The sequence below is a fragment of the Mesorhizobium sp. CA10 genome (assembly GCF_020165285.1).
Lineage (GTDB): Bacteria > Pseudomonadota > Alphaproteobacteria > Rhizobiales > Rhizobiaceae > Mesorhizobium.
On record NZ_JAIUHV010000016.1, the window covers coordinates 1 to 55611 of the forward strand.

Here is a 55611-nt window from a genome sequence, read left to right on the forward strand (position 1 = left end):
CGAGGTCCTCACGGGTCGATGCTGCGGAAGCGCGTTCTCGTGTCAGAGCCTGCGCCGTCTCGGCTGCGGTCTGCTCCACCCGTTCTCTCGCTGTGGCTGCACCGGTTCGTTCCCGCTCGGCCTTATCCGCGATCGCGGCCTTGGACAGTTCCATTGCGGCGAGGTCGCCGCGAAGGTCCTTCGACTTCCGGCGCTCGTCGTCAAGCACTGCGTTCACTTGCGCAAGCGAGGCCTTGGCACTGGCGCGGTCCTCGGCGGCCCTGGCCTCAAGCTGCGAAATTTGCGCCCGCGCTTGGGATAGGTCGCGTGCCATCAATTCAGTTCGCTGACGCTCCAGATGAGCAGCCGGCATCTGCGTAACGACATAGTTGATGCTCTCGCCCAGCAGCCTGCGAGCGTCTCCCGCAACGCGCTGCAATGCGTCATACGTGCGAGCTGCCGCGAGTTCGTTGCGCAAACGCTCCCCGTATGCGTCTTCGGCTGCTGCCATGCTTGTCCTCAGCGCATCGACCTGTTTGCGCGATTCCAAGAGCGCACTCTGCAGAGAGGCGCTTCTGGCGCGCTCTTCTTCCACAGTTCGGTGCTCCTGGGCGGCCAGATCCCTCGCAGCGGATGCCTGAGCACGAGCAGCCTCGACTTCAGCCTTGGCAGCCGCGAGATCCGGGCCAGGCGATTCGGCATTCGTACGCCCGTCGCCCTGGGCTGGTCCCTCCATATCCAATGCAGCACTCGCCGGAACCGCGAAGGATCGCGAAAAATTTGGCTGGGAGGGATTCTGGGCCCGCGAAATGGCGGGTGCGCTTTCGACCCAATTTTGTCTCGTCATCGTATAGCCAAGCGGCACGGCCAGGCAGATCGTGGCGATGCCCAGGCCTGATACAAGACCGATAGGCCAGCGAACACGGGGAGGTGAGTCCGTAGCGCTGTTTGTCGGGGAAGCGAAGGGATTGGGCAGGTCGCCTGGCGAACTCTCATAAGCTTCGGAGATCATCTCGAAATGCTCGATTCGCACCCCGAACTGACGGTAGTTTGCATCCTGAGGCCGGGCATCCGCATCCGAGGACACGACAGCCTGAGAAGAACCAGGTCCGGTTGTAAGGTCGACCGGGCGTTCCCAGACCCAAGGAACCTCCTCGAGAGGAACAGGCTTGCATTCTTTCAGGTAGGCATTTGGTTTCGGGCGACTCCGCAGCACTGCGACAAGGGCATGCCGGAGCACAAGAAAGACGCCCGCCAGTACGAGTATCGCAATCCCGGCCAGGATGGCGAGATCTGTGTTATTCGTGTAAATTTCGGCAAGATGATTTGGCATCGTCGTGCCCATGTGGTCTTGGGTGCAATTTAAGTTCGCGAAGCGGTGTTTGGGTCTTCTCCCCGATGCTGGCTAAAGCTGCTGCTGCTCTCGAAGCTGTCACTGCTTCGGGCCTTCCAGTGCGGTGCGAATGTATTTGTTGCGTTGCGGAGCGCGGTCATGCGCCGGCAGAAGATGCCGGCGCAGAAGATGTGCGCTCGAACCGAAGCTCGAAGACACCGTGGCCGCCGGTTGTCGCCCGCCGCAAATGTCCCGAAAAGCCGACTCGCACCTCTCCATCGTCAATATCCCAAAAGTTCTCCCACGATGCTTTCCAATCCGCATTTTTGGGAGTCCGGACAGTCCATTCTGAACTCTAAGCTAGGTCATAGACCCCCAGGGTCAACCACCTCGGCAGCACTTCCGGCCATGCAGAACGGCCATGGTGATGCCCGCTCTTCGCGCGGGTCTGAGTCTCCGCTCAAACTCGGCGCGTCGACAACGCCTCCTATGATCGAATGTCTGCGCAATGGTCGAACAGACGCGTCTCCTGCGTGAAATCGCGGCGGAGAATCGTACATGGGGGACGGCGAAAGAAGCTTGTGGAACCAAGCGTCAACAGGACATCCAGTTTGGCTGGGGAACCTGGATTCGAACCAGGACTAACGGAGTCAGAGTCCGTGGGTCTACCGTTAACCTATTCCCCAGCAGGCGCGTCTGGTATCGCGCGATGCGGGCGGCTCATGTGCCGCGAGCGCTGCCTTGTAGCCGCCATCCGAAAATAGTCAAGCCCGCAGCTGAGATCAACGCAGGCTTTTTGAGCCTTTGTCCGATGCATGCCGTTCTCCCAAAGCCGCTCCGCACTTATGGGCGACATGCATTGGCTCTCCCGCCAGGCGCCGAAGGCTCAGCTCTCGCCTTTGCTGTATTGGGAATGCTCGAAATAGAGCACCACGCCAAGGCCGATCAGCAGCGGAATGATGAGATAGAACAGGCGGAACACCAGAAGCGCGGCGAGCACGCCGACCGGATCCATGTCCGAAAGCCCGGTGAGAAAGACGAATTCGAACACGCCGAGCGCGCCAGGCGCGTGCGACAGGAGCCCGATCGAGAACGACACCATGAACACGCCGAGCACCACGAAATAGCCGGGATTGCCGATCTCGGGCAGGGCAAAATAGATGATCGCGGCGGCCCCGAGCAGTTCGACCGGCCCGATCAGCAATTGCCGCGCCACGATCGGCAGCGCTGGATAGTGCAGCTGGAAGCTGCCTATCTTCAGCGGTCTCAGCCTCAGCCAACTGCCGAAGGCGTAGGCGCCGGCAAGGATGAGCATGGTAAGCCCTGCAGCGAATGCGGCGCCGTGATGCGGCGCGCCCGTGAAACGGTCGATGATCTGCGGTTCCAGCAACAGCACGAGGCCGCCGAGAAAAACGCTGGACAGAATGAAGGTGAACCAGCAGATCGCCACCATCACGCCGACCTCCTGGCCGGTCAGTCCTCGCGTGCCGTAGGCGCGGTAACGGATGACCGCGCCGGAAAACACCGAGCCGCCGATATTGTGCGACACCGCGTAAGTGGTGAAGGAGCACAGCGTGACGAACAGCCACGATACTTTCTTGCCGATATGCAGCAGCGCGATGTGGTCGTAGCCGGCGAGCGAGGCATAGGCGACGACCGCGCTCAGTGCCGCGAGCACCCAGCCGCGCGGCGGGATGGCGGCAATGCCGGCCCAGACGTCGTCGAGCGAAACGCCGCGCAGTTCGTGGATGAGCAGCCAAAGCGAGAACGCCACGGCCGCGATGCCTATGACCGGCCAGAAATAGCGCCTCCAATTCATGGCGTCGTCATCATGCGTTGCAACTCATTGATTTTGATGTTGCCCAACCTTCGAACCTTCATTTCAGACATGCCTGATTGAAGCCGGCTATTCAACCGGCAAGACATTGCCCCAACGTGATCTGGCAAAATGCGACGTTTGCGAAATTCGGCCTCGCGCTCTTGGTGATTGTGAACTGCGCTGCTACTCTGTTGGCAACTTGAACAAATCGAGGTGCCTGCTGCGTCCGCTACCGGTTCGCGCGGCGCCGGAAGGAACTGAAGTGGAAGACCACGATACCGGCGCGGGCGCGTCGGCAGTGGGCATGTCCGGGGCATCGCCGACGCAATCGGCGGGCCCGCACACGGCGCGATTCAGCCGCCACGCGGGTGCGCACCAAAGACATGCCGGCCAGCGACAGATTGGCCTAAGCCAGGCCGACCAGCATGGCGATCAACCGAAAGGCAAGACACGCAAGCGACGCAAGCGCAAGCGCGGCCGCAAGGTGTTCGCGCGTGACGAGAACGTCGCCGTGCCGCATGCCGCGCCTGCCGCCACGGCGACAAAACAGCCTCCGAGCGGGCTTTCGCCGGTTGAGCCAAGGCTGGCGGCCCCGCAGCGTCCGCCGCAACAGGAATTGCCTGTCTTCGCCGCGCTCGACCTCGGCACCAACAATTGCCGGCTGCTGGTCGCGGTGCCTGGCCGTCACGGCCAGTTCCGAGTCATCGACGCTTTCTCGCGCATCGTCAGGCTGGGCGAGGGGCTAACCGCCAGCGGCCGGCTCAGCCAGGCCGCGATGGATCGCGCGGTCGAGGCGCTGAAGGTCTGTGGCGAGAAGCTGCGCAACCGCAAGATCAGGAAAGCCAGGCTGATCGCCACCGAAGCCTGCCGTTCGGCCGCAAACGGTGTCGAGTTCCTGGATCGGGTCGAGCGCGAGGCCGGACTCAAGCTCGAGATCATCGACCGCCAGACCGAGGCCCGCCTTGCCGTTTCCGGTTGCGGCTCGCTGGTCGAGCGCGACACGCAAGGCGTGGTGCTGTTCGACATCGGCGGCGGCTCGTCGGAAATCGCGCTGATCGACCTGACCGGACGGCGCTCTCCGCGGCTCGCCAACCATATTGTCTCCTGGACGTCCCTGCCCGTCGGCGTGGTGTCGCTCGCCGAGCGCTTCGGCGGCCGCACAGTCACGCGCGAGACCTTTGCCGCCATGGTCGACGACGTGGCCGCGCGGTTGAAGGTCTTCGACGGCCGCGACCGGCTGGCACATGTGCTGGCAAGTCCCAACTTCCACCTGCTCGGCACCTCCGGCACGGTGACGACGCTGGCCGGCGTGCATCTCGATCTCGATCGCTACGACCGCCGCCGCGTCGATGGCCTCTGGATGGACCGCGACAGCGTCGATCGCATGATCGAGCGCCTGATCGGCTGGGATTTCCAGCAGCGCTGCGCCAACCCCTGCATCGGCGCCGACCGCGCCGACCTCGTGCTCGCCGGCTGCGCCATCCTGGAAGCGATCCGCGGTGTCTGGCCGTCCGAGCGCTTGCGCGTCGCCGACCGCGGCTTGCGCGAGGGGATCCTGAGCGAATTGATGGCTGATGACGGTGTCTGGCGCGATGGCGGGCGAGGCCGTTGATGGCTAGAAAACCGGATAAGCCGGGTTCCGCCGGCATTCGCGTCCTCAAGACCAGGATCAAGAAGAAGAGCGGCTTGAAGGAATCCTCGCGCCGCTGGCTCGAGCGCCACATGAACGATCCCTATGTGCAGCGCTCCAAGGCCGACGGCTACCGCTCGCGCGCCGCCTACAAGCTGATCGAGATCGACGACAAGCATCATCTGCTGAAGCCCGGCATGAAGGTCATCGACCTCGGCGCTGCGCCCGGCGGCTGGTGCCAGGTAGCGGCCGCGCGGACGAAGTCGACGGCGGAAAACCCACATGTCCTCGGCATCGACTATCTCGAGATGGCCGCGGTTCCGGGCGCCGTCATCCTGCAGATGGATTTCCTCGATCCCGACGCGCCGCAAAAACTTGCCGAGGCGCTCGGCGGCCGGCCGGATGTGGTGCTGTCCGATATGGCGGCACCCACGACCGGGCATCGCCGCACCGACCATCTGCGCACCATGCATCTGTGCGAAGTCGCGGCCGATTTCGCGTTGCACGTCCTGGAGCCCGGCGGACATTTCCTCGCCAAGACTTTTCAGGGCGGCGCCGAGAACGAGCTTTTGTCATTGCTGAAGCAGAATTTCCGATCCGTCCATCATGTGAAACCGCCGGCCTCGCGCGATGAATCGGTGGAGCTGTATTTGCTGGCGAAGGAGTTCAAAGGCTAGCGCCTTCTCCTTCTCCCACAAGGGGAGAAGGAGAAGCGGCGCTCACTTCCCCGCGGTCCCCACCGTTTCCAGCGTCTTCGGCTTGGTCAGCCGGCCGTGGCCCGAGACCGCGTTGCCGGCCTCCGGCGCAAGCCGCATGAAGGAGATCGATGCCGCCGCCGAGACGGCTGCCACGATGAAGAAGGCGATGTGGAAATCCCGTAGGGTTAGCGGCCCGCCATGGATCGAGGTCGACACTTCTAGGATGCCGCCGGCTAGCGCCACGCCGAGCGCGATCGACAACTGCTGGAAAACCGCCGTGATCGGCGTCGCCTTGCTGGTGTCGGCGGGCGTGATCTCGGCATAGGAAAGCGCATTGACGCCGGTGAAGAACATCGAGCGGATGAAGCCGCCGACCAAAAGGATCGCCAGCATCAGAGCGTAAGGCGTCTGCGGCGTGAACAGGCCGTAGATGGCGATCGATGCAGCCGCGACAAGCGAGCCCCAGATCAGCACGCGGCGGAAGCCAGCGAGCCTGAAGATCAGCGCGGTCACGAACTTCATGCCGATGGCGCCGATCGCCGAGACGAAGGTGATCATGCCGGACTGGAAGGGCGTCAGCCCGAAGCCGATCTGGAACATCAGCGGCAAAAGGAACGGCACCGCGCCGATGCCGATGCGAAACAGCGAGCCGCCGAGCACCGAGGACCGGAAAACCTGGTTGCGGAACAGCTCCAGCGCCAGCAGCGGATTCCTGGCGTGCCGCGCATGGAGGAGATAGAGCGCGCCCGAGACCACGCCGACGACAATGGTGATGAAGCCGGCCATCGGCGGCAGCGCCGGCAGGCTGACGACGGAAAGGCCGAAGACGATGCCGGAAGCGGCAAGGCCGGAGAGCACGAAGCCCGGGAAATCGAGCGGCGGCGTCTCGGCGGGCTCCGTCCTGGGCAGATAGCGGGTGGCGAGCCACATGCCGATAAAGCCGATCGGCACGTTGATCAGAAAAATCCAGTGCCAGGTGAAGTACGTGGTGATGAAGCCGCCGATCGGCGGGCCGACGAGCGGGCCGACCAGCGCCGGCACGGTCAGCCAGGACATCGCCGCGACCAGCTCGCTCTTAGGCGTGGTGCGCACCAGCACCAGGCGGCCGACCGGCGTCATCATCGCCCCGCCTACGCCTTGCAGGAAGCGCGACACCACGAAAGCCGGCAGTGAATTGGAAAACGCGCAGGCAACCGAGCCGGCGATGAAGACGCCGATCGCGGCGCGAAAGACGTTCTTGGCGCCGAACCGGTCGGCCATCCAGCCGCTGATCGGAATGAAGATCGCCAACGACACCAGATAAGCCGTCAGCGCCAGCTTCAGCGCGATCGGGCTGGTGTGGATGTCGACAGCGATCGCCGGCAGCGACGTCGCGATCACGGTCGAATCCATGTTCTCCATGAACAATGCGACCGCCAGGATAAGCGGAATGATGCGGTTCAAGGGAAATGCCCTGATCTGTCTTCGCGATTCTAGGCCCGGTTTGGGGGCGAACCGGTGCGACCGGGCGGTTATCACGCCTCGCCCCGGATGTCGCATTAAATTGCTGTCACTTTTGCGGGAGCGCAGTCCTGGTTGGCGTCACGGTACGCGGACTTGTCAAATGCAAGGCCGGCCGCTATGTAGTAATAATAACTACATTATGGATGCAGCCATGGACGAAACTGTTTCTGCAGCCGACGCCAATCGCAGATTCTCTCATATCCTGCGTGAAGTACGCGAGGGGCAGAGCTACGTCGTGACCAGCCATGGGCGGCCAGTGGCGCGGATCGTGCCTGCGGACAAGCACGAGGGCGTGGCCTCCCGGTCGCGCGCAGCTCTGCTGTCGCGACTCGAAAGGCAGCCGATCGTCAATGCAGGACGCTGGACTCGCGAGGATCTTTATGAGGATAACCCGTGAAGATCGCGCTGGATACCAACGTCCTTGCCTACGCGGAGGGCGTCAATGATCCTGAGAAGCGCGACCTCGCCCTCGAATTGCTACGGAACGTTCCGCAAGGCGCTGTGGTTGTTCCGGTCCAGGTGCTGGGTGAACTGTTCAATGTTCTGCTTCGCAAAGCTAGAAGGTCGCCCCAGGAGGCTCGCGATACACTGCTTAGCTGGCGCGACGCCTTCCCGGTTATTGAAACAACGCCGGAAGTGATGATGACGGCTGTCGATCTTGCTGCGGACCATCGTTTCGGCGTCTGGGATGCCGTCATTCTTTCCGCCGCTTCGCAAGCGGGTTGCCGGCTCCTTTTGTCAGAAGATCTTCAAGACGGTTTTACGTGGGGCGGCGTAACTGTCGTCAATCCTTTTGAGTTGCCGCGCCACGCTTTGCTCAATGCTCTTCTGGGCATCGAATAGGTCGTCCCGCAACGATCGGCTTTTCAACCGCCCCAGGACGTGGTACCAGCCAGCGCCAATCCTGAAAGGGAAGAAGAGAGTCGGCGCTGGCCAATCGGCCCGGCGCCTTTTCCGCATTCAAAAGGACTGGCCATGGCAAAAATCATCGAAACGTCCACCGGCGCGCTGGCGCTGACTTTCGACGACGTGCTCTTGCAGCCCGGCCATTCCGAGGTGATGCCTGGCGAGACCGACATCCGCACCCGCATTGCAGGCGACATCGATCTCAACGTGCCGATCCTGTCGGCGGCCATGGACACTGTCACCGAAGCGCGGCTGGCGATCGCCATGGCGCAGGCCGGCGGCATCGGCGTCATCCACCGCAATTTCTCGCCGTCCGAACAGGCCGAGCAGGTCAGGCAGGTGAAGAAATTCGAATCCGGCATGGTGGTGAACCCAGTCACCATCGGCCCCGACGCCACGCTGGCCGATGCGCTGGCGCTGATGCGCACCTATTCGATTTCCGGCATTCCGGTGGTCGAAAATGGCGGCACCGGCGGCCACACGGTCGGCCGCCTCGTCGGCATCCTCACCAACCGCGACGTGCGCTTCGCCTCCGATCCGGCGCAGAAGGTCTACGAGCTGATGACGCGTGAGAACCTGATCACGGTCAAGGAGAATGTCGACCAGGACGAAGCCAAGCGTCTCCTTCACAAGCATCGCATCGAGAAGCTGGTAGTGGTCGACAGGAACGGCAATTGCGTCGGCCTGATCACCGTCAAGGACATCGAGAAGTCGCAGCTCAACCCGCACGCCACCAAGGACGCGCAGGGGCGCCTGCGCGCGGCGGCCGCCACCAGCGTCGGCGATGACGGGTTCGAGCGCGCCGAGCGCCTGATTGATGCCGGCGTCGACTTGCTCGTCATCGACACCGCGCATGGCCACTCGCAGCGCGTGCTGGATGCGGTGACGCGGGCGAAGAAGCTGTCGAACTCCGTGCGCATCCTGGCCGGCAATGTCGCCACGGCCGACGGCACGCAGGCGCTGATCGATGCCGGCGCCGACGCCGTCAAGGTCGGCATCGGTCCGGGCTCGATCTGCACAACCAGAATCGTCGCCGGTGTCGGTGTCCCGCAGCTGTCGGCAATCATGTCGGCGGTCGAGACGGCCAGCAGGGCCGGCGTCAGCGTCATCGCCGATGGCGGCATCAAATATTCGGGCGATCTCGCCAAGGCGCTTGCCGCCGGAGCAAGCGCCGCCATGATCGGTTCGCTGCTTGCCGGCACCGACGAGAGCCCCGGCGAGGTCTATCTGCACCAGGGTCGCTCCTTCAAGGCGTATCGCGGCATGGGTTCGGTCGGCGCCATGGCGCGCGGCTCGGCCGATCGCTACTTCCAGGCCGAGGTCCGCGACACTCTCAAACTGGTTCCGGAGGGCATTGAAGGGCAGGTTCCCTACAAAGGACCTGTGGCTGGCGTGCTGCACCAGCTTGCAGGCGGCCTGAAAGCCGCTATGGGTTATGTGGGTGGACGTGATCTTGCAGATTTCCGCGAGCGCGCCACTTTTGTGCGCATATCCAACGCCGGACTTCGTGAAAGCCATGCCCATGACGTCACGATCACCCGCGAAAGCCCCAATTACCCGGGCGGAATTTGATCGGCAGACCGATCGGCCTGACCGCCAGCGGGGACTGTGGCGTGACTTGAGCGTGGCGGTGCTGCGGCTGTCGCGTCACGCGGCGGCGCTCTCCATTGCCTCGATTGCGCTGTTCCTCGTCATGACGGCGCTGGAGTTTCTCTATTTCCAGCGCTTGAGCGGCGGCTTGGCCTCGCTCGACATGCGCATCGCCGGCTTCACGCCCGACGAAGGCATGGCATGGCTCACCGCGCTCGGCCGGCGCGGCGGCGAGATCATCATCGTCTGGCACTATTTGACCTTCGATCTTTTGTTCCCGGCGCTGCTGTCGCTGACGCTGGTCAGCCTTATCCTCGCCTTCGGGCGCCGGCTCAGCACCTTCCGCGCCTTGCCGACGCAGCTGCAGGCCTTGTTCTCGCTGGTGCTGGTGGCTCCCTATGCGGTCGCCGACTACACCCAGAATTTTGCCGTGGCGCGGCTGCTCTCCGATTTCCAACTGGCCAATCCCGATTCGCTGGCCTTCGCTTCTTTGCTGACCGTCAGCAAATTCGCGCTGCTGGCGATCCCGGTCTTCGTCATCGCGGTCTTCGCGCTGGCCGGGCGGCGACGCTGAGGACAAGCAGATGCGCCAGACAGCCATCTTCTGGCCGATGCTGGCGCATGTTCTTCTGGTCTATGTCGTCTATCTGGTGATGTTCAAGCGGCGCTATTTCGCTGTTAAATCCGGCGAGGCCAGGATCGGCCAGTACAAGGTCCGCTCCACCGAGCCCACCTCGAGCGTCAACGTCGCGAACAACCTGATCAACCAGTTCGAGCTGCCGGTTCTCTTCCATGTGCTGTGCCTGGCGCTGTTTGTCACCAACGGCGTGAACTACCTGACGCTGGCGTTGATGTGGCTGTTCATAGTCACGCGCTATGTCCACGCCTGGGTGCATCTCGACAGAAATTATGTGCTGCACCGCAGCCGCGCCTTCTTCCTCGGCGCCGGCATACTTCTCATCGCCTGGATCTGGTTCGCGCTCCACCTGCTCGAGGTGGTGTGAGGCTCGCCTTTCCCTTCTCCCCTTGTGGACGAAGGTGGCCCGCGCAGCGGCCGGATGAAGGGTGTTCCAATTTGACAGGGACTTAAGCCAGCGTTGGATGCCGCGATAGGAGATCGCCAGCGTTTCACTCCGCCGGAACACCCCTCATCCGTCTCGGCGCTGCGCGCCGATCCACCTTCTCCCACAAGGGGAGAAGGGAAAGCCGCTACAGCTCGAACAACGCGATCCGGCGCTTGTCGAATTTGATGCCGATCTCGCCGCGTACCAGCCTCAGCGCCTGCTCGCCGAAAACGGCGCGCCGCCAGCCCTGCAATGCCGCCACGTCGGCTTCGTCGCCCTCGGCGGCGATGCGGTCGATATCGTCGCTGGAGGCAAGCACCTTGGTGGCCACGCCTTCCTTCTCTGCGACGATCCTGAGCAGCACCTTGAGCAGTTCCGCCGCCGCACTCGACCCCTCCGGCGGCTGCACGCTTTTCGGCAGTTTCGGCATCGCGTCCTTGGGCAGCGCCAGCGCCGCGTTGACCGCGCCGAGCAGCGCGGTTGCCGTGGCGGAGCGTTCCCAGCCTTTCGGCGTGGTGCGCAGCTTGCCGAGCGCGGCCGCATCGCGCGGCGCCTGCTGGGCGATCTCATAGATCGCGTCGTCCTTGAGCACGCGGCCGCGCGGCACGTCGCGCTCGCGCGCCTCGCGCTCGCGCCAGGCCGCCACCGCCTGCACGATCGCCAGCTCCTGCGGTTTGCGCAGCCGCATCTTCAGCCTTTTCCAGGCATCTTCGGGATGCGGATCGTAGGTCTCGCGCGAGGTGAGGACATCCATCTCCTCGTTCAGCCAGTGGCCGCGATTCTCGCGCTTCAGCTCGGCGCTGAGATGCTGGTAGACCTCGATCAGGTGGGTGACGTCGGCAAGCGCGTATTCGAGCTGCTTGTCGGAGAGCGGCCGGTGCCGCCAGTCGGTGAAGCGCGAGGACTTGTCCAGCCGGGCTCCGGTGACCTTCTGCACGAGCTGGTCGTAGGAAACGCTGTCGCCGAAGCCGCAGACCATCGCCGCCACCTGGGTGTCGAACACCGGATGCGGCACCAGATCGCCGAGATGGACGATGATTTCGATGTCCTGGCGCGCCGCGTGAAAAACCTTCAGCACCGCTTCGTTGGCCATGAGCCGGAAAAACGGTTTCAGGTCGATGCCGGGCGATAACGGATCGATAAGCGCCTCAATCCCAGGCGCGGCCATCTGGATCAGGCAAAGGATCGGCCAGAAGGTCGTCTCGCGAATGAATTCGGTATCGACGGTAACGAATTCCGACTTTTCGAACGCCGTGACAACGCTCTCGAGTTCTTCTTGTGTGGTGATGACCTGCATCAAATCGCTTTTGGCACAATATTAGGCCTCTTTCAATTTCAGCCGCGCGGGCATTCGTCAAGCGCCGCGACGTCGTCACGCACCGCTAGTTTCGCGCGATGGCGATATGCGCTGGCCCGGCGGGGCGGTTCAGGCCTCGCCGGCCTGCGCCTCCACGCTTTGCCTTGCGGTATCCGCGGCTTCGGCCGATGGCCGTCGGCCAAGCACGCCGGCTGTGGCCAGGCTGAGCAGGATGAAGGGTATACTGATGCCATAGGCCGAGCGGATGCCCCAGTGGTCCGACACGAAGCCGAGCAGCGGCGGGCCAAGCAGAAAGGCGACGAAGGAGATCTGCGACAGGGCCGCGACATTGATCGCCGCCGGACGGTCGGTACGCTGCGCCGCAGCCGAGATCGCCAGCGGAAAGATGGCGCTGCTGCCGATGCCCAGAAGCGCAAAGCCCAGCATCGAGATGAAGGGCAGGGGCGAGAAGAAGACGATGAACACGCCGACCGCCATTGTCGCCAGCAGCACGCGCGCTACGCCGCTCGGCGAATGGCGGTCGACAAAGCTGTCGGCGAAGAAGCGTGTCGTCGCCTGCGAGAAGGCGAACAGCGCCACGGTGAAGCCGGCAACGAAGGGGCCCGAGTCGAACACTGTGCGCATATAGATGGCGGACCAGTCCATGCTGGCCCCTTCCATCAGCATTGCCGATAGTGTGACCGCGACGAGGATGAGGATCGGCAGCGTCGGACGGGCGAATATCGGCGGCTTGTCGCCGGTCGCGGCGAAACGGGCAGGCGCGGGTTCGAAGCCGCCCAGGAACAGCGCCATCGCAACCGCCACCGTCGGCACCACCAGCGCCAGGTGCAGTTGCGGCGACAGGCCGAGATGCGCCAGCGCGCCGCCGAACAGGCCGGCGCCGAAGAAGCCGATGCTCCAGAACGAATGCGCCCGGTTCATGATCCGGCGCTTGAGCAGGAACTCGGTCCTGTCCGCCTCGACATTCAAAATGATCTCGATGCTGCCGATCATCAATCCGACCGGGAGCAGCATCAGGAACAGGGCCGCGGGGCCCGACGCATGCACTGCGACGGCGTAGGCGAAGCCAAGCAGCGGCACCAGCCACAGCAGCGCGCGGCGGAAGCCGACGCGCTCCAGGATCGGCGTCGCCAGCGTCAGCGCGATCAGAGTGCCGATCGGCGTCCCGATCAGGGCGAGACCGAGCGTACCGTCCTCGATCTGCATGGCCCGCTTGATGTCGGGCAGCCGCGGAAAGATATTGCCCATGGCAAAGGAATAGATCGCGAAGCCGGCATAGACGCGGTGCTGGGGGGCGAGTTTCAGGCCAAGGGTCATCAGGCAATCCGATAAGGAGATTTCGGCGGCGGCTCTCAGGCTGCCGGTGACTCTGTTTCTTGCATGAACAGGCAAAACATGCAATAACGTGCATAAATAAATAGGATCGTGCATGCTTACCGAAGAACGCCACCAACTCATTCGCGACCGGCTTGCGGCGGATGGAAAGGTGCTGGCCGGCGAGCTCGCCAGCCGTTTCGGCGTATCGGAGGACACTGTGCGCCGCGATCTGCGCGAGCTGGCGAAGGCCGGGCAGCTGCGTCGCGTTTATGGCGGCGCTGTCCCATCGGGGCCCTTTGCAGCCGCGCCGCTCAGCCAGCGCAGCCGTCATGCGGTCGAGGAAAAAACCCGGCTCGCCAGGGCGGCGGTTGGACTGCTTAGTTCAGGGCAGTCGCTGTTCATCGACGGCGGCACGACCAACGAGGCGATCGCCCGGGCGATCCCGCGCGATATGGAGCTGACCGTCGCCACCAATTCGCTGGGCGTCGCCTCGGCTCTGACGGACCTTCCCCTGGTCGAGCTGATCGTGCTCGGCGGCCGCTATGTGCCCGATCTCGGAACCTGCGTCGGGACCGATACGCTCGCCGCTGTGGCGCAACTCGGCGCCGATCTGTTCTTTCTGGGCTCCTGCGGCCTGGATGTCGCGCGCGGCGTCACCGCTTTCGATTCGGCCGAAGCCGAGGTGAAACGCGCCATGGCGAAAAACAGCGCCGGCATCGTCATTGCCGTCACCAACGACAAGCTCGCCACCGCCGCGCCCTATCGCGTGGCAGGGGCGGATGCGATCCGCCATCTCGTGGTGGAAAGGACTGCGCCTGCTGCCACGCTCGCCGATTTCCAAAGCCGGGGTGTGCAAGTCCACTTTGCCTGAACGGTCGCGGCGGCGCGTCTGTGTGACCGCTTGCCTTGACAAAGACGGCCTCTCATGCGCTTTTCGCGCCAATTTTCGAGCCGGGCCGACGCCCGCAATTTCCGGACTTTACCCCATGACTATGCATCGTTACCGCAGCCACACCTGTGCCCAGTTGAGAAAGAACGACGTCGGCAATTCCGTCCGCCTGTCGGGCTGGGTGCATCGCGTGCGCGACCATGGCGGACTGCTCTTCATCGATCTTCGCGACCATTACGGCCTGACCCAGATCGTCGCCGATCCGGATTCGCCGGCCTTCAAGGCCGCCGAGACCTTGCGCGGCGAATGGGTGATCCGCGTCGACGGCGAGGTCAAGGCGCGGCTGCCGGAAACCGTCAATCCGAACCTGCCGACCGGCGAGATCGAGATTTTCGCGCGCGAGATCGAAGTGCTGTCGGCCGCCAAGGAGCTGCCGCTGCCGGTGTTCGGCGAGCCGGACTACCCGGAAGACATCCGCCTGAAATACCGCTTCCTCGATCTGCGCCGCGAGACACTGCACAAGAACATCGTCGCGCGGACAAAAATCATCGCCGAGATGCGCAAGCGCATGGGGGAGGTCGGCTTCACCGAGTTTTCGACGCCGATCCTCACCGCGTCGTCGCCTGAAGGGGCGCGCGACTTCCTGGTGCCGTCGCGCATCCATCCCGGCACCTTCTACGCGCTGCCGCAGGCGCCGCAGCAGTATAAGCAGCTGATCATGGTCTCCGGCTTCGACCGCTATTTCCAGATCGCGCCCTGCTTCCGCGACGAGGACCCGCGCGCCGACCGCCTGCCTGGCGAATTCTACCAGCTCGACCTCGAGATGAGCTTCGTCGAGCAGGACGACGTGCTCTCTACCATGGAGCCGGTGCTTCGCGGCGTCTTCGAGACTTTCGCCGCCGGCAAGCCGGTGACCCAGGAATTCCGCCGCATTCCCTATGACGAGGCGATGCGCACCTACGGCACCGACAAGCCGGACCTGCGCAACCCGATCGAGATGCAGGCGGTCTCGGATCATTTCCGCGACTCCGGCTTCAAGGTGTTCGCCAACATCCTCGCCAACGATGCGAAAGCCGAGGTCTGGGCCATTCCGGCCAAGACCGGCGGCAGCCGCGCCTTTTGCGACCGCATGAACTCCTGGGCGCAAGGTGAGGGGCAGCCCGGGCTGGGCTACATCTTCTGGCGCAAGGAAGGTGAAAAACTCGAAGGCGCGGGTCCGATCGCCAAGAACATCGGCGAGGAGCGCACCGAAGCGATCCGCCAGCAGCTCGGCCTTGCCGATGGCGACGCCGCCTTCTTCGTCGCCGGCGACCCGAAGAAGTTCGTCACCTTCGCAGGCGCCGCGCGCACCCGCGCCGGCGAGGAGCTGAACCTCGTCGATCGCGAGCGTTTCGAGCTCTGCTGGATCGTCGATTTCCCGTTCTTCGAATGGAACGAGGACGAGAAGAAGATCGACTTCGCCCACAACCCGTTCTCGATGCCGCAGGGCGGCATCGATGCGCTGAACGGCCAGGAGCCCCTCAGCATCAAGGCGTTCCAGTACGACATGGTCTGCAACGGCTTCGAAATAGCGTCGGGCGGCATCCGCAACCATCTGCCGGAAACCATGGTCAAGGCTTTCGAGATGGTCGGTCTCGACCGCGCAACCGTGGAGGAGCGCTTCGGCGGCCTTTATCGCGCCTTCCAGTATGGCGCGCCGCCGCATGGCGGCATGGCGGCCGGCGTTGACCGCATCGTCATGCTGCTCGTGGGGGCCAAGAACCTGCGCGAGATCACCATGTTCCCGATGAATCAGCAGGCCTACGACCTTTTGATGAACGCGCCGTCGGAAGCGACCCCGCAACAGCTGCGCGAGCTGTCACTGCGCGTCGCGGTTACGAAGAAGGAAGGCTAGGACTCCGAGCCAAGCCTCTCCTTCTTTTCGAGAAATCGGTTCGACAAAAAAAGCCCGGCATCGCTGCCGGGCTTTCGTTTGGAGCTGACGTATTCGATCAGTCCTGGTTCGCCTTGACCTTGACGCCAAGCGTCTTCGGCAGGTCGAGAGGGTTGGACATGGCGCCGGCCGTAATCAGCGCGAACGGCACCGACGACGGCGGCTCGGCCGAGATTTCCAGGCTCTTTGGATTGTCGAGGAACGTATTGACCGCTGCCGAGACTTCCGCCGTCAGCTCGGGATTGTTGAGCTGCGCCATGCCGAACGGCACGATCGCCTTGGCCTGGTTGGCGACGTCCTTGGCCGACATGCCTTGTTGCTTGCCGACATAGTCGAGCACCTTGCCGGTGAGCGAATCGTCCTCGAAGCGCACCGATGCACCGTTGAACGAAAGCTGCTGCATCAGGCCGAGCATGGCCATGCCTTGCGCGGAATTGTCGGCGCCTTCCGGCTGGGCGGCGAGCTTCTTCTGCATTTCCTGCATCGACTTGATGAAGTCGAACGTGTAGCCGCCGAGATTGAAGGTCATGCCGAGCGTGCCGGCATTCTCGACCGAGATGTCATATTTCGACAGCTCCATCTTGCCGTCGCTCGGCTGCCAGGTGCCGGCCATCGCGATGTTGCCCGAGATGTTCTGGTAGCCGAGCGCGTCGATCGCTTCCTTGGACTTCGGATCGTCGACCAGCGACAGGTCGGCGGTGAATTTTTCGGTATTGGCGGTAAAGTCCATCGCCTTGCCGTCGGCCGGCGGGGTGATCTGGACGGCAAGCCCGTCCATCGCGAAAGCCGTCTTGTCGCCGACCTTGACCGTCATGTTGGAGAGTTCCGCCGACTTGTACATCATCAGCGAGCCGAGCGGATCGGTGCCGCCTTCGGCCGGGACCTTCATGTCGTGGACGACCACCGGGCTGAGATTGAGCGTCACGCCGTCCTTGCTGTGCTCGAAAGGCGAGGTCGAGAGGGTTGCGATCTCATAGCTGCCATTGGCCTCGCTGACCCCCTCCAGCTTCACGTCGCCGATCGGCAGCGCTTCCTTCTCGGCCGCCGGCTTGATGGAAACACCTTGCAGGACGGCGTTCGAATCGTCGCCGGAGACACCTGTCCAGGAAATCTCGACGCCCTGGGCGGCAAGGGCCGCCTTGATGCGCTCGGCCACCGCCGGATCGGCGGCGAAGGCCGAATTGAGCGGCAGCGTCAGCAGAAAGGTCGAAAAGGCCAGTTTCTTGAGTGTTGAGCGTTGGATTGTCATGGCGAGTTCCCTGTCCTGATTGGCTATTGTGAAATTATTTTTGACATCTGCTCCATCACCATTCCGTGACGAACGGGACGGGAAAAAGGCATTTCCGGGCCCATTTGTCGAAAACGGCGATGAAAAGCAAACGCCGGTCGGCAGCTATTGCCCGATGCGGTGAATTTGTCATGAAGACCGCGGCTTTCCTCCGCCAGCGCGTTGCATTGCCAGATAGCGGCCGCATGTAACGGATTGATGTTGGTCGGCGTCATGTTGCCGACCAAGCCTGTTGCAGATCGGCGGCAAATTGCAGCTGCCGTGGCGCCGCTTCCGTGAAATCCTTCACACCGCCGGCTGCGTGTCTGTAGCCGCGGCGAATGCGCCGACGTTCACGCGGCGCTTGCCGCGAATCACCCGCTCGGCTAGTCCAAATCCATGGGAAAAAGGCTTTTGCCGCCTGATGACAATGGCGGCGGCGATAAAATCGAACCGGTCGATCTGAAGGAAGCGCTCGAGCGGCGCTATCTCGCTTACGCGCTGTCGACCATCATGCACCGGGCGCTGCCGGATGTGCGCGACGGACTGAAGCCGGTCCATCGCCGCATCATGCATGCCATGCGGCTGCTCAGGCTCAACCCTGATCAGGGCTTCGCCAAATGCGCCCGCATCGTCGGCGATGTGATGGGCAAGTTCCATCCGCATGGCGACCAATCGATCTACGATGCGCTGGTACGGCTGGCGCAGGATTTCTCGATGCGCTACCCGCTGGTCGACGGGCAGGGCAATTTCGGCAACATCGACGGTGATAACGCCGCGGCGATGCGCTACACCGAAGCGCGCATGACCGAAGTGGCGAGCGAGTTGCTTGCCGGCATCACCGAGGACGCCGTCGATTTTCGGCCGACCTACAATGAAGAGGACGAGGAGCCGTCCGTCCTGCCGGGCGCTTTCCCGAACCTGCTCGCCAACGGCTCGTCGGGCATTGCCGTCGGCATGGCGACCTCGATCCCGCCGCACAACGCCGCCGAGCTTTGCGACGCAGCGCTCCATCTGATCGAGCATCCCGAAGCGCCGGTGGCGAAGCTGATGGATTTCGTCCAGGGGCCGGATTTCCCGACGGGCGGCATCATCGTCGACAGCCGCGCCTCGATCCTCGAAGCCTATGAGACGGGCCGCGGCGGTTTCCGCGTGCGCTCCAAATGGGGCCAGGAGGACCAGGGCAGGGGCACCTGGAGCATCGTCGTCACCGAGATCCCCTACGGCGTGCAGAAGGCCAGGCTGATCGAGAAGATCGCCGAGCTGTTGATGGCACGCAAGCTGCCGCTGCTCGAAGACATCCGCGACGAGAGTGCGGAGGACATCCGCATCGTCCTGCTGCCGAAGAGCCGCACCGTCGATCCCGGCATCCTGATGGAATCGCTGTTCAAGCTTACCGAGCTCGAAAGCCGCTTCCCGCTCAACATGAACGTGCTGTCGCGCGGTAAGGTGCCGAACGTCCTGTCGTTGAAGGGCGTGCTCAAGGAGTGGCTCGACCACCGCCGCGAGGTTTTGATCCGTCGTTCGAAATACCGGCTCGGCGAGATCGAGAAGCGGCTGGAAATCCTCGCCGGTTATCTGATCGCCTATCTCAACATCGACGAGGTCATCAGGATCATCCGCGACGAGGATGAGCCCAAGCAGGTGATGATGGCCCGCTGGTCGCTCACCGACAACCAGGCCGAAGCCATCCTCAACATGCGCCTGCGCGCCTTGCGCAAGCTCGAAGAGATCGAGATCCGCAAGGAATTTGACGGCCTCACCGCCGAGAAGAAGCAGATCGAGGCCCTGCTGGCTTCCGACGCCAAGCAATGGTCGACGATCAAGTGGGAAGTCAGCAAGGTCCGCGACACGTTCGGTCCGCAGACCGAACTCGGCAAGCGTCGCACCCAGTTTGCCGATGCGCCCGAGCACGACTTGACCGACATTGCGCATGCGATGATCGAGCGCGAGCCGGTCACCGTCGTTGTGTCGGAAAAGGGCTGGCTGCGCGCCATGAAGGGCCACCTGACCGACCATTCGCAGCTCACCTTCAAGGAAGGCGACAGCCTGAAGCTCGCCTTCCATGCCCAGACCACGGACAAGATCCTGGTCTTCACCACCGGCGGCAAGTTCTACACCATCGGCGCCGATCGGCTGCCGGGCGGGCGCGGCCATGGCGAGCCGATCCGCATCATCGTCGACATGGAGAACGACCAGGACATCGTCACTGCCTTCGTCCATGATCCGAAGCGCAAGCTGCTGCTCGTCTCATACGACGCCAATGGCTTCGTCGTTTCGGAGGAAGAGGTCGTTGCCAACACCCGCAAGGGCAAGCAGGTGATGAACGTCAAGGCGCCGGACGAGGCCAAGCGCTGCATCCCGGTTTCGGGCGACCATCTCGCTATTGTCGGCGAGAACCGCAAGATGCTGGTCTTCCCCCTGGCCGAAATTCCGGAAATGGCGCGCGGCAAGGGTGTGCGCCTGCAGAAATACAAGGACGGCGGCGTGCTGGACCTGAAGACCTTCACCCTGGCCACGGGGCTCTCCTGGCAGGATTCGGCCGATCGCACCTTCACCAAGTCGCGCGAGGAGCTGTCCGAGTGGATCGGAGCCCGCGCCGCCGCCGGCCGCATGGTGCCGAAGGGTTTTCCCAGGACGGGGAAATTTGGGTGAAGCAGCACCTTTCCTTCTCCCCTTGCGGGAGAAGGTGTCGCCGAAGGCGACGGATGAGGGGTGTTCCAGCTTGACACGGACTTGAGCTGCGTTGGATGCTGCCAACGCCTCACCCCGCTGAAACACCCCTCATCCGTCTCGGCGCTGCGCGCCGATCCACCTTCTCCTACAAGGGGAGAAGGAAAGGCACTATTTGGACTATCGTCACGATTGCTGCACTATGATGGTGCATAAGCATCCATCGAACCATCAGGCAGGAGCAACGCCGGGTTGAAGCGCGCCGAGATCCAGAAGCCGGGGCAGCGCCTGTTCGGCCTGTCGACGCCGCTGAGGGCGGCCGTCATCCCACCGCTGTCGGCGGCGCGCTGGCTCCTGGTGCTGATCGTCGCTGCCGGCGTCTATTTCTTCCACGGCTTCCTGTTCCCGGTGCTGGCGGCGCTCGTCATCGCCTTTGCCAGCTGGCCGCTGTACCGCCGGCTGCTCGTTGGTGTCGGCGGCAACCGCACGGTCGGCGCGACCTTGGCGATCCTTTTCATCCTCACCTTCCTGGTGGTGCCGATCGCGCTTGCCGGCACCTATGCCATCAACGAGCTGCGCGAGTGGGTCACCTGGGCGATCGAGACCAATCGCCACGGCGCGGCGACACCGGGTTGGATCGCCGCCATACCGGTCGTCGGCCAGTGGCTGAACGAGCAGTGGACGGCCTATCTCGGCCATCCCGGCGGCATCGGCGAGTTGATCCAGCTGATCAGCGGCTCCAACATCGGCAGCATCTATCGCGGCGCCTTGGCCGCCGGTGGCAGCGCCTTCAGCCTGATTCTGACGCTTCTGTTCATGATGATCGCGCTGTTCTTCGCCTATCGCGACGGCGAGTCTTTCGCGGCTCAGGTCGATCGCCTCGGCGAACGCATCCTGCCGACGCGCTGGGAACGTATCTCGCGCGTCGTGCCGGCAACCATTTCCTCGACCGTGACGGGCATGACCATCATCGCCATCGGCGAGGGCCTTGTGCTCGGCATCGCCTATTGGCTGGCCGGCGTGCCATCCCCGGTGACGCTCGGCGCGCTTACCGGCATCATGGCGCTGATCCCGGGCGGTGCGCCGCTCTCCTTCACCCTGGTGTCGATCTACCTCGCCGCCAGCGGCAAGCTTTTCGCCGGCGCGGCCCTGTTCATCTGGGGCGCGGTCGAGCTCTTCATCGTCGACAAGACGCTGCGGCCCAAGCTGGTCGGCGGCCCGATCAAGCTCCCCTTCCTGCCGACCTTTTTCGGCTTGATCGGCGGCGTCAAGACGATGGGTTTCCTCGGCTTGTTCATCGGCCCGGTGTTGATGGCGCTGCTCGTCGCCATCTGGCGCGAATGGCTGCGCGAGGTCGAGATCATGGACGAGCTTGCGCCTGTCGCCGACGAGACCGGCGCGCCGCCGCAGATTGAAGCGGCGGCCGAGCCGAGGAAAGTTCAGGCCGGGTGAACCACGGCAAGCGCAGCACGGCGCTTGCGGCCCTCATGCAATTGCCACAGCGAATGCGCGACCAGCGTCACGATCAGGATCGAGCCGCCGATCAGGCTGTTGCGCGTCGGCTCCTCGGCGAAGATCAGCCAGACCCAGACTGGCGCCAGCACCGTCTCCAGCAGATAGAACATCGCCACTTCCGGGCCTGAAATGTATTTCGGTCCGTTGGCAAGGCAGAAGAACGAGATCGGCATGATCACAGCGCCGTTGAAGACGATCCACCACGGCGCGTTCACGTGAACGCCTTCGCCTGAAACCATGAAGACGGCGAGCGCCAGCGGCAGGATGACGCCGACCAGCGCGGTGAAGCCCATGTCCTCGCCGCTGGCGCGCGAAATGGTGATGGCGAGGGCGACGAAGAAGGTCGAGCACAGCGCCATGAAATCGCCGAACAGATGCCCGGTGCCGACGGAGCCGCCGACGATGATCAGCACGCCGAAGATCATCGCCAGCATGGCGATGACGGTTGCAGGCTGCGGTCTTTCCTTGAGGAAGAGCCATGACAGCAGCGCCGCGAATACGGTGTTGAAGGCCAGGATGAAGACAAGGTCGGCGGTCGAGGTGTGATAGACCGCCGTGACGAAGCATATCCCGGTCATGCCGTAGCAAAAGGCCACGGCAAGTCCCGACCAGCCCGGGATGAGCCGGGGTGCGTTCCGGTCGAACGACCGCCAGACGGCCCACACCACCAGCCCGGCCAGCAAGGTGGTGGCGGTGCGCAACATCATGATCGTCCAGGGTGTGCCGTCGGCGAGCCGGATCAGCGGTATGTCGATGGTCAGTGTCAGGCCGCCTATGGCGGTGATCAGGAGGCCTTTCTGGTGGTCGGTATGGGTGGACACTTGGCAGTCTCGCAAATAATCTTGAAGAGGCGCACAGCGGCCACGCCGCGCTCGTTCCAGCCTGAGGGCCGAAAGACCGGTGTCCTCCTCCTTGAAACAGTTAAGGATGAAGCGTGGGGCGGTTCAGCGACTGACCGCTTCGTGGTCGTAGCGTTCCCAGCCTTTCGGGCCGAGATGCTCCTGCGGCATGAAGCGCATCTTATAATTCATCTTGCGCGAGCCGTTGACCCAGTAGCCGAGATAGACGTGGGGCAGTCCCATCGCCTTGGCGCGGGCGATGTGATCGAGGATCATGAAGGTGCCGAGCGAGCGGTCCTCGAAGTCGGGATTGAAGTAGGAATAGACCATCGACAGGCCATCGGCCATCTTGTCGGTGAGCGCGACGGCTATCAGCTCGCCATGGCCCTTGCCGGTGATGAACGTGTCGGGGCCGCGACGCCGGTATTCGATGATCTTGGTGTCGACATGGGTGTCTTCCACCATCATCGCATAGTCGAGCACGGTCATGTCCGACATGCCGCCGCGGCGATGCCGGGCGTCGAGATAGCTGCGGAAGAGGGAATATTGCTCCGTCGAAGGCTGCGCGTCATGCATGGCGCCGACGAGGTCGGCATTGTGCTGGATGACGCGGCGCATGTTGCGGCTGGGACTGAATTCCTGTGCCAGGATGCGGACCGACACACAGGCGCGGCACGACTCGCAGGCCGGACGGTAGGCGATGTTCTGCGAGCGCCGGAAGCCACCTTGCGTCAGCAGGTCATTCATCTCCGGCGCCTTGTCGCCGACAAGGTGCGTGAACACCTTGCGCTCGAACTGTCCCTCCAGGTAGGGGCACGGCGACGGCGCGGTCAGGAAGAACTGCGGCGACTGGGTCGGATGCTGCGTCATCTAATCTTGGAAACGCTCCTGCGAATCGCCCTACCTTTGGCCCGGTCGCCGAAAAATTCAACAGGATTATGCTGCCGCGATGGCCTTGGCCTGTTCATATTTAGGCACAGGCGACGCGGCGGCTTGATGCGCGCGGCCATGAATCCGTCAGATATCGGTGCGGGTTACGACGGTGCCGAGCAGCAGGTCGTGCAGCGTGCGCTTGCGGTCGGAGAACAGCGTGACCAGGAGCACCAGCGGCGTCAGGATGACGTTGCCGGCCCAGAACAGCACCGAGTGAACCACGGCCGTCATGCCGTCGATGCGGCTGCCGTCGAGCTTCTCCAGGCGGATGCCCATGATCTTCATGCCGGTCGTCGCCTGGTCGCGGCTGCCCAGCGTGTTCCAGATGTAGAGAATGGCAACCATCGGCACCAGCACCGAAAACAGCGCCCAGCCGAGGCCGAAGGTCAACAGGCCGAGAATGGCAACCAGGATGGCGAAGGGAATGGTCAGCAGCGCGACGAAGAAATAGTCGAGCAGGAAGGCGAAAATGCGCCTTGTCCGCACCCCACGATAGGCGCGGGTGTCCTCAAACCTGGTCGTGATGATCTCGCCGTCCAATACGCGTGCGTTCATATCCGTTCCTCGATCGCAGCACCCCCATGGGAATGCCTGCCGCCTTTTCAAATGGTGAGGGCGGCCTGGAATTCAAGGAACGTGCCCGTCACCGCCGGGCGCGACGTCAGAAGATGCCGGGACAGAGCCGGTAGCGAACCCGCCCGAGATAATCGCGATACTCCTCGGTCAGCGCCAGGATGCGCTCCTCGCGCAGGATGCGATGGACCTGGAACAGAGTGATGATCGCGTAGACGGCGAAATTGTAGATCGAGAAGCTCGACAGCAGGAACAGGATGTGCCCTGCCAGATAGCCAGCATAGATTGGGTGCCGCACGAACCGGTAGGCGCCGCCGGTGACGACGCCGCGGTTGGCCGGCAGGATGGCGAAGGAGCGGCCAAGCGACATCTTACCCCAGATCACCAGCCACAGCGCCAGGAATTGCAGCGGCGCCGCGATATAGAGCGGGATGACGGCGATTCCATCCTGGAGCGATACGAAACCCGAACCGAAAGCGGCCGTCACCGAGATGAATACCGTGAAAGGGCTCCAGTCGCGGACAATCGGTCGGCGCGCCAGCAGCAGCCAGGTAAAGGTCAGAACGTCGGAGATCATGAGCAGCAGAATGTTCAGCCGGCCCGGATCGATGACGAGGTGACGAGCACCGCGATAGACGAAGACCGCGGCGACCACCAGCGCGATGAAACGGAACAGGCCCTCGCGCAGGTCGGTGAGAACCACGCTGCTCTGAAGGCCGGACCAGAAACCGGTCTCTGCGCCAGGCAGCGCATCGCTTTTGGAAATCGCCAACTCTGTTACCCCGGTGGTCCCCTCGACATGGACCATTGCACGCAAGCCTTGCCGTCCGGTTAAGGTTTCTCGTGCTTTTGGTTGCATCGGCGGATTCGCCTGCCGAGGGAATGGTGTTGCCTGTTGAACATGACATTCTTCCCGGTCTAGCTTGCTGCGGCGCACAAAGGGGACGGGACATGGACTACGACATGCTGGTCATCGGCAGCGGCCCTTCGGGGCGCCGCGCCGCGGTGCAATCGGCCAAGCTTGGCAAGTCGGTGCTGGTGGTCGACAGGGGCCGGCGCCTTGGCGGCGTCTCGGTGCATACCGGAACCATCCCGTCGAAGACGCTGCGCGAGACGGTGCTCAACCTCTCGGGCTGGCGCGAACGTGGCTTCTACGGACGCGGCTACCGGGTCAAGCAGGACATTTCGATCTCGGATCTGGTCGACCGGCTGCACAAGACGCTCGACCATGAGGTCGAGGTGCTGCAGCACCAGTTCATGCGCAACACGGTGAAGAGCGTGCGCGCCGCGGTGAAGTTCCTTACGCCGAACAAGGTCAGCCTGACCGCCGACAATGGCGACTATAGCGAAGTCGGATTCGCCAACGCGCTGATCGCCGTCGGCACCAGGCCGCACCGCCCGGCCGACGTGCCCTTCGACAAGAAGCGCGTCTTCGACAGCGACGAGATGCTGGAGCTCCATCATCTGCCGCGCACGCTGACGGTGATCGGCGCCGGCGTCATCGGCGTCGAATACGCCACCATCTTTTCCGCCCTCGACGTGCCGGTGACACTGGTCGAGCCGCGCAACACCATCCTCGATTTCATCGATCGCGAGATCGTCGACGACTTCATCCACCAGATGCGCGACCGCGGCATGACCATCCGCCTCGGCAGCACGGTGAAGGAGATCGCCTCGAAGCCCGACCATGCCGAGGTGACGCTGGCCGACGGCCGCACCATCCGTTCCGAGATGGTGCTCTACGCCGCCGGCCGCACCGGCAACGTCGCCAGCCTCGGCCTCGACACGGTCGGCATCGAGGCCGATGCCCGCGGCCGCATCAAGGTCGATCCGCAGACTTTCCAGACCAGCGTGCCGAACATCTACGCGTCCGGCGACGTTATCGGCTTCCCGAGCCTGGCTTCGACGTCGATGGAGCAGGGGCGGGTGGCGGCTTGCCACGCCTTCGGGGTTCACCTGCCGCCGCCGCCGGAGAGCTTTCCCTATGGCATCTACGCCGTGCCGGAGATTTCGACGGTCGGCCTGTCGGAAGAGCAGGTGCGCGACAGCGGCGCAGCCTACGAGGTCGGCCTGGCGCGTTTTCGCGAAACCTCGCGCGGCCACATCATGGGCGTCAGCACCGGGTTCCTGAAGCTGTTGTTCTCGGTCGAGACGCGCCGCCTGCTCGGCGCCCACATCGTCGGCGAGGGCGCCACCGAGCTCATCCATATCGGCCAGGCGGTGATCAATCTCGGCGGCACGGTCGACTTCTTCGTCAACAACACCTTCAACTACCCGACACTGGCCGAAGCCTACAAGATCGCCGGCCTGGACGCCTGGAACCGGATGGGACATGGGTGAGGGGATCGGGCGAGGCCGGTCGAGTAGCCCCCTCAACGCGTGTCTGGACGATGTTCCTATAACATGCCGGGATGGTCGATCGTTGATGGCCGCACCGGGCCCCGCCTGGCCCAGTCAGGCGACCTCGACAGGCGCTGCCAGCCACTGCCGCAGGATCGCGGCGTCCGCATCGCCAAACTCGTGGCCCGAGGCGACGATGCGCGCGTCGACCTCGGCTTGGCGTTCGCTGAACAGCGTCACCAGGGCAGGGGCGAAAGGGCCATAGGTCTGGTCGGCGGCACCGGCAATGATCAACACGCGGCTGCCGCCGAGGTTGGTCATCGGCGAGATGTCGAGCACCGGCATCGCCCTCAACAGCGCTGCCTGTCTGACAATGCCGGGATGGAGCAGGATCAGGCTGGAGACGACGTTGGCGCCGTTCGAATAGCCAAGGAAGGTCGCGCGTTGCAGATCGAGCCGCTGCACCTCCGCGACGTCCGTCACGAACTGGGCATAGGCGGCCGTCTCGGCATGGATGGAGACCTGCTCGAAACTGGTCGGCGTGATTCGCTCGAACCAGCGAAATCCGTCCTCCTGTGGAATGCGGCCGCGCGCCGCGACGATCACCGAACGCGGCGCGATCTGCCTTGCCAGCGGCAGCATCGTCGTCTCGTCGACACCTGACCCGTGCAGCACGAACAGGCACTCGCCGCTTGGGTTCGCCGGCCTCAGCAGACGGTAAGGAAAGGCGAGGTCCCGGCGCAGGATACTGTTTTTATCGCTATATTCGGAAGCGCTCATATCCATTTGATTCCATAAGAGATTCATTGATTTGCCGGCTTCAAAACGGAATATTTTCGCGCTCCGCGAAAGTTGATTGAACCAGGCGCAATTCGGGCCGTTTTTCCGCCGATACACTCCCCCCGTGGGAGGAATCGAAGCGGTGCGCCCCGGGGGTCGCATTTGCTGGCTATGAACAACCAGCTTTGAGGCCTTTTGTCGATGACCACCCCTGTTCCCAACGACCGCGATAAGCGTGTCGGAAAGCGCGATATGCGCATCAACGATCGTGACACACGTATCGATCGTGACACACGTATCGACGTGCTGCGCGCGCTCGCGCTGCTCACCATTTTTGTCGACCATGTGCCTGGCACCGTCTTCGAGAACTGGACCTATAAGAATTTCGGCTTTTCCGACGCGGCGGAAGCCTTCGTGCTGATCTCCGGCATCTCGGTGGCGCTGGCTTACGGCACGAAGTTCAAGCCGGGCGGCCGATTGCTCGCGACCTTGAAGATGTGGCGGCGCGCCGGGGTGCTCTACATCTCCCATATCGTCATCACCATGGTGGTGATCGCGCTGTTTAGCGCCGCCGCGCTGTTCGCGCACCGGCCGGAAATGCTGGCGATGATCAACATAGAACCCTTGATGCGCAACACGCCGCAGGCGCTGCTCGGCATCGTCACGCTCGGCCACCAGCTCGGCTACAACAACATCTTGCCGGTCTATGCGGCGCTGCTCCTGGCGGCGCCTGCGTTCGTGCTGTTCGTCAGCTATCGGCCCGTGCCGGCGCTGATCGCGTCCGGCCTGCTGTGGCTCGTCGCCGGCATCTGGCAGATCGCGCCGCCGAACTATCCGGAGCCCGGCCTCTGGTTCCTCAATCCGCTGTCCTGGCAGTTCCTGTTCAACATCGGCCTTGCCGCCATGCTGCATGTGAAGCGCGGCGGGCGCATCCCGGTCAATCCGTGGCTGCTGGGTGCCGCCGGCATCTATGTGGTCGGCGCGGCGATCTGGGTGCACACTCCGCTCTGGGGTCAGATCACCTGGTTCAACCTGCCGGTGGTGATCGGCGGCTTCGACAAGACCTTCCTGTCGCTGCCGCGGCTCTTGCACATTCTTGCGGTCAGCTACCTGATCGTCGCGCTGCCGGCGGTCTCCAACCTCTTCCGCGTCCGGCCCGACAATCCGCTCGCGATCCTGGGCAAGCGCTCGCTGCCGGTGTTCATCGCCGGCACGCTGCTTGCCATGGTGGCGCAGGTGCTGAAGCTGATCAACCCGGGCGGCCCGGCCTACGACACGCTGCTGATCGCGGCAGGCATCGCCATGCAGCTCGCGCTTGCGCTCTACCTCGAATGGCTTGCGAGCCTCGGCCCATCCCGCGCCAAGCCGGTGCGCGAGGAGCCTGCGCGTGTGACATTCGGCGTGCAGCCGCTGCCGGCGCGGGCGGGCGGCTACTGACCGCAGGGCAAGGAAATGCCTGCGATCTATCCGAATTGCCTGAACCCACTCAGGCTTTCGGTGCCGGCCCGGTCGAACCTCTGACGACGAACTCGACGCCCATCGTCTCGCGCCGCACCGCGCCATCATGGTCGAGAATCATGCGCGCGGCGCGGCGGCCGATCTCGGTGATCGGCTGGGCGATGGTGGTCAGCGGCGGCGTGCTCAGCGCGCCGTCCGGCACGCCGTCAAAGCCGACAATGGAGACATCGCCGGGAACGTTGAGGCCGCGTGCCTTCAGCCAGTCGATGGCGATCAGGGCCATGCGGTCCGACATCGCCAGGATGGCGGTCGGCGGCTCCCCGATGGCGAAGATCGCCTCGAGGCCGGCCCTGGTGCTTTTTTCCTCGTTCTCGGTCTCATAGACCGGGATTTTCGCCGTATCGATGCCGAAGCGGGAAAGCTCCTCGAAATAGCCGGCAAGGCGATCGCGCGTTCCGGTGTAGACCGCGCTGCGCACCGCTTCCGGTGTCGCGAAGCCGATGCGATTGTCGGCAAAGCCCAGCGACAGGACGGCGAAACGGCGATGGCCAAGCTCGGCGAGATGGCGCGCGGCGAGCCTGGCGCCGGCGACATTGTCGACGCCGATGGCCGACACGGTCTCGTCCTGGAAGCCGAGCTCCAGCGCGACGAAGGGCAACCTGCGCTCGCGCGTCAGGTCGACAAGCCGCGAGCCGCCTTCGATGCAGAACAGCACAAAGCCGTCGACAAGCGCGCTCTGAATGTTCCAGGCGAGCTTTTCCTGGTTGGCGGCCGAGACCAGCGCGATGCCCGCGCCGGTGGCGTCGCAGGCTTCAGAAATGCCGGCCATCATCACGCGGGCGAACGGATCGTCGAAGAAGTAGGAGAGCGGCTCGGTCGTGGCGACGCCGATGGCGTTGACCTTGCCGGCGCGCAGCAAGCGGCCTTTCGGGTCTGGACCGGCATAACCCATCTGCTCCGCCACCGCCTTGACCCGCTCGCGCACTTCGGCGCGCACGATCTCGGGACGGCTGAAAACATTCGAGGCCGTGCCATGCGAGACGCCGGCGGCCTTGGCGATGTCGGCCAGCCTGATCGGTCTTGCCTGGCCTTCGAGGAGTGATGCCATGTCGTTCCTCCGAATCCGGTCACGGGAAGAACATGACCGCTGAATTGCTGCTGGTCATCTAACATTTTTGTTGGATCGATTCAAATCCTGCTTGACTTCGCGTGATTGGGGCCTATGATTTGAATCGATCCAAGTCCGCTCGCTTTTTGACGGAGCGGTTTCAACAGGAGGGTGCCATGCATCCGGTGAGTTACTTGTTCGAGGACATCTACGGCAACGACTGGGGCATCGCCTCGGCGGCCATTAGCCAGAAGCGGCGCGGCAGAGTGGGTCCCTGGCGCCGCGAACTGCACTTCCTCGTGGAGCGCAAGCGCGGCTGAACCGTGGCCATTTTCGTGTCCACGCATTGGATCGATTCAACTTGAGGAGAAGCAGTCATGCATCCGATTGGTCATCTTTTTCAGGACATCTACCGCAACTATTGGGGCATCACGCGCGGAACCGAGCAGCCCGAGCGGCGCCGCGCCAACGACCTGCCTGCGCGCAAGCACAAGCGGCGCGCCGATTAAAAACGCTCGCCGGAAATACCTACGGCCGAGGACGCCACAGCGCCGAGACGGCGATCGCTACCCAGCCGGCGATCAAAAGTGTACCGCCGATCGGCGCCGACATCGGGAACAGCCGCGAGCCGAGAAAGTCGCGGGCGAGCAGATCGCCGCAGAACAGAAGCAGGCCCGCGAGCAGGACGAGGCTGGCGATTCTGAGGCAGCGATTGCCGCCGGCAAGGCCGATGGCAAGGAACGCCGGCGCATGCATCAGCAGGAAATTGGCCGCCGTGCCGGTGAAGGCGCCGCCGCGATGCGCCGCCGTCGCCGACAGCGCCACTCCGGCCGCGCCGACGAGGGCGGCTGCCAGCACGAGAACGCGGCTCCCGCCGTCTGATGCTTGCCCAGTAAGGCTCATCCTGGATGCTCCATGCTGCGGTTGAGGTGGAGGCGCCGGTTAGGATTCGCCGGCTTCCAGCAGCATATGCCGTGCCCGGCGCGACTCGACAATCCAGTTGTAGGCAGCACCCAGCGCCATCAGCACCGCTGTGCCCAGAAACACCGAGCGCATACCGAAATGCCCGCCGACGAAGCCGCCGGACAGCGGCCCCGCGACCTGGCCGACATATTGCGCCGAAATCGCCAGGCCAAGCACATTGCCGCCGACCCCGTCAGGGATGTTGTGGCGGATCACGCTGGTGATGCAAGGCAACAGTCCGCCCAGCGCCAGGCCCATCAGGAAGCGCAGGCCGATCAATTGCCAGCCATTGGTGACGTAGGCTTGCGGAATGAGCAGCAATGCCGAGACCGCCAGCGCACTGACCACGACGTTCCAGTGGCCGACGCGGTCGGCGAGTTTTCCCAGCCAGGACGAGGACAGGATGGTGCCGAGCGCCGCGGCGGACATGACGACGCCCGCAACCATGGTCACCTTGCTCTGGTCCTCGATGAGTTGCTGCACATAGACGGTGATGATCGGCTCGATCGACATGGTGGCGAAGGCGAGCAGCATGCCGGTGGCCAGCATGGCGACGATCGGCCGCTTGTCGGGGATCTGCGACCAGCCGCTTTTCGGCTTCGTCGTCGAGGCGAGCTTGGGCGCCGGCGGATTCTCCTTGATCAGGAAGGTCGTCGCCAGGAAGGCCAGGAAAATGACGGCGCCGGACAGCAGGAAGGTGGCGCGGATGCCGATCAGCGGCGGCAGCAGACCGCCCAGCAGCGGTCCGACCAGCGAGCCCGCCGTGATGCCCGCCGCCAGCACGCCCAGCGCCCAGCCGGAGCGCTCCTTGGGCGTCTGCATCGCCACCAGGATCGTCGAACCCGATGAATAACCCCCGGCAAAACCGATCAGCAATCGAAGCAGCACCAGCTGCCAGACGCTCTCAACCATGCCGGTCAGCGACATACAGATCGCCATGCCGAACGAAGCGCGTACCAGCATCAGCTTGCGGCCGTAGCGGTCGCCCAGCCGTCCCCACAAAGGCGCGACCAGCGCGGCCGCGAAGAAGGTCGCGCCATAGGCGATGCCCGACCACTGCACGATCGCCGCGTGGCCTTCGGCGCCGAGCTGCTCGACGTACAGCGGCAGGAACGGAAGAAGCAGCGTCATGGCGACAAGCGTGCTGAACGAGCCGGCGAAGCAGACGGCGAGATTGCGTCGCCAATGGATGTTGAAGCCGCTCTGTTCGGGTTCCTTGGGCGTCATGTCATGCGTGCCAATGCTGGGGTTGTTGCGGATACCAATTTGGGATACCAAGCTGGTATCCGTCATGGACCTGACACTCGCTACTGTCAATGCGAGCGCCGTCAACGCGGCTTGGAAAACGGGACGACAAATGTCGCAGATGCAAAATGTCGAAAGACAGCTTCGCGAGATGATCCTCGGTTTGGAGATCGGACCGGGCGAGCGGCTGACCGAGCGCTGGATCGAGAGCCGCTTCGGCGCGTCGCGCACGCCGGTGCGGGCCGCATTGCTGCGCCTGGAGACGGAAGGGCTGATCGGCCGCGACGGCCGCGGCTGGACGGTGGCGCCAATCAACCTTGCCGAACTCGGGCAGATCGCCGTCTACCGCGAGGCGGTCGAAGTCGCGGCGGTTCGCCTCACGGCGGCGCTCGAAGACCGTGGCGGCATCGACGTGATCGCGGCGATGCTCGATTCCTGCGATGCTGAGACGCCGCGCGAGGAGTGGCATCGCGTCGGCCTGGATTTCCACATCGAACTGGCAAGGCTTTCCGGCAACGAGTTTCTGCTCAGGGCAGTGCGCGACGCGATGACCAGGCTGTCGCGTGCGCGCTGGCTGGAGGTGCGCGATGAGAAGGCGCTCGGCCGTGCCTGGGCCGAACATCATGCCATCCTCGCCGCCGTCAGGAGCGCCGATGCCGATGAAGCGGCGCGACTGCTTTCCGCTCACATCGCCGGCAGCCGAGATCGGCTGGTCACCTCATTGCATGACGACCGGCGCGGTTTGCGCGCACGCGGGTTTGCCGTGGTCGCGGCTTGAGGGAAAGCGTCGACACAACGCCGGTTGCATTAGCGGGCTTGCAACGTGGCCGGGAGAATGCTGTAGGAGACGAGGGGAACTTGCTGAACTCGCGGACGTATGGCCACACTCTCTCGAACCGCCGCAAAGCTGTTCTATTACGCGCGCAATTTCGCGCGCGACCGCGCACCGCAGTCCCTGTTTCGCGACCGCCTCGCCAGCCGGCTTGAACAGGCCATGCTTTCGGGCAAGACGGTTCGCGAGCGGCTGAACTACTACAACAAGCTGGAACACCCGTTCGTGCCCAGTCCGGACGCCGTAGCCGTCGGCAAGCTGCCGTCCTCTTCCAGCATGTATTATTACGACCTCAAGGAATTCGCGCGCTATTTCGATCCCGGCCTGCTGATCGATTTCGAATTCGGCGACGTTGTCGGGGTTCCGGAGTTCCCGAGGATCGTCAAGGACCGGCCCATCGGCGACGACAATGCGAACGGCGTGCTGATGAAGCTGAACAAGTTCCGTCACTTCTACATGCCGCCCGACAACCTGTCTTTCGCCGCCAAGCGTCCGATGGTGGTCTGGCGCGGTCATCTCAACAATCCGATTCGCACCCGCTTCGTCGAAAAAGCCGCCGACCTGCCGATTTGCGATGCGGGTTCCCACAGGGCCGATGCGCCGGACGGATACCGCAAGCCGTTCCTGAACATCGAGCAGCAGCGACAGTATCGCTACATCGTCTCGCTCGAAGGCAATGATGTCGCGACGAACCTGAAATGGATCATGAGCTCCAATTCACTCTGCCTCATGCCGGAACCGACCTACGAAACCTGGTTCGCCGAAGCCCAGGTCGAGCCCAACGTCCACTATGTGCCCCTGCAGCCGGATTTCTCCGACCTGCTCGACAAGGTGGCCTATTTCGAAAAACATCCCGACGAGGCGGGACGGATAACCGCCGCCGCCAATGCCTATTGCCGCAGATTCGGCAATGAGCAGGACGAGCAGGCGATCTCGCTGCTCGTCCTCTACAAATATTTCGTGCTGAGCGGGCAGATTAAGCCCGACGCGGAAGTCTGGCGCTTTATCGCCGGCTGAGCGTTTTAAGCGTGAGAGCGGTCGAGCACCTCGTCGGCCGGCCCGAAACGATCCCTGGCCGTGAACTGCTGGTGCCAATAGGGATAAAGCACCGGCGGCCGGCTGACGATGTCGAGACGCTGCCGTTCGTCCTCGGTGAGCGACAGGCTTGCCGCGGCGAGGTTGTCCTTGAGCTGCGCCTCGTTGCGCGCGCCGATCACCAGCGAGCTTACGGCCGGTCGGCCGAGCAGCCAGGCAAGCGCCACCTGCGCGCCCGAAACGCCGCGTGCCTTGCCGATGAAGTTGAGCACGTCGACAATGCGCCACAGGCGATCCTCATCGCGGATCGGCGGTTCCGTCCAGCCGCCGATCTGGCGCGCGGTCGGGCTGTCGCGATGGTATTTGCCGGAGAGCAGTCCGCCGGCAAGCGGGCTCCAGACGAGCACGCCGAGGCCCTGGTCGACCGAGATCGGCAGCAATTCGTATTCGGCCTCCCGCGCTTCCAGCGTGTAGTGGATCTGCTGAGTGATGAAACGGGCCTGATGGCGGCTGTCGCTGACGGCAAGAGCCTTCATTACCTGCCAGCCCGACCAGTTGGAGCAGCCGATATAGCGGATCTTGCCCTGATTGACCAAGGTGTCGAGCGCCGCGACCGTCTCCTCGACCGGGGTGAGCCCATCCCATTGGTGGACGAAATAGACGTCGATGACGTCGGTCCTGAGCCGCTTCAGGCTCCTTTCGCACTCGCGGATCAGGTGATGGCGCGACAGGCCTTCGTCATTGGGGCCGGTGCCGATACGCATGCGCGCCTTCGAGGCGATCAGCACATCGTTCTTGCGCTTGCCGCCAAGCGCCTCGCCGATGATCTCTTCCGACAACCCGCTGGAATAGACGTTTGCGGTGTCGATGAGGTTAATGCCGGCATCGATGCAGGTGTCGATGATGCGTTTGGCTGCCGAAAGATCCGAATTGCCGACGGCGGCGAACGGACCGGTGCCGCCGAAAGTCATGGTGCCAAGCGTCAATGTCGAGACTTTCAAGCCGGATCGGCCGAGCGTGCGGTATTCCATGTCGGTCCTCGCAATTTGTTTTGAAGAAGCGCTGTGGCGAGCGCCGGAAAGAGGCGAGGGATTTGTAGGACAATTCCCGCCGCTTGTCGCCCCGCTATCGATACGGGGTCGATCACATATCTTCCATGTCGATGCAGCTGCCGGGCGATTGCAATAAAACCGTCATTGCGCCTCTGTATCTCAGTCGGCTTACGGAGTGTCCGGCCGGAGCTTCCGAAGCGGTGATGGCTGACAGGCAGACGGAGCAGCGCGATGAATGAACTGAAACCGAATTCCGGAGCCAAGGACTGGCTGGAGGCCGAGCTCGAGGATACGCTCGACGAGGACTATGAGCTGGAGCTGTCCGAGCCGGCGCTCTCGCTCGAGATCGCCAAGATCTACAAGAAGTCGCATCCGCCCTCCATCGAGCGCATGACCTATTTTCGCGAGCTGCTCAGGCTGCAGTCGGAGCTGATCAAGCTGCAGTCCTGGGTCGCCTACCACAAGAAGAAGCTGGTGGTGGTCTTCGAAGGCCGCGATTCCGCCGGCAAGGGCGGCGTCATCAAGCGCATCACGCAGCGGCTCAATCCGCGCATCGCCCGTGTCGTGGCATTGCCGGCGCCGACCGAGCGCGAGAAGTCGCAATGGTATTTCCAGCGCTACGTGCCGCATCTGCCCGCGGGCGGCGAGATCGTGCTGTTCGACCGCTCCTGGTACAATCGCTCCGGCGTCGAGCGGGTGATGGGCTTTGCCAATGGGGACCAAGTCGAGGAGTTCTTCCGCGACGTGCCCGAATTCGAGCGCATGCTGGTCCGTTCCGGAATCACCCTGGTGAAATACTGGTTCTCGATCACCGACGAGGAGCAGCAGATGCGCTTCCTGATGCGCATCCACGATCCGATGAAGCAGTGGAAGCTCTCGCCCATGGACCTGCAGTCGCGCGTGCGCTGGGAGCAATACACCAAGGCCAAGGAAGAGACCTTCGCCCGCACCAACATTCCGGAAGCGCCCTGGTTCATCGTCGAGGGCAACGACAAGAAGCGGGCTCGGCTGAACTGCATCGACCATCTGTTGCAGCAGATGCCCTATGAGGAGGTTCCGCACGAGGAAATCACGCTGCCGGAGCGCGTCTTCAACCCAGAATATGAGCGCCAGGTCCTGCCGCGCGAACTCTACGTGCCGGAGAAGTATTGAGCGCCCTCCTTCTCTCCTTGTGGGAGAAGGTGGATCGGCGCGCAGCGCCGAGACGGATGAGGGGTGTTGGAAGAAATGAGGCGGTGACGATTTCCAGCTCGTCGCCAAGCTGGAGCACCCTCATCCGACCTCGCTTCGCGAGGCCACCTTCTCCCACAAGGGGAGAAGGAGAAGCTTGGCCTACGCCCGCCCGATCATCACATGCGTGGCATCCGCCGTGGCAACCTGTTCCGTGCACTGATACCCCAGCTTCAGCATGTCGAGACCGGCGAACAGATGCTCGCCCGAGCCGAGCAGGACAGGCGAGATCGCCAGATGCATCTCGTCGATCAAGCTCTCCTGCAGATATTGACGGACGGTCGAGACGCCGCCGCCGACGCGCACGTCCTTGCCGCCGGCGGCTGCCTTCGCCTGCTCGAGCGCCGAATGGATGCCTTCGGTGACGAAGTAAAACGTCGTGCCGCCTTCCATCTCGATCGGCGCGCGCTTGTGATGCGTCAGAATGAAGGTCGGCACGTGATAGGGTGGGTTGGGGCCCCACCAGCCTTTCCAATCGTCGTCCGGCCATTCGCCGCGGCTCGGCGCGAACATGTTGCGGCCGAGAATCCAGGCGCCGACATTCTCGAAGCTGCGTACCGCAAAATCGTTATCGGTATCCGTCGTCCCGCCTTCCTTGCCGATCATCTGGTAGAACGAGCGGGTCTTGATCATCCATTTGTGCAGGTTTTCGCCGCCGACGCCGAGCGGGCTGGCGAGGCTCTGGTCGGGACCGGCACCGTAGCCGTCGAGCGAGAGCGTAAAACAATCAACACGGAGCTTGGACACGGTTTCCTCCTGATCAGTTGTGATATGCAAGCGGAATAGCTCAACTGATTGCATTTTGCAATCAGTATTCTATCGGGCAAAAAAATCCGGCCGGCAGAGTGGCCGGCCGGTTATCCAACAGCATCAGATCAGTCGGGGGCTTATCCCCTCAGCATCTGCGCCACCACCGGCGCGAAATAGGTGAGCACGCCGTCACAGCCCGCCCGCTTCAGCGCAAGCAGCGATTCCAGCATCGCCTTTTCGCCGTCGATCCAGCCATTGGCGGCCGCTGCTTTGATCATCGAATATTCGCCCGACACTTGATAGGCGAAGGTCGGCATCCGCAGCTCGTCCTTCAGCCGGCGGATGATGTCGAGATAGGGCAGGCCGGGCTTGACCATCAGCATGTCGGCGCCCTCGGCGAGGTCCTGCTCGGCCTCGCGCACGGCCTCGTCGGAATTGGCGTGGTCGATATAGTAGGTCTTCTTGTCGCCCTTGAGCAGGCCGGCGGTGCCGACCGCCTCGCGGTACGGCCCGTAGAAGGCCGAGGCGAACTTCGTCGCGTAGGACATTATCGCCACGTCCTGGAAACCGTTGGCATCGAGCGCGTCACGAATGGCGCCGATGCGGCCGTCCATCATGTCCGAAGGCGCGATGATGTCGGCGCCCGCCGCCGCCTGGATGACGGCCGCGGCGGCGACCTGCTCCACCGTCTCGTCATTGACGATGATGCCGTCGCGCAGGATGCCGTCATGGCCGTGGCTGGTGAACGGGTCGAGCGCGGCATCGGTGATAATGCCGATCTCCGGCACCGCGTCCTTGATGGCGCGCGTGGCGCGGTTGATGACATTGTCGGGGTCGAGGATGTGCGATCCGGTTTGGTCGCGCAGCGCAAGCTCGACATGGGGGAAGGTGGCGATGGCCGGGATGCCCAGCTTGGCCGCGCGCTCGACTTCCTTCACCGCGAGGTCGAGGGACAGGCGATAGACGTCCGGCATCGCGGCGATCGGCTCGCGCGTGTTCTTGCCGTCGATGACGAAGATCGGCCAGATCAGGTCGTTCACCGAAAGCTGGTTCTCCTGCACCAGCCGTCGCGACCAGTCGGCCTTGCGCATGCGCCGCAGCCGCCGGCTGCCGGTGATCTCGTCGACGCTGCGCGCGCCGGCGGGCTTTGCGGGAGTGAATTTGTTCATCGCCGAAACTCTCTTTTGCGCCGGCTTTTACCACGCGTCTCCGCTGCTGACCAATGCGACACGATTGTGCCAGCGTCGAAGCGCGAGTTCCTCGCCCCTGCCAAAGGCGGGGGAGAGGTGGCCGCGAAGCGGACGGAGAGGGGGCCTTCGTAGGGCGCTCCCCTCTCCGTCTCGGCTTCGCCGAGCCACCTCTCCCCACTGCGTGGGACGAGGAAGCCTCACGGTTGCCCGTGCCCCGACAAAATCTGCGCCGCGCCCCTGATCGCCACACGGAACGCCTCGTCGAAGCTGACGCCGCGCGCCTGCCAGCGGTAGGTCCTGCCGCGATCGTCCAGCCGCCAGTCGGCGATCCAGCCAAGCTCCTTGTCGCTCCACACGATGCTGCCGGCGAGCGCCCGGGCCGCTCCCGCTTTCTTCGCGAGCTTGTCGAGCTTTGCCATATCGGCGGCCGCGAGCGCCTTTTCGTCGAGGCCGCCGAGCTGGCTGGCCTTTGGAAAGACAATGCGCATCAGCAGTGGACTTGTGGCGTTGGCGAAGGATTCCCTCATGGTCTTGCCCAGGTCCTCATCCGCCGTCAGCATGAAATGCCGCGAGCCCTGCTCGGCGGTCATGAAGACGGCGATAGGCGGCCGCTCGCCGAGCCAGGGCCTGCTGCCGAGCTGCGCCAGGAGCTTGTCGATGACAGCTGGCTTGTAGAGGCAGGTGAGATCATGCGGCCTGTCATGCGTGCCTTGCTCGTCATGGATCGGGATGCCTTCGAGCCGGTCGTGATAGCGGAAGGACTGCACGAAGTCGGCCGCCTTGTCGCGCAGAGCCAGCATCTCCGTCTTCTGCGTCAGGCGCTGGTCGCCCGAGACCTTGACCAGCACCTTGTCGAGGCAATCCTTGAAGCCGATCTCGCGATTTGCCTCGCCGGTGCCGGTGACGATCGCCTGCGCCTGGTAGAGCTCGGCGATTGTCGCAGCGCGGACGGGCAGTCCCAGACATAGGAGACCGACCAATCCAACCGCGAAGCGGGAAATTCCAGGCATGTCGATCTGCTCGAAACCTGTCGGGCGCGGGCACAGTGCTTTGCCGGTTACCTAACATCTGGCGCTGCCGCCCGCCAGCGCAAGGAGCGCTCCCCAGTAACCGCCGCCATTGACGCGTCTCCATGCCGCCTTTAGCACTTCTCTCCCCCGGCGGGCGGAGAGAGGGATTCTCTGGTGATGGATTTTGGCGGAGGCGACGAGATCCGCTTCGAGCGGCTGGGCAGAGCGGGCGTTGTCACGTTGACCCGTCCGAAGGCGCTCAACGCCGTCACGCACAACATGGTCAAGGCGCTCGGCAGGGCGCTGGACGCCTGGGAACAGGATCCCGGCGTCGGTGTCGTCGTCGTCAAGGCCGAGGGCAGGGCGTTTTCCGCCGGCGGCGATATCCTGCACATCTACGAGGCCGGCCGCGCCGGCGAACCGCCGGTCGATTTCTTCGCCGACGAGTACCGGCTCAATGCCCGCATCGCGCGCTTCAAGAAACCTTATATCGCTTTGATCGACGGCATCGTCATGGGCGGCGGCGTCGGCATCTCTTTTCATGGCTCGCATCGGGTGCTGACCGAGAACGCGCAGTTCGCCATGCCGGAGGTCGGCATCGGCTTCTTCCCCGATGTCGGCGCCAGCCATTTGCTGCCGGATCTCGGCGGCTCCTTCGGCATGTATCTCGGGCTGACCGGAAATCGCATCCGCTACGGCGATGCGCTTTGGTCGGGGCTTGCCACGCACACCATCAAGGCGCAGGACCAGGCGGGGTTGCTCGACGAGCTGGCGATCAGCAACGATCCGAATGCCGAGCTGCGCGATTTCTTCGTGCCGGCAAAGCGCGAGACGGAGCAGCAGGACCTGGATTCGATCGCACGCCATTTTTCGCAAAGCTCGCTTGCCGATATCATCGCCAGCCTCGAGGAGGCCGCTGCCGGCGATGCTTTCGCCGCCAGGACGCTTGCCATGATCAAGACCCGTTCGCCGACCAGCCTAAACGTCGCCTGGCGCGAGATCAGCGCCGGCTCGACACTGTCGATGGACGAATGCATGAAGATGGAGTTCCGCATCCTCAACCGCATGCTTGCCGGCCATGATTTCTACGAAGGCATCCGCGCCGCCATCATCGAAAAAGGCTCGAAGCCCGAGTGGCGACCGGCAGGACTGGATGAGGTCCGGACGGCCGACATCGACGCCTATTTCGCGCCGCTCGGGGACAAGGAGCTTGTCCTGTGAGCGAGGTCACCTCCAGGCGCGTGGTGCTGCAGCCCTCGACCACCGAGGTCATCTTCGCCTGGTTCCAGCGCGTCATCGCCGGCTACTGCCTGTTGTTCGGCATCCTCTATTGGATCCGCCTCATCGGCATTTATCCGGGCGAGATGTGGCGCTTCGACCTGATGCCGGTGCACTGGCAGGTGGCGGCGGCCATGCTCGCGGTGTTCTTTCCCTTCGCCGCCGCCGGCCTCTGGATGCTGGCATCGTGGGGGCCGGTGATCTGGTTCATCTGCGCCGCGACCGAGACGGTGATGTATGCCGGTTTCCCCGATCTCTTCGGCCACCGGCTGCTGATCGTCGTATCGCACGCCTGCGTGGCCTTGCTCTACATCGTCTTTCGCGTCACCATCTGGCTGCAGAAGCGCCGGCTCCGCCAATGAACATGATGCCGAAAAGTGTGAAGCTGTTTTCGGACGACATCATGCTCCACCCATAAAGCGGGCCGAGGGCCGGCCTTCGGGGCCGATTTCGCGGCCCCGTTTCACTGGAAAATCAATTGGCTAAATCTTTAGGTTAATTGTTCTTGCTCGGGTGACCGATCGTTAAGCGTCTTCCGAAACCTCTTACCGGTAAGCTCTTGTTAGCCCTGGCGTTTAAGTCGAATTTTATGAGTATTCGATAGTGTCGCGATCAAGGTGAAAAACAAAAAATCACCAAGGCGACAAACGAGAGGCAAAGACAATGATCAATTCGCGTCCGGCGGCGAAGACCGCAAACGTATCCGACGATCGCCGCGAGGCTATCCGCTCGCTTTACATGGAATCGCTGCAGCTGGTGGAGCGTCTGCACCGCCGCCTGCTTGACGTGATCAAGGACGAGTTCGACCGCAACGGCCGTTCCGACATCAACGCCATCCAGGCGCTGCTGCTCTTCAACATCGGCAATTCGGAGCTGACCGCCGGCGAGCTGCGCTCGCGTGGCTATTATCTCGGCTCCAACGTCTCCTACAATCTGAAGAAGCTGGTCGACCTCGGCTTCATCAACCATCAGCGCTCGCGCATCGACCGCCGTTCGGTCCGCGTCTCGCTGACGCCGAAGGGCAACGAGGTGGCCGACGTCGTCGCCGGCCTATACGAGCGCCATGTCGGCTCGATCGAGGCGGTCGGCGGCATCAACACCGACGAGTTCAAGCAGATGAACCGCGCGCTGCAGCGGCTAGACCGCTTCTGGAACGATACGATCGCTTACCGGATGTAAGCGCTTCGCAATTGGGGACGGGAAAGCCGCGCCGAAGAAGCGCGACCGGGAGAAGAGTACGGGATCGGTGCTTGAAGCGCACCGGTCCTATCCTTTTGGCGAAGGCGGGCATCTGCGGGAGTTTGACCGCCGCTCTGCGCATTGAAGCTCCGCGCCTGAAGGGCAGGGTGCTTACTTCGCAAGGACGCGCCAGCATCGCGCGATGCAAAAAAGCATCGCCGCCCTTCCTTTCACCTTGCCGCCGCATGCAAATCGCGGGCCAAGGCCACGTTGCCGCCATAATCGCGGTCAATGCGGTTTGTGAGTGACGCTGCGGGCCTGTGCCTTGCGCTCCTTGGAACCTGCGTTGCGGCAGCGCGTTTCTGGCGGCCGACCGATGCGGGTCTTGGTTGGCGAATTGTTAAGTTTGCCACCCCTAGAGTGCGGACAAGCCGCCCGGCAAGCGATTGAGCGAGAGCGAATAGCCAAGAATGTCTGCCATGAGAACCAGCCGCCGTTTCTTCCTCACCGGAGCCTCCGCGCTTGCCGCCGCAATGGTCGCCGGCCAAGCGAGCGCCCAGGACGTGATCGGGGACATCCTGAAATCCTCGACCCGCGGCAACTGGGACGACCAGTTCGACGCCCGCGGCACCGACACCAACAAGGTCGCTTCGACGCTGCCGATCTTCAGCCTGCAGACGGTGGCCTTCACCGAGCAGGCGGTGGCGCAGTACCAGAACATCGTCTCCCAGGGCGGCTGGGAGCAGGTTCCGGCCACCAAGAAATTGCAGCTTGGCGACGACGATCCGGATGTCGTGCCGTTGCGCAAGCGCCTGATGGTCTCGGGCGACCTGCCGCAGAGCGCCGGCATTTCGACGGCCTTCGATTCCTACGTCGACTCGGCGGTAAAGCGCTTCCAGCTCCGTCACGGCCTGCCGGCCGACGGCGCCATGGGCAAATACACTTATACGGCAATGAACGTCTCGGCGCAGATCCGGCTCGGCCAGTTGCAGACCAACCTCCAGCGCCTGAAGGAAAAGGCCGGCACGCTGGGCGACCGCTACGTGCTGGTCGACATTCCGGGCGCCCAGATCGAAGCCGTCGAGAACGACCGGGTCGTGCTTCGCCATACCGCGATCGTCGGCAAGATCGACCGCCAGACGCCGATCGTGAACTCGAAGATCAACGAGATCATCGTCAATCCATACTGGAACGCGCCGGTCTCGATCGTGCGCAAGGACATCATTCCGCTGATGCGGAAGGACCCGAACTACCTCAAGGACAGCCACATCCGCCTGTTCGCGCCGGACGGCAGCGAGGTCGATCCGATGACCATCGACTGGTCGACGGACGATGCCGCGAAATACCGTTTCCGCCAGGATCCCGGCGGCAACAATGCCATGGCCTCGGTCAAGATCAACTTCCCGAGCCCGGACGGGGTCTACATGCACGACACGCCGCAGCAGAGCCTGTTTGGCAAGCTGATGCGCTTCGATTCCTCCGGCTGTGTGCGCGTCCAGAATGTGCGCGACCTCGTCACCTGGATCCTGCGCGACACGCCCGGCTGGGACCGTCAGCATTTCGAGGCGGCGATCAAGACCGGCGAGAACACCCCGATCCAGGTCGTCAACCCGGTGCCGGTTCACTTCCTCTATCTGTCGGCATGGTCGACCGCCCCGGGCGTCGTGCAGTTCCGCGATGACATCTACGGCCTCGACGGCGCCAGCGAGCTGCAGATCAGCTCCGCGCTTTAAGCATCTGATCTAAGAAGAAAAAGGCCGCTCTCGTAGCGGCCTTTTTTGTTCAGGCCAGCCGCAACTGCCAGCAAGCAGAACGACAGCCTCGGTGCTGGACGGCGCGCCTTCAATTGCGCATGATCGGACTAAATCAGCGATCGAACCGGCTTCAGGCTTGCCGGCATCGAGGCCGAGCGCGCCGAACTGCGGGACGATGCTTCGCCGTGGCGACATCAACGACCATACGGCGCGCAAGCTGTTCACCGAAATCACCTTCTCAGAGGCGATGCTGAAGCCGCGAACCGCGCGATTAGCATCCGCCAGGCTTGGCTTGACGCAAACCGGCCAGCAAATTTCGCGCCGCAAACGTGGCAGGCCGAAAACAACTGTGTTAATGCGCGGCGACCTCGCAGACCTCCGGCCCCAAGGGAAAGCAAGCCATGTCAAATGCCGCGGCAGCCTCCACCAAATTCGAATCCTTCTTCGAGACCACGCTTGCCGACGCCGATCCGGAAATCTTCGGCGCCATCCGCAACGAACTCGGTCGCCAGCGCCATGAGATCGAGTTGATCGCTTCCGAAAACATCGTGTCGCGCGCCGTGCTCGAGGCGCAGGGCTCGATCATGACCAACAAATATGCCGAGGGCTACCCGGGCAAGCGCTACTATGGCGGCTGCCAGTTCGTCGACGTGGCCGAGGAACTGGCCATCGAGCGCGCCAAAAAGCTGTTCGGCTGCAACTTCGCCAACGTCCAGCCGAACTCGGGCAGCCAGATGAACCAGGCGGTGTTTCTGGCGCTGCTGCAGCCCGGCGACACGTTCATGGGTCTCGACCTGAATTCGGGCGGCCATCTCACCCACGGCTCGCCGGTCAACATGAGCGGCAAGTGGTTCAAGGTCGTCTCCTACGGCGTGCGCAAGGACGATCACCTGCTCGATATGGACGCGATCGAGAAGACCGCGCATGAGACGAAGCCGAAGCTGATCCTGGCCGGCGGCACCGCCTATTCGCGCATCTGGGACTGGAAGCGTTTCCGCGAGATCGCCGATTCGATCGGCGCTTACCTCATGGTCGACATGGCGCATATCGCCGGTCTCGTCGCCGGCGGCATGCATCCGTCGCCGCTGCCCCACGCCCATGTCGTGACCACGACGACCCACAAGTCGCTGCGCGGCCCGCGCGGCGGCATGATCCTGTGCAATGACGAGGAAATCGCCAAGAAGATGAACTCGGCGGTGTTCCCGGGCCTGCAGGGCGGGCCGCTGATGCATGTCATCGCCGCCAAGGCGGTGGCGCTCGGCGAAGCGCTGAAGCCGAGCTTCAAGGCCTATGCCGAAAGCATCGTCGCCAATGCCAAGGCGCTGGCCTCCAGCCTGCAGGAGACTGGCCTCGACATCGTCTCGGGCGGCACCGACAATCACCTGATGCTGGTCGACCTTCGTCCGAAGAACGCCACCGGCAAGCGCGCGGAAGCAGCCCTTGGCCGCGCCAACATCACCTGCAACAAGAACGGCATCCCATTCGATCCGGAAAAGCCGTTCGTCACCTCTGGCGTGCGCCTCGGCACGCCGGCCGGCACCACGCGCGGCTTCGGCCAGGCCGAGTTCCGCGAGATCGGCAAGCTGATCGCCGAGGTGCTGGACGGGCTGAAGGCGGCGAATTCCGATGAAGGCAACGCGGCGGTCGAGGCCGCTGTGAAGGCCAAGGTCACGGCGCTGACCGACCGCTTCCCGCTCTATCCCTATCTCGGTTGACCGGGCGCCGCGCGTCATCTTTTATCCTGCGCTTGCGCCGCTCCTCTGGGCGGCGCGGCTTACTGGAGATCCGATGATGCGTACTTCCCGTCTCGCTGCGGCTTTGCTTGGCCCGCTTGCCGCCTTCGCCGCCTCCGCCGCGATGGCTCAGGACGAAACCAAGCCGGATGCTGATCTGCCCGCCACCAATACCTTCGGCAGGTGGACCACCATCATCGATACGCTCGATACCGGGCAGGACGCGCACAAGACCTGCGCCGCCTCGACGGCTTTCCTCGACGGCAACGGCAATGCCGGATCCCTGACGCTGTCGATCTCGACCGGCGACGCGCTGCCGCCGGATGCCTATCCGGCCATCATGTTCATCATCGACAACAAGACCTTGCCGACCGGCGACAAGATCGCCGCGACCTTCGGCGACCCCGGCGTGAAGGTCGCCGCGACGGTCACCTCCAACGCCGCCGCCGGCGGCCGCCCGAGCTGGTTGGTCGACAACCAGGCCAAGACCAGCCTGGCCTTGCTGCGCGCCATGCGCAAGGTCACCTCGCTCGATGTGACTTTCGGCAAACAGGCCGTCGCCAGCATTCCGATGGATGGCTTCACCAAGGCTTATCGCAATCTCGGCACGTCCTGCGGGTTTTCGACCAAGGACGTCGCGCCCTGACGTTGCCGGCCTTGGCAGGGCGCTGGCAATTGTGCTTGCGCCTCGCTATCTCTGAAGGGGAGAAAAGGTCTTTCCTTTGCCAAGACGGCAAAAGGCACTAAGCCTTCCGCCATCTGAGAATCGCGAACCCAAGGCTTTCCATGCGCTGCCCTTATTGCCAGTCCGAAGATACGCAGGTGAAGGATTCGCGTCCCGCCGAGGACGGCGCTGCGATCCGCCGGCGGCGGGTGTGCCCTGATTGCGGCGGCCGCTTCACCACCTTCGAGCGTGTCCAACTGCGCGACCTCGTCGTCATCAAGAAGTCCGGGCGCAAGGTGCCGTTCGACCGCGACAAGCTGTTGCGTTCCGTCGAGATCGCGGTGCGCAAGCGCAATGTCGACCCCGAGCGCATCGACCGCGCCGTCACCGGCATCGTGCGCCAGCTCGAAAGCTCCGGCGAAACCGAAGTGGCCTCGGGCGAGGTCGGCCGGCTGGTCATGGAGGCGCTGAAGTCGCTCGATGACGTTGCCTATGTCCGCTTCGCCTCGGTCTACCGCAATTTCCGCGAGGCCAAGGATTTTCACGAGCTGCTGGGCGAATTGAAGGGCGACGAGGAAAAAAGCGAAGAGGACGCCGGCTGATCATGGCGGGACCGCGACTGGACGAGGCCGCGCAGGCGGCCCTTGATCGCCGTTTCATGGCCGCGGCCATCAGGCTGTCGCGCCGCAATGCCGGCCGCACCTCAACCAACCCTTCCGTCGGCACCATCATCGTGCGCGACGATGGCGCCGGCCCGATGATCGTCGGCACCGGGGTGACGGCCGTGGGCGGCCGCCCCCATGCCGAGACAGAAGCGCTGGCCGAGGCCGGCGAGCTTGCGCGCGGTGCTACGGCTTACGTTACTCTGGAGCCCTGCGCCCATCACGGCCGCACGCCACCCTGCGCCAATGCGCTGGTCAATGCCGGCATCGCGCGCGTCGTCGGTGCGGCGAGCGATCCCGATCCGCGCGTCTCCGGCAAGGGCTACGCCATCCTGCGCGCCGCCGGCGTCGAGGTGGCGGAGAAGGTGCTGGCCACCGAGGCTGCCGAGCAGATGGCCGGCTATCTGACTCGTTCTCTGAAAAAACGCCCGGAAGTGACTCTGAAGCTTGCGCTTTCTAGCGACGGCAAGATCGGCCGCAAAGGCGCCGGACAGGTCGCCATCACCGGCGAGATCGCCCGGCGCGACGTCTATCTGATGCGCGCCGAGGCCGACGCCATCCTGATCGGCATCGGCACCGCGCTCGAGGACGACCCGGCGCTGACCGTGCGCCTGCCCGGACTGGAGAACCGCTCGCCGGCGCGCGTCATCCTCGATCGGCAGATCCGGCTGCCGGAGACGTCCAAGCTGGTGTCCGGCGTCGATCGCGTGCCGCTCTATGTCGCCGCTTGCCTGGAGGCCGATCCGCATCGGCGGGCGGCGCTGGAACGCGCGGGCGTGCGCTTCATCGGCACCGAAACCTATGATGGCTTCGTCGCTCTGCCGGAATTGCTGGAAGACCTTGCCGCACTCGGCATGGCGAGCGTTTTGGTCGAAGGCGGCGCCAGGGTGGCCAAGGCCTTCCTGGAGGAAGACCTGGTCGACCGCATCGTCCTGTTCCAGGGGCCGGAGGCGATCGGCGAGGACGGCATTGCATCGCCCATCGACGCCGACCACATCCCGGCTGGATTTCGCAAGCTGCGTGACATGCGCTTCGGCGAGGACAGTTACGCCGAGTGGGTAAGACCATGAGCCCAAAAAGTGGGAACCGGTTTTTGGATAAGATCACGATCAATACGAAAGACGCTCTCTGATGTTTACGGGAATTGTGACTGATGTTGGTACGGTTGCGAGCGTGAAGCCGCTCGCCCAAGGCATCGGCCTGCGCATCGACACCGCCTATGATCCAGAAACGATCGCGATCGGCGCTTCGATTTCCTGCGGCGGCGTCTGTCTCACCGTCACGGCGCTGCCCGAGCATGGCTCCAACGCGCGCTGGTTCGAGGTCGAGGCCTGGGAGGAAGCGCTGAGGCTGACCACCGCGTCGAGCTGGAAATCCGGCACCCGGATCAATCTGGAACGGGCACTGAAGATCGGCGATGAGCTCGGCGGCCATATCGTTTCCGGCCATGTCGACGGCACCGCCGAGATCGTCGAGCGCAAGGAGGAGGGCGATGCCGTGCGCTTCACCCTCGAAGCGCCGCGCAATCTGGCGAAGTTCATCGCGCCCAAAGGGTCGGTCGCGCTCGACGGCACCTCGCTTACCGTCAACAAGGTCGAAGCGACCCGCTTCGACGTGCTCCTCATCCATCATTCGCTGAGCGTCACCACCTGGGGCGAGCGCCAGGCCGGCGACCGCGTCAACATCGAGATCGACACTATGGCCCGCTATGCCGCGCGCCTGGCGGAGGCCGCGAAAGAGGGGCTGTGATGGATCCCAAAGGAGCTGAAGAGACCGTCGAGCGCTGGCAGATGACTCTCGACGCGTTGGCGGATGTCGATGCCGGCAGAGTGATAAAACACCAGGAAGTCGAGGCTTGGGTCAAAAGCCTGGTGGATCGCGCGGATCTCGCAACGCGTCAGCCTGAATAGGTCACAGAACGTCGCGCCGCAGCATCTTCCGCTTGCGGTCAACACGGCTTCGGCCTAAGTCACCGGCAACCCCCCGGAGACTTTTATGGCTGGCACATCCCAACACGGCAAAGCGTTCATTCGCCCGAAGGCGAAGGCGCATCTGCTCATTGTCGAAGCGCGCTTTCACGACGATCTCGCCGACGCCCTGCTCGATGGCGCGACCGGCGCGCTCGATGAGGCCGGCGCCACCTATGACGTGGTGACGGTTCCCGGCTCGCTCGAAATACCGGCTGTCATCACCTTCGCGCTCGATGGCGCGGCCGAAGGCGGCACGCATTACGACGGTTTTGTTGCGCTCGGCACCGTCGTCCGTGGCGACACCTATCATTTCGACATCGTCGCCAATGAATCGAGCCGCGCGCTGATGGACCTTTCGGTGCAGGAGGCGATCGCGATCGGCAACGGCATTCTGACCACCGAGAACGACGCGCAGGCATGGGCGCGCGCACGCAAGACGGAAGGCGACAAGGGCGGCTTCGCTGCGCGCGCGGCGCTGACCATGATCGCGCTCAAAGAGAAATTCGGAGCCCAATCGTGACCGATCCCGCCTCGACCGGTGCGGTGCGCCACGCCAACAAGCGTGGTGCCGCTCGTCTTGCCGCCGTCCAGGCGCTCTATCAGATGGATGTGGCCGGCAGCGGCGTCTTCGAGATCACGGCCGAATACGAAGCCTTCCGCCTCGGCAAGGAGGTCGACGGCGCGCTCTATCGCGAGGCCGACGCGCAATGGTTCCGCGCCATCCTGACCGGCGTCGTCGAGAACCAGAAGACCATCGATCCCGTCATCCGCCAGGCGCTCACCGAGGACTGGCCGCTGTCGCGGCTGGATTCGACGCTACGCGCCATCCTGCGCGCCGGCGTCTACGAACTGATGAAGCGCGAGGACGTGCCGGTGGCCGTCATCGTCTCCGAATATGTCGACATCGCCAAGGCATTTTACGAGGAAGACGAGCCGAAGCTGGTCAACGCCGTGCTGGATCGCGTTTCGCGCCGGGTTCGCGGCGAGGGACGCGGCAAGGACGCTTCGTGACAACCGCAACGGCCGCGGTCGCCGAGACCGGCAGGGAAGGGCGTCGCACGGCGGTGCTGCTTGCCGCAGCGCAGGCGATCGTCGGTTCGGCCGCGCCGATCGCCATTTCGCTAGGCGCGTTGGCCGGGCAATATCTGCTCGGTCCAGATAAGTCACTCGCGACGGCGCCGGTCACCGGTTTCAATATCGGCGTGGCGCTGGGAGCCTTGCCGGCCGCCGCCATCATCCGCCGGCTCGGCCATCGCGGCGGCTTCATGACAGGCACTGTCGTCACCGCGCTCGGCGGCCTGGTCGCGACGCTCGCGCTCTTTCAGGCAAGTTTCTGGCTGTTCGCCTTCGGCCTCTGCGTCATTGGCGTCGGTGGCGCTTTCGTCCAGCAATTCCGCTTCGCGGCTGCCGACAATGCGCCGCCGGAATTCAAGGCGCGCGCCATCTCCTTCGTGCTGGCGGGCGGCATCATCACTGCCGTCCTCGGGCCGCAGATCGTCATCTACACGCGCGAATTGCTGGCTCCGGTGATGTTCGCAGGATCCTTCGTGTCGATCTTGCCCTTGGCGGCGGTCGGCGCGCTCATCCTGTCGTTCCTGCGGGTTTCCTCCCGGACGGGCGCCGTCACTGAAACCGCCGCAAGCGATGCCCGCCCGCTGATTGAAATTGTCGCCCAGCCGCGTTTCGTCGCCGCGTTGTTCTGCACCGTCGGCAGCTACGCGCTGATGAGCTTCGTCATGACCGGCGCGCCGCTCGCCATGGTCGGCTGCGGCCTGTCGGAAGACAATGCCACGCTTGGCATTTCGTGGCACGTCATGGCCATGTTCGGGCCAAGCTTCTTCACCGGTACGCTGATCCATCGCTTCGGCGCCGAGCGCATCGTCGCCACTGGCCTTGTCCTGCTGATCGGCTGTGCTGCCGTGGCGCTTTCCGGCTTGGCGCTCTGGCAGTTCTGGACGGCGCTGATCCTGCTCGGGCTTGGCTGGAATTTCGGCTTCATCGGCGCCACCGCAATGGTCGCGGCCAGCTACCGGCCGTCCGAGAAGAGCAAGGTCCAAGGTTTCCACGACTTCGTCCTGTTCGGCTCCGTCGCATTCGCTTCGCTGATGTCGGGCGCGATCTACAACGCCTGGGGCTGGACCATGCTGAACTGGATCGTCTTCCCGGTCGTCGCGCTCTGCTTTGCCGCGCTCGGCACGTTGAAGTTGGTGGGCGCTCCCAAATCTTGAAGAAGGCGCCCGACCAGCTCTTCCGGCCTCTTGAACAACCTGCCTGAACGACCGGCGTCAGGCATCCGGGGGGAGCACCTGCAGGACCCGCGCGATGAACATGTGGAACTCCTGCATATAGTTGCGCAGGAATGTCTCTGTTGACGCCACCGTCACCTCGCCATCGTCGGTGATCAGCCCCGGGGTGAACTGAATGTAGGCTTCGGGCGAGTTCATCTGGGGCGCGTTGCAGAAGCTGAGCACGCTGCGCAGGCTCTGTTGGGCGACCGCGGTTGCGATCGCGCCCGGCGATGTTCCGATGACGGCAGTCGGTTTGCGGGCAAAGGAGTTCTTGCCGTAGGGCCGGCTGGCCCAGTCGATTGCATTCTTCAGGCCGCCGGGGATTGATCGGTTGTACTCCGGCGTGACGAAAAGCACCGCCTGGACGGATGCGATGGCTTTCTTGAACTCCAGGGCGACAGGCGGGAAGGCGGCGTCATAGTCGTAGCTGTAGAGCGGCAAGTCCTTGAAGGGGATTTCCGTCATCTCAAGTTCCGGCGGCGCCAGTTTGACGAGAGCCTTCGCAAGCTTGCGGTTGATGGAGCCCTTGGCGAGGCTGCCGATGAGGTAGCCGACTTTGTGCTTGGCCATGACACACTCCTGTTTTGGCCGCCGACCCGCCTTTCCCAATATTTCGCAAAACAGGGTAAGCCGCCAGCCGGCCTTAGGTCGGCATCGCGCTATGTCGGGTGGAACAGTGCTTTTGTCGGATCGAACAAAATTATTGCGCCTGTCCCCCAAGTTATGAAACCGTGTACCCCGACTGCCCGTCATAGCCGTGCTCATATACAGCCACCGATCAATCGGCTCACAGCAAGGGATTTCACAATGTTTTCAATCGGAAAGCTCGCCGTAGCGGCCCTCGCGCTCGGCCTTGCCACTGCCTCGGCCAGCGCTCAGGTGGTCGTCTCCTCGAAGATCGATACCGAAGGCGGGGTGCTGGGCAATATCATCCAGCTCGTGCTCAACGCCAACAACATCAAGACGACCGACCGGATCCAACTCGGCGCGACGCCCGTGGTGCGCAAGGCGATCACCGCTGGCGAGATCGACATCTATCCCGAATATACCGGCAATGCCGCCTTCTTCTTCCAGAAGGCAGACGATCCGGTCTGGAAGGACGCCGCCAAGGGCTACGAAACCGCCAAGAAGCTCGACTATGACGCCAACAAGATTGTCTGGCTGTCGCCGTCGCCGGCCAACAACACCTGGGCGATCGCGCTGCGCAAGGAAGTGGCCGACGAGAACAAGCTCGTCACCTTGACCGACTTCGGCAAATACGTCGCGGGCGGCGGCAAGGTTGTGTTGGCGGCCTCCGCTGAGTTCGTCAATTCGGCGGCGGCGCTCCCGGCCTTCCAGACGACATACGGCTTCACGCTGAAGCCGGATCAGCTGATCACCCTCTCCGGTGGCGATACCGCGGCGACCATCGCAGCCGCTGCCAACCAGACCAACGGCGCCAACGCCGCCATGGTCTATGGTACCGATGGCGGCATCCAGCCTTCCGGCCTCGTCGTGCTCGAGGACGACAAGGCTGTGCAGCCTGTCTATCAGCCCGCACCGATCATCCGGGAAGAGGTCCTGAAGCAGCATCCCGAGATCGAGACGCTGCTGAAGCCGGTCTTCGCCAAGCTCGATCTCGTCACGTTGCAGGGGCTCAACGGCCGCGTTCAACTGGGCGGCGAGCCAGCGAAGGGGGTCGCGGAGGATTTTTTGAAGAAGAACGGGTTTTTGAAGTAAGATAAGCCCGCCTTGAAAAGCGAGAAGTCGTTGCGAGGCGCCCCCCTCTGTCCTGCCGGACATCTCCCCCTCAAGGGGGGAGATTGGCTGTTGCTGCGCCTCGCTCCCTTCTCCGGCCTTGGTGATTGGCGAAGGCCCTCGCGACATCTGATCTCCCCCCTAGAGGGGGAGATGGCCAGTAGGCCAAAGGGGGGCGCCTCGCGCAAACGCGCGTCATGACCATCCGCCTCGACAAGCTCGGCGTCGTCATTGCCGCGATCGTGGCCTACGCCGCGTTCCTCGCCCCGTTCGCCACGTTCCGCGCCAACCGTATCGTGCCGGGGCAGGCGCGCTCGATCCTGGAAGCGCTGCCGTCCATGCTTGGCCTGCTGTTGCTGGCGATAGTGACAGGGGCCGCGATCGTCGCCCTGCTCAGGACGCCGCTTTTGCTCAGGCTGATCGCCGGCGTCGTGGCGCTGGTCGCGCTGTCGGTCCTGATCGGTGTTGCCGGCGGTTTTCTGACGCCCGCCGGCAACACCTTCGCTCGCGTCTCGCCGGCCTCCGGTTTCTGGCTGCTGATCTTCGCATTCACCTTGCTTCTCGCCGATGTGTTGACCAGGCTGAACCTGTCGCCCTGGGCGCGCATCGGCGTGCTCATGCTGGCCGCTTTAGCCATTGCCGCGCTGCTCGTTTCGGGACGTTGGGACAGTCTTTCCATCCTCAAGGAATATACCGGCCGCGCCGACAGTTTCTGGGCCGAAGCTTCCAAGCACGTCACGCTGGCGCTTGGCTCGCTGGCCGGCGCGGTCGTGGTCGGGATACCGCTCGGCATCTTGTGCCATCGCGTCGAGAAGCTGCGGGCAGGGGTGCTCAACGTGCTCAACATCATCCAGACCATTCCGTCGATCGCGCTCTTTGGCCTGCTGATCGCGCCGCTCGGCTGGGTCGCCCTGCACGTGCCGGGTGCCGCCGCGGTCGGCATCAGGGGCATCGGCACCGCGCCGGCCTTTGTCGCGCTGTTCCTCTATTCGCTGCTGCCGGTGGTGGCCAACACCGTGGTGGGACTCGCCGGCGTGCCACGCGCCGCCAACGACGCCGCGCGCGGCATGGGCATGACCGATCGCCAGCGCCTCTTCGATGTCGAGTTCCCGCTCGCCTTTCCGGTGATCCTGACCGGCATCCGCATCGTGCTTGTTCAGAACATCGGGCTTGCCACTATCGCCGCGCTGATCGGCGGCGGCGGCTTCGGCGTGTTTGTTTTCCAGGGTGTCGGCCAGACGGCGATGGATCTGGTGCTGCTCGGCGCGCTGCCGACCGTGGCGCTGGCCTTTGCTGCGGCGATCATCCTCGACGCGGTCATCGAGATGACCGCCACCAAGCGCAGGGTTGAAACGGCATGATCGAAATCGAAGGCATTACCAAGCGCTATGACGAGACGACGGTGGTCGACAATGTTTCGATGGTCATCGAGCCTCGAACCGTCGCAACCATCGTCGGCACGTCGGGGTCCGGCAAGACGACGCTGCTCCGGATGATCAATCGGCTGGTCGAGCCGACCTCCGGCGTCATCAAGCTCGACGGTGCCGACAACCGCTCGCTGCCCGGCTATCAGCTGCGCCGCAGCATCGGCTACGCCATCCAGGGGCATGGCCTGTTTCCACACCGCACGGTAGCGCAGAACATCGCCACCGTGCCGTTGCTGCTCGGTTGGGACCGAGACCGCATCAAGGCGCGCGTCGACGAGTTGATGACGCTCTACCAGCTCGACCCGCAGGCTTACGGGCCGCGCTACCCGCACGAGCTTTCCGGCGGGCAGCAGCAGCGCGTCGGCGTTGCACGCGCTTTGGCCGCCGAGCCGAACGTGCTTTTGATGGACGAGCCCTTCGGCGCGCTCGACCCGATCATCCGCACCAAGGCGCAGGAGGATCTGCTGGCGATCCAGAAGCGCTTCGGCACCACCATCATCCTCGTCACCCACGACATGGAAGAAGCCGTGCATCTGGGCGACAAAATAGCCGTCATGGATGCGGGCAAGCTGGTGCAATACGCAAGACCGGCGGAGATTCTGGCCAAGCCTGCGAACGGCTTCGTCGAGACGTTGGTGGGCGCCAGCGAAAGGCCGTTCCGGCTGCTGTCGCTGGGGCCTGTGCGCGATGCCGTGGAGCCGGGTGGCGCCGAAGGCGAGGCGATCCCCGGCGAAGCCACGCAGCGCGACGCCCTGGCCGAGCTCTTGTGGTCGGGACGCCCGGCGCTGCCGGTGAAAGGCGCCGACGGCAAGCTGCTCGGCCGCGTCACCATCGAAGGCCTGGTCAAACGCGCGGCGAGGCCGCAATGAAAGCCCGGCTGCCTGCGATGCTGAGGCTGGCTGTTCTCTTGCTGCTGGCGGTCTTCATCACCAGCCCGAACTGGTTCGAGCCGCTGCTGAAACCGCTGACCGAGAATGGTGCGCCGGCGATCTACAACCAGGGCAGCCTGCTGACGCTGACATTGCAGCATCTGCGGATCGTGCTGATGGCGACAGTGGCGGCGACGATCGTGGCCGTGGCTTTAGCCATCCTGGTCACCAGGCCGGCCGGCGCCGAGTTCCTGCCCTTGTCGCGCAGCCTGGTCAATATCGGCCAGACCTTCCCGCCGGTTGCGGTGCTGGCGCTTGCTGTGCCGGCCGTCGGCTTCGGCGAGAAGCCGACGCTGATCGCGCTCTTCCTCTATGGCCTGCTGCCGATCTTCGAGAATGCGCTGACGGCGCTCACCACCCTGCCCGGCAACGTGATGGAAGCGGCGCGCGGCGCAGGCATGACTGGCTGGCAAAGGCTGATGAAGGTCGAGCTGCCGCTGAGCGCCCCGGTGATCCTCGGCGGCATCCGGCTCTCGGTGGTCATCAGCCTCGCCACCGCGACCATCGGCTCGACGGTTGCCGCCAAGACGCTCGGCGAGGCGATAATCGCCGGCCTGATCTCGAACAACCTTGCCTTCGTGCTGCAGGGCGGTCTGATCGTCGCGGCGCTTGCCGTGCTGATCTATGACGGCCTGTCGGCGATCGAACGCTACGCCGCGCGGCGTATGGGGCAGGGGGCGGAGTAGCTGGTTGGTCGGCAATACCCGGCGTCATTTCAATCGATCTAATTCGAAGCCTGCGCCGACACAGCTATTGGCACTATCGTCTTTTGGGCGAAAGCCGGGCAAAAACCGAACAATATCTTGACGTTCCAAGCCCTGTTTCGCATACACCCCAGCCAAGGGGTGGATTCCGCATGCGGCATCCATCTCCGTTCCAACGGCCCAGGGAGGGGTTCTTTTGGGCCATCAATCGAGGAAAATCCGGCAATGACCATCATTACCGCCGTCATCGCCTGCGGCCTGCTGTCAGTTCTGTACGCCATCTGGGCGACACGTTCGGTCCTTGCGTCCGATCAGGGCAATCAGCGCATGCAGGAAATCTCCGCCGCCATCCGCGAAGGCGCCCAGGCTTACCTGGCGCGCCAGTACACGACCATCGCGATCGTCGGCATCGTCGTTCTCCTGCTTGCCTGGTGGCTGCTTTCGATCACCGCCGCCATCGGCTTCCTGATCGGCGCGGTGCTCTCGGGCGCCGCCGGTTTCATCGGCATGCATG

General features: G+C 63.7%; 56 protein-coding genes, 1 tRNA gene and 1 pseudogene (1 of these 58 only partly in view). 36 read left to right on the forward strand and 22 right to left on the reverse strand.

Features of this window, described 5'->3' with window-relative positions:
- The 3 genes and pseudogenes from LB535_RS25675 to LB535_RS25685 form a co-directional block, all read right to left on the reverse strand.
- A pseudogene (locus LB535_RS25675) lies at nt 1–1324 on the reverse strand (hypothetical protein); the annotation flags it as partial.
- Nucleotides 1325–1924: 600 nt separating this feature from the next.
- Nucleotides 1925–1998 (reverse strand) — tRNA-Gln (locus tag LB535_RS25680).
- 200 nt (nt 1999–2198) lie between these two features.
- The gene (locus tag LB535_RS25685) at nt 2199–3131 is read right to left on the reverse strand and encodes a YbhN family protein (protein ID WP_224634173.1); all 933 of its coding nucleotides are present in this window, start codon (nt 3129–3131) and stop codon (nt 2199–2201) included.
- Between the two features lie 262 nt (nt 3132–3393).
- Here LB535_RS25685 and LB535_RS25690 point away from each other — a divergent pair, with 262 nt between their 5' ends.
- Both LB535_RS25690 and LB535_RS25695 read left to right on the forward strand, forming a co-directional pair.
- Nucleotides 3394–4743: a Ppx/GppA phosphatase family protein gene (locus LB535_RS25690; RefSeq protein ID WP_224530774.1), complete on the forward strand. Its 1350-nt coding sequence runs from the start codon at nt 3394–3396 to the stop codon at nt 4741–4743.
- Complete coding sequence (locus tag LB535_RS25695) at nt 4743–5438, forward strand: RlmE family RNA methyltransferase (RefSeq protein WP_224634174.1); 696 nt, start codon at nt 4743–4745, stop codon at nt 5436–5438. Before LB535_RS25690 ends, LB535_RS25695 begins: the two co-directional genes overlap by 1 nt.
- 42 nt (nt 5439–5480) lie before the next feature.
- Here LB535_RS25695 and LB535_RS25700 read toward each other — a convergent pair whose 3' ends face one another.
- Nucleotides 5481–6902, reverse strand: coding sequence for an MFS transporter (locus tag LB535_RS25700; RefSeq protein WP_224634175.1), 1422 nt, complete (start codon nt 6900–6902; stop codon nt 5481–5483).
- 211 nt (nt 6903–7113) lie between these two features.
- Here LB535_RS25700 and LB535_RS25705 point away from each other — a divergent pair, with 211 nt between their 5' ends.
- The 5 genes from LB535_RS25705 (at nt 7114) to LB535_RS25725 (ending at nt 10462) form a co-directional block, all read left to right on the forward strand.
- On the forward strand, nt 7114–7359 hold the full coding sequence (locus LB535_RS25705; RefSeq protein WP_095767718.1) for a type II toxin-antitoxin system Phd/YefM family antitoxin: 246 nt from the start codon (nt 7114–7116) through the stop codon (nt 7357–7359).
- A complete protein-coding gene (locus tag LB535_RS25710) occupies nt 7356–7805 on the forward strand; it encodes a PIN domain-containing protein (RefSeq protein ID WP_224634176.1) in 450 nt (149 codons plus the stop codon). Before LB535_RS25705 ends, LB535_RS25710 begins: the two co-directional genes overlap by 4 nt.
- 132 nt (nt 7806–7937) lie before the next feature.
- Nucleotides 7938–9440, forward strand: a complete 1503-nt coding sequence (gene guaB / locus LB535_RS25715) for an IMP dehydrogenase (protein WP_224634177.1) — start codon at nt 7938–7940, stop codon at nt 9438–9440.
- A 46-nt stretch (nt 9441–9486) separates the two neighbouring features.
- Nucleotides 9487–10032: a hypothetical protein gene (locus LB535_RS25720; protein WP_224634178.1), complete on the forward strand. Its 546-nt coding sequence runs from the start codon at nt 9487–9489 to the stop codon at nt 10030–10032.
- Between the two features lie 10 nt (nt 10033–10042).
- Complete coding sequence (locus LB535_RS25725) at nt 10043–10462, forward strand: MAPEG family protein (protein ID WP_224634179.1); 420 nt, start codon at nt 10043–10045, stop codon at nt 10460–10462.
- Nucleotides 10463–10667: 205 nt separating this feature from the next.
- Here the strand turns inward: LB535_RS25725 and rnd are convergent, their stop codons facing one another.
- On the reverse strand, nt 10668–11819 hold the full coding sequence (gene rnd, locus LB535_RS25730) for a ribonuclease D (RefSeq protein ID WP_140842635.1): 1152 nt from the start codon (nt 11817–11819) through the stop codon (nt 10668–10670).
- 129 nt (nt 11820–11948) lie between these two features.
- On the reverse strand, nt 11949–13157 hold the full coding sequence (locus tag LB535_RS25735) for an MFS transporter (protein ID WP_224530759.1): 1209 nt from the start codon (nt 13155–13157) through the stop codon (nt 11949–11951).
- A gap of 112 nt (nt 13158–13269) precedes the next feature.
- On the opposite strand from LB535_RS25735, the gene LB535_RS25740 reads away from it, so the two are divergent.
- Together LB535_RS25740 and aspS are read left to right on the forward strand one after the other, a co-directional pair.
- Nucleotides 13270–14028: a DeoR/GlpR family DNA-binding transcription regulator gene (locus LB535_RS25740; RefSeq protein ID WP_224634180.1), complete on the forward strand. Its 759-nt coding sequence runs from the start codon at nt 13270–13272 to the stop codon at nt 14026–14028.
- Between the two features lie 121 nt (nt 14029–14149).
- A complete protein-coding gene (gene aspS / locus LB535_RS25745; protein ID WP_224634236.1) occupies nt 14150–15940 on the forward strand; it encodes an aspartate--tRNA ligase in 1791 nt (596 codons plus the stop codon).
- A 97-nt stretch (nt 15941–16037) separates the two neighbouring features.
- Here the strand turns inward: aspS and LB535_RS25750 are convergent, their stop codons facing one another.
- Both LB535_RS25750 and LB535_RS25755 read right to left on the reverse strand, forming a co-directional pair.
- Nucleotides 16038–17228, reverse strand: a complete 1191-nt coding sequence (locus LB535_RS25750) for a hypothetical protein (RefSeq protein WP_224634181.1) — start codon at nt 17226–17228, stop codon at nt 16038–16040.
- Nucleotides 17229–17251: 23 nt separating this feature from the next.
- Complete coding sequence (locus tag LB535_RS25755; RefSeq protein ID WP_224530754.1) at nt 17252–17482, reverse strand: hypothetical protein; 231 nt, start codon at nt 17480–17482, stop codon at nt 17252–17254.
- A gap of 163 nt (nt 17483–17645) precedes the next feature.
- On the opposite strand from LB535_RS25755, the gene parC reads away from it, so the two are divergent.
- Entirely contained in the window at nt 17646–19901 is a 2256-nt protein-coding gene (parC, locus tag LB535_RS25760) for a DNA topoisomerase IV subunit A (protein ID WP_224634182.1), read from the forward strand.
- 270 nt (nt 19902–20171) lie between these two features.
- Nucleotides 20172–21371 (forward strand): AI-2E family transporter, encoded by a 1200-nt coding sequence (locus LB535_RS25765; protein ID WP_224634183.1) that lies wholly within the window; start codon nt 20172–20174, stop codon nt 21369–21371.
- Here LB535_RS25765 and LB535_RS25770 read toward each other — a convergent pair.
- From LB535_RS25770 to LB535_RS25785, 4 genes are all read right to left on the reverse strand, one after another.
- Nucleotides 21359–22255 carry a DMT family transporter gene (locus LB535_RS25770; RefSeq protein WP_224634184.1) on the reverse strand — a complete coding sequence of 299 codons (897 nt, stop codon included), beginning with the start codon at nt 22253–22255 and terminating at the stop codon, nt 21359–21361. The genes LB535_RS25765 and LB535_RS25770 overlap by 13 nt on opposite strands.
- A 123-nt stretch (nt 22256–22378) precedes the next feature.
- Nucleotides 22379–23143 (reverse strand): arginyltransferase, encoded by a 765-nt coding sequence (locus LB535_RS25775; RefSeq protein WP_095767708.1) that lies wholly within the window; start codon nt 23141–23143, stop codon nt 22379–22381.
- Nucleotides 23144–23290: 147 nt separating this feature from the next.
- Complete coding sequence (locus LB535_RS25780) at nt 23291–23761, reverse strand: RDD family protein (RefSeq protein ID WP_073989170.1); 471 nt, start codon at nt 23759–23761, stop codon at nt 23291–23293.
- 106 nt (nt 23762–23867) lie between these two features.
- Nucleotides 23868–24587, reverse strand: coding sequence for a methyltransferase family protein (locus tag LB535_RS25785; RefSeq protein WP_224634237.1), 720 nt, complete (start codon nt 24585–24587; stop codon nt 23868–23870).
- Nucleotides 24588–24730: 143 nt separating this feature from the next.
- Here LB535_RS25785 and sthA point away from each other — a divergent pair, with 143 nt between their 5' ends.
- Nucleotides 24731–26119 carry a Si-specific NAD(P)(+) transhydrogenase gene (gene sthA / locus LB535_RS25790; RefSeq protein WP_224634185.1) on the forward strand — a complete coding sequence of 463 codons (1389 nt, stop codon included), beginning with the start codon at nt 24731–24733 and terminating at the stop codon, nt 26117–26119.
- Between the two features lie 114 nt (nt 26120–26233).
- Here sthA and LB535_RS25795 read toward each other — a convergent pair whose 3' ends face one another.
- Nucleotides 26234–26899, reverse strand: coding sequence for an alpha/beta hydrolase (locus LB535_RS25795; protein WP_224634186.1), 666 nt, complete (start codon nt 26897–26899; stop codon nt 26234–26236).
- A gap of 201 nt (nt 26900–27100) precedes the next feature.
- On the opposite strand from LB535_RS25795, the gene LB535_RS25800 reads away from it, so the two are divergent.
- Nucleotides 27101–28336, forward strand: coding sequence for an OpgC family protein (locus LB535_RS25800; RefSeq protein WP_224634187.1), 1236 nt, complete (start codon nt 27101–27103; stop codon nt 28334–28336).
- Between the two features lie 49 nt (nt 28337–28385).
- Here LB535_RS25800 and LB535_RS25805 read toward each other — a convergent pair whose 3' ends face one another.
- Nucleotides 28386–29465 (reverse strand): LacI family DNA-binding transcriptional regulator, encoded by a 1080-nt coding sequence (locus LB535_RS25805; protein WP_224634188.1) that lies wholly within the window; start codon nt 29463–29465, stop codon nt 28386–28388.
- A 176-nt stretch (nt 29466–29641) separates the two neighbouring features.
- Between LB535_RS25805 and LB535_RS25810 the strand changes: the two genes are divergently transcribed.
- Nucleotides 29642–29785, forward strand: coding sequence for a hypothetical protein (locus tag LB535_RS25810; RefSeq protein WP_224634189.1), 144 nt, complete (start codon nt 29642–29644; stop codon nt 29783–29785).
- 57 nt (nt 29786–29842) lie between these two features.
- On the forward strand, nt 29843–29974 hold the full coding sequence (locus tag LB535_RS28910) for a hypothetical protein (protein WP_263483149.1): 132 nt from the start codon (nt 29843–29845) through the stop codon (nt 29972–29974).
- Between the two features lie 19 nt (nt 29975–29993).
- Here the strand turns inward: LB535_RS28910 and LB535_RS25815 are convergent, their stop codons facing one another.
- Entirely contained in the window at nt 29994–30368 is a 375-nt protein-coding gene (locus LB535_RS25815; RefSeq protein ID WP_224634190.1) for a DUF423 domain-containing protein, read from the reverse strand.
- 39 nt (nt 30369–30407) lie between these two features.
- Nucleotides 30408–31706, reverse strand: a complete 1299-nt coding sequence (locus tag LB535_RS25820; protein ID WP_411969613.1) for an MFS transporter — start codon at nt 31704–31706, stop codon at nt 30408–30410.
- Between the two features lie 79 nt (nt 31707–31785).
- Between LB535_RS25820 and LB535_RS25825 the strand changes: the two genes are divergently transcribed.
- Together LB535_RS25825 and LB535_RS25830 are read left to right on the forward strand one after the other, a co-directional pair.
- Nucleotides 31786–32451, forward strand: coding sequence for a GntR family transcriptional regulator (locus tag LB535_RS25825; protein ID WP_140842662.1), 666 nt, complete (start codon nt 31786–31788; stop codon nt 32449–32451).
- Nucleotides 32452–32550: 99 nt separating this feature from the next.
- The gene (locus LB535_RS25830) at nt 32551–33522 is read left to right on the forward strand and encodes a glycosyl transferase family 90 (protein ID WP_140842664.1); all 972 of its coding nucleotides are present in this window, start codon (nt 32551–32553) and stop codon (nt 33520–33522) included.
- A gap of 5 nt (nt 33523–33527) precedes the next feature.
- Here LB535_RS25830 and LB535_RS25835 read toward each other — a convergent pair whose 3' ends face one another.
- Nucleotides 33528–34571, reverse strand: a complete 1044-nt coding sequence (locus tag LB535_RS25835) for an aldo/keto reductase (RefSeq protein ID WP_224634191.1) — start codon at nt 34569–34571, stop codon at nt 33528–33530.
- A gap of 252 nt (nt 34572–34823) precedes the next feature.
- Between LB535_RS25835 and ppk2 the strand changes: the two genes are divergently transcribed.
- Complete coding sequence (ppk2, locus tag LB535_RS25840; RefSeq protein WP_095767696.1) at nt 34824–35744, forward strand: polyphosphate kinase 2; 921 nt, start codon at nt 34824–34826, stop codon at nt 35742–35744.
- A gap of 180 nt (nt 35745–35924) precedes the next feature.
- On the opposite strand, the gene LB535_RS25845 is transcribed toward ppk2, so the two are convergent.
- The 3 genes from LB535_RS25845 to LB535_RS25855 form a co-directional block, all read right to left on the reverse strand.
- Nucleotides 35925–36569, reverse strand: coding sequence for a dihydrofolate reductase family protein (locus tag LB535_RS25845; protein ID WP_224634192.1), 645 nt, complete (start codon nt 36567–36569; stop codon nt 35925–35927).
- A 140-nt stretch (nt 36570–36709) separates the two neighbouring features.
- Nucleotides 36710–37741 (reverse strand): porphobilinogen synthase, encoded by a 1032-nt coding sequence (gene hemB, locus LB535_RS25850; RefSeq protein ID WP_224634193.1) that lies wholly within the window; start codon nt 37739–37741, stop codon nt 36710–36712.
- A 218-nt stretch (nt 37742–37959) separates the two neighbouring features.
- A complete protein-coding gene (locus LB535_RS25855) occupies nt 37960–38772 on the reverse strand; it encodes a DUF2066 domain-containing protein (protein WP_224634194.1) in 813 nt (270 codons plus the stop codon).
- Nucleotides 38773–38949: 177 nt separating this feature from the next.
- Between LB535_RS25855 and LB535_RS25860 the strand changes: the two genes are divergently transcribed.
- From LB535_RS25860 to LB535_RS25875, 4 genes are all read left to right on the forward strand, one after another.
- Nucleotides 38950–39993 carry an enoyl-CoA hydratase/isomerase family protein gene (locus tag LB535_RS25860; protein ID WP_224634195.1) on the forward strand — a complete coding sequence of 348 codons (1044 nt, stop codon included), beginning with the start codon at nt 38950–38952 and terminating at the stop codon, nt 39991–39993.
- Nucleotides 39990–40412 carry a DUF6163 family protein gene (locus LB535_RS25865; protein ID WP_095767691.1) on the forward strand — a complete coding sequence of 141 codons (423 nt, stop codon included), beginning with the start codon at nt 39990–39992 and terminating at the stop codon, nt 40410–40412. Before LB535_RS25860 ends, LB535_RS25865 begins: the two co-directional genes overlap by 4 nt.
- A gap of 301 nt (nt 40413–40713) precedes the next feature.
- Entirely contained in the window at nt 40714–41229 is a 516-nt protein-coding gene (ldtR, locus tag LB535_RS25870; RefSeq protein WP_040983294.1) for a transcriptional regulator LdtR, read from the forward strand.
- A gap of 479 nt (nt 41230–41708) precedes the next feature.
- Nucleotides 41709–42962, forward strand: coding sequence for a murein L,D-transpeptidase (locus tag LB535_RS25875; RefSeq protein ID WP_224634196.1), 1254 nt, complete (start codon nt 41709–41711; stop codon nt 42960–42962).
- A 9-nt stretch (nt 42963–42971) separates the two neighbouring features.
- On the opposite strand, the gene LB535_RS25880 is transcribed toward LB535_RS25875, so the two are convergent.
- Complete coding sequence (locus LB535_RS25880) at nt 42972–43310, reverse strand: hypothetical protein (protein WP_224634197.1); 339 nt, start codon at nt 43308–43310, stop codon at nt 42972–42974.
- Nucleotides 43311–43384: 74 nt separating this feature from the next.
- On the opposite strand from LB535_RS25880, the gene glyA reads away from it, so the two are divergent.
- The 9 genes from glyA to LB535_RS25925 all read left to right on the forward strand — a co-directional run bounded on the left by glyA (nt 43385) and on the right by LB535_RS25925 (nt 50240).
- A complete protein-coding gene (glyA, locus tag LB535_RS25885) occupies nt 43385–44698 on the forward strand; it encodes a serine hydroxymethyltransferase (protein ID WP_095767688.1) in 1314 nt (437 codons plus the stop codon).
- A gap of 76 nt (nt 44699–44774) precedes the next feature.
- The gene (locus LB535_RS25890; protein WP_224634239.1) at nt 44775–45362 is read left to right on the forward strand and encodes a hypothetical protein; all 588 of its coding nucleotides are present in this window, start codon (nt 44775–44777) and stop codon (nt 45360–45362) included.
- A 140-nt stretch (nt 45363–45502) separates the two neighbouring features.
- Nucleotides 45503–45982, forward strand: coding sequence for a transcriptional regulator NrdR (gene nrdR, locus LB535_RS25895; protein ID WP_095808301.1), 480 nt, complete (start codon nt 45503–45505; stop codon nt 45980–45982).
- A 2-nt stretch (nt 45983–45984) separates the two neighbouring features.
- The gene (ribD, locus tag LB535_RS25900; RefSeq protein ID WP_224634198.1) at nt 45985–47112 is read left to right on the forward strand and encodes a bifunctional diaminohydroxyphosphoribosylaminopyrimidine deaminase/5-amino-6-(5-phosphoribosylamino)uracil reductase RibD; all 1128 of its coding nucleotides are present in this window, start codon (nt 45985–45987) and stop codon (nt 47110–47112) included.
- Between the two features lie 61 nt (nt 47113–47173).
- Complete coding sequence (locus LB535_RS25905) at nt 47174–47791, forward strand: riboflavin synthase (protein WP_224634199.1); 618 nt, start codon at nt 47174–47176, stop codon at nt 47789–47791.
- Entirely contained in the window at nt 47791–47952 is a 162-nt protein-coding gene (locus tag LB535_RS25910; protein ID WP_224634241.1) for a hypothetical protein, read from the forward strand. Before LB535_RS25905 ends, LB535_RS25910 begins: the two co-directional genes overlap by 1 nt.
- Nucleotides 47953–48037: 85 nt before the next feature.
- Entirely contained in the window at nt 48038–48532 is a 495-nt protein-coding gene (gene ribH / locus LB535_RS25915; RefSeq protein ID WP_095767685.1) for a 6,7-dimethyl-8-ribityllumazine synthase, read from the forward strand.
- A complete protein-coding gene (gene nusB / locus LB535_RS25920) occupies nt 48529–49023 on the forward strand; it encodes a transcription antitermination factor NusB (protein ID WP_095767684.1) in 495 nt (164 codons plus the stop codon). Before ribH ends, nusB begins: the two co-directional genes overlap by 4 nt.
- On the forward strand, nt 49020–50240 hold the full coding sequence (locus tag LB535_RS25925; RefSeq protein WP_224634200.1) for an MFS transporter: 1221 nt from the start codon (nt 49020–49022) through the stop codon (nt 50238–50240). Before nusB ends, LB535_RS25925 begins: the two co-directional genes overlap by 4 nt.
- A gap of 57 nt (nt 50241–50297) precedes the next feature.
- Here the strand turns inward: LB535_RS25925 and LB535_RS25930 are convergent, their stop codons facing one another.
- Nucleotides 50298–50870 (reverse strand): NADPH-dependent FMN reductase, encoded by a 573-nt coding sequence (locus LB535_RS25930; protein ID WP_095767682.1) that lies wholly within the window; start codon nt 50868–50870, stop codon nt 50298–50300.
- 237 nt (nt 50871–51107) lie between these two features.
- Here LB535_RS25930 and LB535_RS25935 point away from each other — a divergent pair, with 237 nt between their 5' ends.
- The 5 genes from LB535_RS25935 to LB535_RS25955 form a co-directional block, all read left to right on the forward strand.
- Nucleotides 51108–52019, forward strand: a complete 912-nt coding sequence (locus LB535_RS25935) for an ABC transporter substrate-binding protein (RefSeq protein ID WP_224627003.1) — start codon at nt 51108–51110, stop codon at nt 52017–52019.
- A gap of 215 nt (nt 52020–52234) precedes the next feature.
- Complete coding sequence (locus LB535_RS25940; RefSeq protein WP_224634201.1) at nt 52235–53398, forward strand: ABC transporter permease; 1164 nt, start codon at nt 52235–52237, stop codon at nt 53396–53398.
- Nucleotides 53395–54333 carry an ABC transporter ATP-binding protein gene (locus LB535_RS25945; protein ID WP_224634202.1) on the forward strand — a complete coding sequence of 313 codons (939 nt, stop codon included), beginning with the start codon at nt 53395–53397 and terminating at the stop codon, nt 54331–54333. Before LB535_RS25940 ends, LB535_RS25945 begins: the two co-directional genes overlap by 4 nt.
- Nucleotides 54330–55079 (forward strand): ABC transporter permease, encoded by a 750-nt coding sequence (locus LB535_RS25950; protein ID WP_224634203.1) that lies wholly within the window; start codon nt 54330–54332, stop codon nt 55077–55079. Before LB535_RS25945 ends, LB535_RS25950 begins: the two co-directional genes overlap by 4 nt.
- A gap of 243 nt (nt 55080–55322) precedes the next feature.
- Nucleotides 55323–55611, forward strand: partial view of a sodium-translocating pyrophosphatase gene (locus LB535_RS25955; RefSeq protein ID WP_224530671.1) — the 5' end (the start) only. 1853 nt of this gene lie beyond the right edge of the window; only the first 289 of its 2142 coding nucleotides appear in the window; its start codon is at nt 55323–55325; its stop codon lies beyond the right edge, outside the window.

What these genes read in the sequence shown, in the direction of transcription:
- LB535_RS25930 (WP_095767682.1), bottom strand. Translation starts at nt 50,870, where the DNA reads ATGGCCAAGCACAAAGTCGGCTACCTCATCGGCAGCCTCGCCAAGGGC.
- LB535_RS25910 (WP_224634241.1), top strand. Translation starts at nt 47,791, where the DNA reads ATGGATCCCAAAGGAGCTGAAGAGACCGTCGAGCGCTGGCAGATGACT.
- guaB (WP_224634177.1), top strand. Translation starts at nt 7,938, where the DNA reads ATGGCAAAAATCATCGAAACGTCCACCGGCGCGCTGGCGCTGACTTTC.
- nrdR (WP_095808301.1), top strand. Translation starts at nt 45,503, where the DNA reads ATGCGCTGCCCTTATTGCCAGTCCGAAGATACGCAGGTGAAGGATTCG.
- LB535_RS25810 (WP_224634189.1), top strand. Translation starts at nt 29,642, where the DNA reads ATGCATCCGGTGAGTTACTTGTTCGAGGACATCTACGGCAACGACTGG.
- hemB (WP_224634193.1), bottom strand. Translation starts at nt 37,741, where the DNA reads ATGAACAAATTCACTCCCGCAAAGCCCGCCGGCGCGCGCAGCGTCGAC.
- LB535_RS28910 (WP_263483149.1), top strand. Translation starts at nt 29,843, where the DNA reads ATGCATCCGATTGGTCATCTTTTTCAGGACATCTACCGCAACTATTGG.
- LB535_RS25875 (WP_224634196.1), top strand. Translation starts at nt 41,709, where the DNA reads ATGAGAACCAGCCGCCGTTTCTTCCTCACCGGAGCCTCCGCGCTTGCC.
- LB535_RS25755 (WP_224530754.1), bottom strand. Translation starts at nt 17,482, where the DNA reads ATGACGCCGACCAACATCAATCCGTTACATGCGGCCGCTATCTGGCAA.
- LB535_RS25750 (WP_224634181.1), bottom strand. Translation starts at nt 17,228, where the DNA reads ATGACAATCCAACGCTCAACACTCAAGAAACTGGCCTTTTCGACCTTT.
- LB535_RS25950 (WP_224634203.1), top strand. Translation starts at nt 54,330, where the DNA reads ATGAAAGCCCGGCTGCCTGCGATGCTGAGGCTGGCTGTTCTCTTGCTG.
- LB535_RS25695 (WP_224634174.1), top strand. Translation starts at nt 4,743, where the DNA reads ATGGCTAGAAAACCGGATAAGCCGGGTTCCGCCGGCATTCGCGTCCTC.
- LB535_RS25825 (WP_140842662.1), top strand. Translation starts at nt 31,786, where the DNA reads ATGTCGCAGATGCAAAATGTCGAAAGACAGCTTCGCGAGATGATCCTC.
- LB535_RS25740 (WP_224634180.1), top strand. Translation starts at nt 13,270, where the DNA reads ATGCTTACCGAAGAACGCCACCAACTCATTCGCGACCGGCTTGCGGCG.
- LB535_RS25815 (WP_224634190.1), bottom strand. Translation starts at nt 30,368, where the DNA reads ATGAGCCTTACTGGGCAAGCATCAGACGGCGGGAGCCGCGTTCTCGTG.
- LB535_RS25940 (WP_224634201.1), top strand. Translation starts at nt 52,235, where the DNA reads ATGACCATCCGCCTCGACAAGCTCGGCGTCGTCATTGCCGCGATCGTG.
- LB535_RS25855 (WP_224634194.1), bottom strand. Translation starts at nt 38,772, where the DNA reads ATGCCTGGAATTTCCCGCTTCGCGGTTGGATTGGTCGGTCTCCTATGT.
- LB535_RS25785 (WP_224634237.1), bottom strand. Translation starts at nt 24,587, where the DNA reads ATGGTCCATGTCGAGGGGACCACCGGGGTAACAGAGTTGGCGATTTCC.
- LB535_RS25860 (WP_224634195.1), top strand. Translation starts at nt 38,950, where the DNA reads ATGGATTTTGGCGGAGGCGACGAGATCCGCTTCGAGCGGCTGGGCAGA.
- sthA (WP_224634185.1), top strand. Translation starts at nt 24,731, where the DNA reads ATGGACTACGACATGCTGGTCATCGGCAGCGGCCCTTCGGGGCGCCGC.
- LB535_RS25775 (WP_095767708.1), bottom strand. Translation starts at nt 23,143, where the DNA reads ATGACGCAGCATCCGACCCAGTCGCCGCAGTTCTTCCTGACCGCGCCG.
- LB535_RS25805 (WP_224634188.1), bottom strand. Translation starts at nt 29,465, where the DNA reads ATGGCATCACTCCTCGAAGGCCAGGCAAGACCGATCAGGCTGGCCGAC.
- LB535_RS25830 (WP_140842664.1), top strand. Translation starts at nt 32,551, where the DNA reads ATGGCCACACTCTCTCGAACCGCCGCAAAGCTGTTCTATTACGCGCGC.
- LB535_RS25795 (WP_224634186.1), bottom strand. Translation starts at nt 26,899, where the DNA reads ATGAGCGCTTCCGAATATAGCGATAAAAACAGTATCCTGCGCCGGGAC.
- LB535_RS25705 (WP_095767718.1), top strand. Translation starts at nt 7,114, where the DNA reads ATGGACGAAACTGTTTCTGCAGCCGACGCCAATCGCAGATTCTCTCAT.
- rnd (WP_140842635.1), bottom strand. Translation starts at nt 11,819, where the DNA reads ATGCAGGTCATCACCACACAAGAAGAACTCGAGAGCGTTGTCACGGCG.
- aspS (WP_224634236.1), top strand. Translation starts at nt 14,150, where the DNA reads ATGCATCGTTACCGCAGCCACACCTGTGCCCAGTTGAGAAAGAACGAC.
- parC (WP_224634182.1), top strand. Translation starts at nt 17,646, where the DNA reads ATGGGAAAAAGGCTTTTGCCGCCTGATGACAATGGCGGCGGCGATAAA.
- LB535_RS25725 (WP_224634179.1), top strand. Translation starts at nt 10,043, where the DNA reads ATGCGCCAGACAGCCATCTTCTGGCCGATGCTGGCGCATGTTCTTCTG.
- LB535_RS25800 (WP_224634187.1), top strand. Translation starts at nt 27,101, where the DNA reads ATGACCACCCCTGTTCCCAACGACCGCGATAAGCGTGTCGGAAAGCGC.
- ppk2 (WP_095767696.1), top strand. Translation starts at nt 34,824, where the DNA reads ATGAATGAACTGAAACCGAATTCCGGAGCCAAGGACTGGCTGGAGGCC.
- LB535_RS25735 (WP_224530759.1), bottom strand. Translation starts at nt 13,157, where the DNA reads ATGACCCTTGGCCTGAAACTCGCCCCCCAGCACCGCGTCTATGCCGGC.
- LB535_RS25945 (WP_224634202.1), top strand. Translation starts at nt 53,395, where the DNA reads ATGATCGAAATCGAAGGCATTACCAAGCGCTATGACGAGACGACGGTG.
- ribD (WP_224634198.1), top strand. Translation starts at nt 45,985, where the DNA reads ATGGCGGGACCGCGACTGGACGAGGCCGCGCAGGCGGCCCTTGATCGC.
- LB535_RS25780 (WP_073989170.1), bottom strand. Translation starts at nt 23,761, where the DNA reads ATGAACGCACGCGTATTGGACGGCGAGATCATCACGACCAGGTTTGAG.
- LB535_RS25935 (WP_224627003.1), top strand. Translation starts at nt 51,108, where the DNA reads ATGTTTTCAATCGGAAAGCTCGCCGTAGCGGCCCTCGCGCTCGGCCTT.
- LB535_RS25890 (WP_224634239.1), top strand. Translation starts at nt 44,775, where the DNA reads ATGCGTACTTCCCGTCTCGCTGCGGCTTTGCTTGGCCCGCTTGCCGCC.
- LB535_RS25905 (WP_224634199.1), top strand. Translation starts at nt 47,174, where the DNA reads ATGTTTACGGGAATTGTGACTGATGTTGGTACGGTTGCGAGCGTGAAG.
- LB535_RS25835 (WP_224634191.1), bottom strand. Translation starts at nt 34,571, where the DNA reads ATGGAATACCGCACGCTCGGCCGATCCGGCTTGAAAGTCTCGACATTG.
- ribH (WP_095767685.1), top strand. Translation starts at nt 48,038, where the DNA reads ATGGCTGGCACATCCCAACACGGCAAAGCGTTCATTCGCCCGAAGGCG.
- glyA (WP_095767688.1), top strand. Translation starts at nt 43,385, where the DNA reads ATGTCAAATGCCGCGGCAGCCTCCACCAAATTCGAATCCTTCTTCGAG.
- LB535_RS25685 (WP_224634173.1), bottom strand. Translation starts at nt 3,131, where the DNA reads ATGAATTGGAGGCGCTATTTCTGGCCGGTCATAGGCATCGCGGCCGTG.
- ldtR (WP_040983294.1), top strand. Translation starts at nt 40,714, where the DNA reads ATGATCAATTCGCGTCCGGCGGCGAAGACCGCAAACGTATCCGACGAT.